Origin of the sequence: Herbivorax alkaliphila (genome assembly GCF_030848475.1) — a bacterium.
Taxonomy (GTDB): Bacteria; Bacillota; Clostridia; order Acetivibrionales; family Acetivibrionaceae; genus Herbivorax.
This window is the reverse complement of sequence record NZ_JAVDDS010000001.1, coordinates 173,015-214,333: the sequence shown is the minus strand read 5'-3', so window position 1 is coordinate 214,333 and position 41,319 is coordinate 173,015. Positions and strand designations below refer to the sequence as shown.

37 protein-coding genes and 1 pseudogene are annotated in these 41,319 nt (G+C 32.2%); 28 read left to right on the top strand and 10 right to left on the bottom strand.

Annotated elements, in window-relative coordinates; all coding sequences use genetic code 11:
* Positions 1–178: 178 nt before the first annotated feature.
* From cas1 to cas4, 3 genes are read left to right on the top strand one after another with little or no spacing between them, the layout of a single operon-like run.
* Positions 179–1,177 carry a CRISPR-associated endonuclease Cas1 gene (gene cas1, locus RBH29_RS00840; RefSeq protein ID WP_306694409.1) on the top strand — a complete coding sequence of 333 codons (999 nt, stop codon included), beginning with the start codon at positions 179–181 and terminating at the stop codon, positions 1,175–1,177.
* The gene (cas2, locus tag RBH29_RS00835) at positions 1,162–1,452 is read left to right on the top strand and encodes a CRISPR-associated endonuclease Cas2 (RefSeq protein ID WP_306694407.1); all 291 of its coding nucleotides are present in this window, start codon (positions 1,162–1,164) and stop codon (positions 1,450–1,452) included. The genes cas1 and cas2 overlap by 16 nt, the downstream gene beginning before the upstream one ends.
* On the top strand, positions 1,427–2,038 hold the full coding sequence (gene cas4, locus RBH29_RS00830) for a CRISPR-associated protein Cas4 (protein ID WP_306694405.1): 612 nt from the start codon (positions 1,427–1,429) through the stop codon (positions 2,036–2,038). Before cas2 ends, cas4 begins: the two co-directional genes overlap by 26 nt.
* A gap of 52 nt (positions 2,039–2,090) precedes the next feature.
* Here cas4 and RBH29_RS00825 read toward each other — a convergent pair whose 3' ends face one another.
* Positions 2,091–2,495 (bottom strand): hypothetical protein, encoded by a 405-nt coding sequence (locus RBH29_RS00825; protein WP_306694404.1) that lies wholly within the window; start codon positions 2,493–2,495, stop codon positions 2,091–2,093.
* Between the two features lie 239 nt (positions 2,496–2,734).
* Here RBH29_RS00825 and RBH29_RS00820 point away from each other — a divergent pair, with 239 nt between their 5' ends.
* The 3 genes from RBH29_RS00820 (at position 2,735) to RBH29_RS00810 (ending at position 6,278) form a co-directional block, all read left to right on the top strand.
* Entirely contained in the window at positions 2,735–5,284 is a 2,550-nt protein-coding gene (locus tag RBH29_RS00820; protein ID WP_306694402.1) for a tetratricopeptide repeat protein, read from the top strand.
* A gap of 96 nt (positions 5,285–5,380) precedes the next feature.
* On the top strand, positions 5,381–5,839 hold the full coding sequence (locus tag RBH29_RS00815) for a DUF4190 domain-containing protein (protein ID WP_306694401.1): 459 nt from the start codon (positions 5,381–5,383) through the stop codon (positions 5,837–5,839).
* 4 nt (positions 5,840–5,843) lie between these two features.
* Positions 5,844–6,278 carry a DUF2752 domain-containing protein gene (locus RBH29_RS00810; protein ID WP_306694400.1) on the top strand — a complete coding sequence of 145 codons (435 nt, stop codon included), beginning with the start codon at positions 5,844–5,846 and terminating at the stop codon, positions 6,276–6,278.
* Positions 6,279–6,308: 30 nt separating this feature from the next.
* On the opposite strand, the gene RBH29_RS00805 is transcribed toward RBH29_RS00810, so the two are convergent.
* Positions 6,309–7,106 (bottom strand): tryptophan-rich sensory protein, encoded by a 798-nt coding sequence (locus tag RBH29_RS00805; RefSeq protein WP_306694399.1) that lies wholly within the window; start codon positions 7,104–7,106, stop codon positions 6,309–6,311.
* Positions 7,107–7,468: 362 nt separating this feature from the next.
* Between RBH29_RS00805 and RBH29_RS00800 the strand changes: the two genes are divergently transcribed.
* The 9 genes from RBH29_RS00800 to RBH29_RS00760 all read left to right on the top strand — a co-directional run bounded on the left by RBH29_RS00800 (position 7,469) and on the right by RBH29_RS00760 (position 20,863).
* Positions 7,469–8,836, top strand: coding sequence for an MATE family efflux transporter (locus tag RBH29_RS00800; protein ID WP_306694398.1), 1,368 nt, complete (start codon positions 7,469–7,471; stop codon positions 8,834–8,836).
* 413 nt (positions 8,837–9,249) lie between these two features.
* Entirely contained in the window at positions 9,250–10,374 is a 1,125-nt protein-coding gene (locus RBH29_RS00795; protein ID WP_306694397.1) for a D-alanine--D-alanine ligase family protein, read from the top strand.
* Positions 10,375–10,531: 157 nt separating this feature from the next.
* A complete protein-coding gene (murI, locus tag RBH29_RS00790; RefSeq protein ID WP_306694396.1) occupies positions 10,532–11,338 on the top strand; it encodes a glutamate racemase in 807 nt (268 codons plus the stop codon).
* Between the two features lie 104 nt (positions 11,339–11,442).
* On the top strand, positions 11,443–11,913 hold the full coding sequence (locus RBH29_RS00785) for a YwiB family protein (protein WP_306694393.1): 471 nt from the start codon (positions 11,443–11,445) through the stop codon (positions 11,911–11,913).
* Positions 11,876–13,570, top strand: a complete 1,695-nt coding sequence (gene argS / locus RBH29_RS00780) for an arginine--tRNA ligase (RefSeq protein WP_306694392.1) — start codon at positions 11,876–11,878, stop codon at positions 13,568–13,570. The genes RBH29_RS00785 and argS overlap by 38 nt, the downstream gene beginning before the upstream one ends.
* 132 nt (positions 13,571–13,702) lie before the next feature.
* Entirely contained in the window at positions 13,703–14,596 is an 894-nt protein-coding gene (locus tag RBH29_RS00775; RefSeq protein WP_306694391.1) for an AraC family transcriptional regulator, read from the top strand.
* 179 nt (positions 14,597–14,775) lie between these two features.
* Positions 14,776–17,715 (top strand): S-layer homology domain-containing protein, encoded by a 2,940-nt coding sequence (locus tag RBH29_RS00770; RefSeq protein WP_306694389.1) that lies wholly within the window; start codon positions 14,776–14,778, stop codon positions 17,713–17,715.
* 56 nt (positions 17,716–17,771) lie between these two features.
* Positions 17,772–19,319 (top strand): S-layer homology domain-containing protein, encoded by a 1,548-nt coding sequence (locus RBH29_RS00765; RefSeq protein ID WP_306694388.1) that lies wholly within the window; start codon positions 17,772–17,774, stop codon positions 19,317–19,319.
* 77 nt (positions 19,320–19,396) lie between these two features.
* Positions 19,397–20,863, top strand: coding sequence for a S41 family peptidase (locus RBH29_RS00760; protein WP_306694387.1), 1,467 nt, complete (start codon positions 19,397–19,399; stop codon positions 20,861–20,863).
* Between the two features lie 124 nt (positions 20,864–20,987).
* On the opposite strand, the gene RBH29_RS00755 is transcribed toward RBH29_RS00760, so the two are convergent.
* The 3 genes from RBH29_RS00755 to RBH29_RS00745 form a co-directional block, all read right to left on the bottom strand.
* Positions 20,988–21,713, bottom strand: a complete 726-nt coding sequence (locus tag RBH29_RS00755) for a class I SAM-dependent methyltransferase (protein ID WP_306694386.1) — start codon at positions 21,711–21,713, stop codon at positions 20,988–20,990.
* Between the two features lie 121 nt (positions 21,714–21,834).
* Entirely contained in the window at positions 21,835–23,031 is a 1,197-nt protein-coding gene (locus RBH29_RS00750) for an NAD(P)/FAD-dependent oxidoreductase (protein WP_306694385.1), read from the bottom strand.
* Positions 23,032–23,270: 239 nt separating this feature from the next.
* A complete protein-coding gene (locus tag RBH29_RS00745) occupies positions 23,271–24,350 on the bottom strand; it encodes a peptidoglycan-binding domain-containing protein (RefSeq protein ID WP_306694383.1) in 1,080 nt (359 codons plus the stop codon).
* A 764-nt stretch (positions 24,351–25,114) separates the two neighbouring features.
* On the opposite strand from RBH29_RS00745, the gene RBH29_RS00740 reads away from it, so the two are divergent.
* From RBH29_RS00740 to RBH29_RS00725, 4 genes are all read left to right on the top strand, one after another.
* A complete protein-coding gene (locus tag RBH29_RS00740; RefSeq protein WP_306694382.1) occupies positions 25,115–27,565 on the top strand; it encodes a mannose-1-phosphate guanyltransferase in 2,451 nt (816 codons plus the stop codon).
* Positions 27,566–27,617: 52 nt separating this feature from the next.
* Positions 27,618–28,553 (top strand): 1-phosphofructokinase, encoded by a 936-nt coding sequence (gene pfkB, locus RBH29_RS00735; protein ID WP_306694381.1) that lies wholly within the window; start codon positions 27,618–27,620, stop codon positions 28,551–28,553.
* Between the two features lie 126 nt (positions 28,554–28,679).
* Complete coding sequence (locus tag RBH29_RS00730) at positions 28,680–30,830, top strand: Tex family protein (RefSeq protein WP_306694380.1); 2,151 nt, start codon at positions 28,680–28,682, stop codon at positions 30,828–30,830.
* A gap of 103 nt (positions 30,831–30,933) precedes the next feature.
* Positions 30,934–31,836 carry a hypothetical protein gene (locus RBH29_RS00725; protein ID WP_306694379.1) on the top strand — a complete coding sequence of 301 codons (903 nt, stop codon included), beginning with the start codon at positions 30,934–30,936 and terminating at the stop codon, positions 31,834–31,836.
* Positions 31,837–32,035: 199 nt separating this feature from the next.
* On the opposite strand, the gene sleB is transcribed toward RBH29_RS00725, so the two are convergent.
* From sleB to RBH29_RS00705, 4 genes are all read right to left on the bottom strand, one after another.
* Positions 32,036–32,728: a spore cortex-lytic enzyme gene (gene sleB, locus RBH29_RS00720; RefSeq protein WP_306694377.1), complete on the bottom strand. Its 693-nt coding sequence runs from the start codon at positions 32,726–32,728 to the stop codon at positions 32,036–32,038.
* Between the two features lie 156 nt (positions 32,729–32,884).
* Positions 32,885–33,229, bottom strand: a complete 345-nt coding sequence (locus RBH29_RS00715; protein WP_306694376.1) for a hypothetical protein — start codon at positions 33,227–33,229, stop codon at positions 32,885–32,887.
* Positions 33,230–33,242: 13 nt separating this feature from the next.
* The gene (locus RBH29_RS00710) at positions 33,243–33,641 is read right to left on the bottom strand and encodes a hypothetical protein (RefSeq protein ID WP_306694375.1); all 399 of its coding nucleotides are present in this window, start codon (positions 33,639–33,641) and stop codon (positions 33,243–33,245) included.
* Between the two features lie 55 nt (positions 33,642–33,696).
* Entirely contained in the window at positions 33,697–34,023 is a 327-nt protein-coding gene (locus RBH29_RS00705; RefSeq protein WP_306694374.1) for a membrane trafficking protein, read from the bottom strand.
* Between the two features lie 284 nt (positions 34,024–34,307).
* On the opposite strand from RBH29_RS00705, the gene RBH29_RS00700 reads away from it, so the two are divergent.
* From RBH29_RS00700 to RBH29_RS00675, 6 genes and pseudogenes are all read left to right on the top strand, one after another.
* The gene (locus RBH29_RS00700) at positions 34,308–34,991 is read left to right on the top strand and encodes a cytochrome c biogenesis CcdA family protein (RefSeq protein ID WP_306694373.1); all 684 of its coding nucleotides are present in this window, start codon (positions 34,308–34,310) and stop codon (positions 34,989–34,991) included.
* 28 nt (positions 34,992–35,019) lie between these two features.
* On the top strand, positions 35,020–35,667 hold the full coding sequence (locus RBH29_RS00695) for a TlpA family protein disulfide reductase (RefSeq protein WP_306694371.1): 648 nt from the start codon (positions 35,020–35,022) through the stop codon (positions 35,665–35,667).
* A gap of 51 nt (positions 35,668–35,718) precedes the next feature.
* Positions 35,719–36,036 (top strand): annotated as a pseudogene (locus tag RBH29_RS00690) (thioredoxin family protein); the annotation flags it as partial.
* 30 nt (positions 36,037–36,066) lie between these two features.
* Positions 36,067–37,011 (top strand): thioredoxin-disulfide reductase, encoded by a 945-nt coding sequence (trxB, locus tag RBH29_RS00685; protein ID WP_306694418.1) that lies wholly within the window; start codon positions 36,067–36,069, stop codon positions 37,009–37,011.
* Between the two features lie 184 nt (positions 37,012–37,195).
* A complete protein-coding gene (locus tag RBH29_RS00680) occupies positions 37,196–38,068 on the top strand; it encodes an NAD(P)/FAD-dependent oxidoreductase (protein WP_306694369.1) in 873 nt (290 codons plus the stop codon).
* Positions 38,069–38,093: 25 nt separating this feature from the next.
* A complete protein-coding gene (locus tag RBH29_RS00675; RefSeq protein WP_306694368.1) occupies positions 38,094–38,321 on the top strand; it encodes a Uxx-star family glutaredoxin-like (seleno)protein in 228 nt (75 codons plus the stop codon).
* A 163-nt stretch (positions 38,322–38,484) separates the two neighbouring features.
* Here RBH29_RS00675 and RBH29_RS00670 read toward each other — a convergent pair whose 3' ends face one another.
* On the bottom strand, positions 38,485–38,904 hold the full coding sequence (locus tag RBH29_RS00670; protein ID WP_306694367.1) for a hypothetical protein: 420 nt from the start codon (positions 38,902–38,904) through the stop codon (positions 38,485–38,487).
* Positions 38,905–39,303: 399 nt separating this feature from the next.
* Between RBH29_RS00670 and RBH29_RS00665 the strand changes: the two genes are divergently transcribed.
* The 3 genes from RBH29_RS00665 (at position 39,304) to RBH29_RS00655 (ending at position 41,011) form a co-directional block, all read left to right on the top strand.
* A complete protein-coding gene (locus RBH29_RS00665) occupies positions 39,304–39,420 on the top strand; it encodes a DUF1836 domain-containing protein (protein ID WP_306694366.1) in 117 nt (38 codons plus the stop codon).
* Positions 39,421–39,561: 141 nt separating this feature from the next.
* Entirely contained in the window at positions 39,562–40,425 is an 864-nt protein-coding gene (locus tag RBH29_RS00660) for an AraC family transcriptional regulator (protein WP_306694365.1), read from the top strand.
* A 19-nt stretch (positions 40,426–40,444) separates the two neighbouring features.
* Positions 40,445–41,011 carry a nitroreductase family protein gene (locus RBH29_RS00655; protein WP_306694363.1) on the top strand — a complete coding sequence of 189 codons (567 nt, stop codon included), beginning with the start codon at positions 40,445–40,447 and terminating at the stop codon, positions 41,009–41,011.
* Positions 41,012–41,319 lie beyond the last annotated feature (308 nt).

Here is a 41,319-nt window from a genome sequence, read left to right as displayed (position 1 = left end):
ATAATTGAATTGTTCTCCAAATGTTAAAGTGAAGATTCCATTAAAACAAGGATTGAAACTATATTTATATTTAGCTTATTTATTAGCTGCATTCAACACAGCAATAAATCCATTAAAACAAGGATTGAAGAGAGTTTCCTATATAAATCAAAAAAATAAAATTTTGGAGGCGTTGATATTGAAAATAATTTTAAACAAACCTGGATTATACCTTTGTAAAAGAGGAGAGTGCTTTTTAATTAAAGATGAAAAAGACAATGAGATATCAGCTAAAAAAGTTGAGCAAATAATGATAACTACTCATGCTGCTCTTAGTACAGATGCAATTGAATTAGCCTTAGACAACAACATAGACATTGTTTTTTTAAGATATACAGGACAGCCATTAGGGAGGATATGGCATTCTAAACTCGGGAGTATAAGTACTATAAGAAGAAAACAGTTGTTTTTACAAGACATACCATTTGGATTAGGTCTTGTGAAAGAATGGGTTGTACAAAAAATGGACAATCAAATTCAGTTCTTAAACAAATTAGATATAAATAGAAGAGATGAGAGAAAAAATATAATCAAAGAAGCAGTAGTCAAAATAAATAATTCAAAAGAAAATGTTTTAGATATACCGTCAAATAAAACAATTGAAAATGTTAGAGGCTCTTTACAAGGATATGAAGGAAGTGCGGGGCGAAAATATTTTGAAACCTTAGGTAGACTTATTCCAGAAAAATATGCTTTTGAAGGTCGAAGTCGAAATCCTGCTATGGATGAATTTAACTGCATGTTAAATTATTCATATGGAATATTATACTCAAGTGTAGAGAAAGCATGTATAATAGCAGGGCTTGACCCTTATATAGGAATAATGCATACTGATAACTACAATAAGAAAGCACTTGTTTTTGACCTTGTAGAGATGTACAGAGGATATATGGATGAAATTGTATTTAGACTGTTTAGTACAAAAAAAGTCGAAGCAGATTTTTTTGATAGAATTGAAGAAGGATACTATTTAAACAAAGAAGGTAAAAAGCATTTAATAATGGAATACAACAAGGAGTTAGAAAAGAAATTGAATTATAAAGGCAGAAGAATAGAGTTTTCTAATATCATTCAATATGACTGTCATAATATAGCCAATAGGATTCTAAAGGAGGAGGTTCAATGTTCACTTGGGTAATTTATGATATTGTCTCAAATAAAACCCGTAATAATGTAATAAAAAAATGCAAAAATGCAGGATTATATCGTGTTCAAAAAAGTGTCTTTCTTGGTGACTTAGAAGAAAATCAATTTGATGAGATTAAGCTTGAATTTGATAATATGATAAACCAAGAAAAGGACTCGGTGTATGTATTTCCTATGAGTAAGGCCGAGTTAAACAAGGCTGGTTTAATAGGCCAAGCATTTGATAAGGAGTTGGTAACAGATGAAATCATCTCAAAGTTTTTTTAATGAAAACCAGTATTATATTACTCCGTCTGATATAATTGAATTTTTATATTGTAAAAGATTTATATATTTTATGCGATCTCTTGGAATTGATCAGCATACAGAAAAACGTTTTAAGACCACTATGGGTAAAGAAGTTCATAAAAAAAGAGGAAATGAAAATAAGCATTATTTGCGAAAAAGAATAGCTTCATGTGAAAAACTGAACGACATTAATCTTGTATCTCCAAAGTTGGGGATTAGAGGTAAGGTGGATGAAATTCACATATGTTCTGATGGATCAATGTGTCCTCTTGATTTTAAATACGCTGTTTACAATGAAAGGTTATATAAAACGTATAAAAGTCAAATTATTATGTATTCACTAATGATTGAAGAGGTTTATAAAAAAGAAGTGAAAGTGGGGTACATAGTCTACTGTCGAGAAGGTAATAAATTAGTAGAAGTTGAAGTGGATAAAAGTGAAAAGGAAAAAGTTTTCTCTTATATAGATGAATATAAAAAGGTTCTAAATGGCTTTTTTCCAGCGTCAACAAAGGAAAAAAGCAAGTGTCTTGATTGTTGCTATCGAAATATTTGTATAAAATAATTTGATTTCGATAAAAAACTGCAGATTGAAGTGAATAAATAGCAATGGCTTTTCAATCCTCTTCATCTCTTATAAATAATAGACCTTCGTTATTGTCATTATCATTATAATTTTCATCAAGTAATATTAAAAAAAGTTTATCTCTTTCTCCTTCTACTTCTTGTTCGATTCTATACCATTCGTTTTCTACTGTTCGTAACAATAGTTCTCCATCCTTGTAATCACCTTTGTTAAATATTCTTCTATTACACACAAAACTAAATCCACGAAATTCCTCTTGGATTCTTAAGGACCACTTTTCATTAGGATGATTTCTCCATAATCCATAAATTTTATCATCAGATATTTGAGTGTTTCTCTCAAATGATATGTTATCGGTTATGAAATAAATACCAGAAATCACAATTATCAATATTAGCAATTTTATAACTAGGGAAGAAAATGATTTATTATCCATAAACTGAGCCTCCTATGCAAGTTTAAGTTTAGTTTGCTTACATTATATCACATATAAAATATTAAAGTTAATTGTATGTAGCAAAATATTTTTATATAAATTATTCAAGCCTGAACCAAATTGTGCTATAATAATGTAAATGTAATAACTTTATAAAAGTTGTTTATCAATGTCACATAGAATATTTCTTTTAGTTTCAAAGTCTTATTCTTGTCTTATTATTTCTGGAGGTGTTAAGTTTGCCGTCTACAGTTGATGGAATTGGGAGTAAATATTGTGGGAAGAAGAACGAACATACATATCAAGGAACCTGTGAATTTTGTGGTGCACATACTCATATAAGTTCTTATGATACAACTAAGTTTTTTGTATTTTTATATGTTCCAATTTTTCCTTTAGGTGAAAAGAGAGTGTTGAGTGAATGTGGAAGTTGCGGAAAGCACAAAGTTCTTAAACTCTCAGAGTGGGAGCGTATGAAAAAGGAATCAGCTGAAGAATTATACGACTCGTGGTTTAGAAATTTAGGTGATACTGAAAAGTTAAAAGAACTTTTAGAATTAATGGTTTATTCTGGTGATATAGAGTTGTTAAATTCTTTAGATAGGGATATTCGTAATAATTGTATAAATAATCCGGAGGTGATGAATCTTTTAGGAGAAACTCATTTTTCCTTTAATCAGCTAGATGAAGCAGAAAGTGCTTTTGAAGCATCTCTTTCATTAAAAGAAGATGTGGAAGTTAGTGAAAAATTAGCTGAAGTGTTAGCAAGAAATCGCAAGCCTGACAAAGCTAGGTACTTACTTTCACATATTTTTGATAATAGAGAAGAAGATAAATTATATTATGTTTTTTTGCTGATTGAGTCATATCAATTTATTGGAGAGCATAATAATGCACTTGAAGTAATAGAAAAACTAGAAAAAGCCTTTCCAGAGATGGAAGATGATAAAGCATTAATAAAATACAAGAAAAACTCTATGCACTATTCTAGTAGCGATAAAAGCATTACAGGAAAATTAATTTCTGAAAATTTAGATAAAAAGGACAATAAAAATCTTTCATTTATACTCCCTAAAGTTATGCTTCCTTTGTTAGTTGCAGCTTTGATATTAATTTATTCAGGAATTTCATTTTTAATTGGAATGTCGAGAAGTGTGCATGTGGTAAATGGATTGGATGTTTCCTACAGCATTGAGATAGATGGAGAAGAAATAGAATTGCCGGCTATGGATACAAAAAAAATTAATGTGTCAGAGGGAACTACAAAAGTAAATATTTTAGACTCTGATATAGGAGAGGGAGAATTTGAACTTGACATTAATACTCCATTTTGGCATAGACCTTTTAAAAGGCGATTATATATTTTAAATCCTGATAAAGTAGCTGTGCTTTTATGGGAAGAAACAGAGTATTCAGTGAATGATCCAGGAGATATTTTTCATGATATGCCATATAAATATTATACGGGAGAATATTTTTATGAAATGGAAACAGTAGATTTTTTATTTAAAGAGTTTCCTGAAACCACTACTATTAGATCTAGAAAAGAGAAAAGAACTCGTTTAGAACATGTGAAAGACAGTTATTCTATAATGGATTATATGAATATTTTCCAGGAGCTTGATTATGAAAATATTCTTTCTCACATAGGATCAAAACTTTTGTATAATCCTGATGATGAAAGAAGCCTTCAATTGCTTACATATTATTTCGATAAATATAGTTGTATTGAATTTTTTGAAGATAGATTAGATGTAAGGCCAATATTAGTAAATTTACATATTACTTATCAAGATTATATGGAAATGCATGAGCCTACACATGATTTAAAAAGTCAATATACTGATTACCTAGAGAATGAAAAAGATAATAAAGATTTATATTTTCTTTTAAGCAGGGTTGAAGATGATTTTGAAAAAAGAGAACATCTACTAAAACAATCTATTGAAGGTAGCAGTCCATCTGCCTTTGGTTATTATGGATTGGCTCTTAGAAATCAAGCTATGGGGAATTTTGAAGAAGCTTATGAGTACATAAAAAAAGCTTTAAGTCTTAGGGCAAATCAAGAAGAATTTATTTATCTTATGGAAAATTCAATGCTTTCACTAAGTATGTATGATGATCTATTGCAAAGAAAAAGAATGTTTCAACAAAGAGAACCTTACAACAGTGAGTTGGTATTTGAAGAAGTAATTTTATGTATGTCCAAAGGGGACGTTGGAGGTGCAAGAGATGCTGTAAGCAGATACTTAAGCAGAATTTCTAAATTTGGAATTCATGCAATTCAAACCCAGGAAGAATACTTGCATGGAGTAATTGCTTATTGTTCTGGTGATGTGGAATATTATGTCAATTCTATTGAAGTATTGAAAGCAGATGATCCAATATTGGCATATGAAAGTGCATTTATCAGAGGTGATTACGATGAAGCAGCAGATATTGCATTAAATAATTGGCTGGGGAGTTACTATCTACTTTTGCTTTATTTGTCTGAAGATAATCCAGAAGTAGCGTCTGAGTACCTTAATTTAGCTATAGAAGCATACCAAGATGAGGGGACAATTGGCAAAAATGTGGCAGATTATCTATCGGGAACAAAAGATTGGAGCGTGGAAGATGCAAAGTCATTAGTGGTGAATCCTAGTCATAAATTGCTTGTCTTATTGGCATTGGGCAAAATGGAACCAGATTATAAGGGGGAATTATTTGAGTTTGCTAAAAAGTTTAACTATGATAGAGATTTTCCATATCATTTTATAGAAGACTTAATTAAAGTGGAATTATCTTAAAAAAAAAGTTATAATAAAAAAAGCGATAAAAAATTTATAAATATTTATCGCAAAATGTCTTTTAACTTAAATACTTAAAAAAATAGGAGGTTGAAAATGAAAACATGTCCAAAATGCAACAGTTTAAATGAGGAGTATGAAAAGGTTTGTACCAGCTGTAATCAGCCTTTGGATTCAGAAGGTGGAGGAGATTCTGGGTATATTGATGAAAATAGTAATCGCACTGAGGTCTCACCAAATCAAGCTAAAACAAATGGAATGGCAATAGCATCTATGGTGCTTGGTATTGTTGGAATACCTCTATTTTGTTGTAGCGGAATTGGGATAGTTCCTGCAGCTTTGGCAGTTATACTTGGCTTTATATCACTAAATAGCATTAAAAAAAGTGGTGGCATAGAGAAAGGAAAGGGTATGGCGATTGCAGGAATAATAATGGGTTTCATAGGTGTGGGTTTGGCTATAATAGTTATTATAGGCTTGGTCTTTTTTGATAATGAAGAGTTTTATAGAGAATTCATGCGTGAAATGGAAAATTTAGAAAATATGGACTACTAATTATATGTATAAACTAAAGTGGTCGAAGATTGAGCATTTTGTTTTGCATGGAATGCTTTTAATGCTTTGCCTTACACCTTTGGTACTTTCTTTTTTTCTTGTAACTGATGGACATTGGACGGCAATTTCTTTCGGTAAACATACTTTAGATTTGAGTTTACCCTGTTCATTTAAAAAACTGACAGGTTATAATTGTCCTTCCTGTGGAATGACAAGATGCTTTGTATATATGAGCAGGCTCAAATTTAATTTAGCTTGGGACATTACTAAGGCAGGCGTATTGCTGTATATTTTTTGCATGGTTCAAATACCATACAGGTTGTTGCTGTTAATTAGAGGACGCAACAAAAGTTATAAGTGGATTAAAAGGTTTATGGCAGTGTTCTTAATTTTAATTGGAATTGTAGTTATGTTTGAATTTATTTTTCAGTTCTTTTAATAAAAAAGGGGTCAGGTTTGAATAAGTAAATTATTCAAGCCTGACCCCTTTTTTGTTTGCTGCTAAAATATATACATTAGCTATCAACAGTAAAACCATGGAGACAATAAGAGTTGTAATAATCAGAGGATATTCTCCAGAGAAGCCTTCTAGAGAAGTATGTCTTATTAAAATACCGATGTAGGCCCAAATAATAACAAGGCCATAGGCAAAATCCTGATATCTGAGCATTGTTAATCCTGATATTAAGAATGCCACTATTAAAATCAAAACAGTCCATATCCAATTGCTGGTTGCATCCCATCCTAAACTTACAAGGAATACAATTATATTTGCAATTGTAGCGATTGTAATCCATCCAAAATAAATACTAAATGGAAGCTTTACATAAAAATTTTCTTTAAAAGCAAGTTTTGATTTTTTTAAATAATTATTTATAATAACAAGGCAAATCAAAATAACGGCAATTAGTATTAAAGAAAGACCAATAGATTGATAATGCCATGCAAAAACCCAAGCAGTATTTGCAATAGAAGTTATTGTAAAGTATACTCCTATTTTTTCAATTAAATTTTTATTAAAACTGTCTTTCTTTTTAATGAAATCATATTGATATATTGTATATACGGCAAGACCAAGATAAATAACACCCCAAATAGAGAAGGTAATTCCTGCAGGTGCAAAAAGATTTTCATATGAATCAGAAACTTCACCTGAAGTTACTCCATTAAATGGAATGGTATTTGCCAAGAAATTTACTACAACCATTACTAAAAAAGAAACAGTTGTATGAACCTTTGTGAAAAGACTTACAGAGTTATCATTCATCTTTTTTCACTCCCTCTTTTTAGAACAAGCCTACTGAAAATAGACTGTTTGGCTACTTCTGAATATTTACTTATCATTTTAATACAATATTAGACAAAATATTATAACAACTATAGTTATGTTAGCATATTTTATGTTATAATTCAATAATATTATTTATACCCAAAAATTTTTTATATAAACCTAAACTATCTAGGGTGCATTTTACCTAACATTGACTTTATAAAAAGACTGTTCTAAACTAAATTTATGTTGTGTACTTTAAAAAAGAATCCGATATTAATATTAGATAAAAAAATAGAGTTAAAAGTAATTGCCAAAATGATTCTGATTTTAGATATATATAAATAGAAGGAGTAGGAATGAAGAGAATAATAAAAAATGTATTTTGTAAAGATGAGGAGTTTTATAGTAGATTTTTCACAATAGCTATACCTGTTGCTATTCAAAGTTTTTTTGGTGCGGCTGTGAATTTGATTGACAATTTTATGGTGGGACAGTTGGGGGATGCAAGTGTTGCTTCTGTTGGACTTTCAAATCAATTTTATTTTATTTTGCATCTTATTATGTTTGCATTAAGCAGTGGAGGAGCAGTATTTTTAGCTCAATACTGGGGAAATCGGGACATAAAAAACATGAAAAAAATAATGGGGATAAGCTTAATTTTAACATTTTCAGTGGCTTTTTTATTTTTTCTCGCTGCTTTTATAAGACCGGATATTGTGTTATCTATTTTTTCTGAAGATTTTGAAGTTATAGAACTTGGAAGTAGCTACATTACTATTGTAAGTTTTAGCTACATTATAATACCATTTTCTTTGTGTTACGGCACTGCATCGAGAAATACCGGTAATATTAAATTGCCATTGATTGCCAATGCGATAGGCATTGCTTTAAATGCCGTATTGAACTACATATTAATATTTGGTAAGCTGGGATTTCCACAATTAGGAGTGGTAGGTGCAGGTTTGGGTACTACAATTGCAAGACTTATAGAGGTTGTTATTTTACTTTCGGTTATATACTTTAAAAAGCACATAATCGCAGCAAAGCCAAAAGAGTTATTTAATATATCATTAAGTCTTTTAAAACGTTTTATACTGACTTCTGGAGGATTAGTTATAAAGGATACTGTTTGGGTTTTAGGTGTTAGTACGTATATGGCTATTTATGCAAGAATGGCAACAGAAGCAGCAACAGCAATAAATATTGTTGACACCATAAGACGGCTTTTAACTGTGTTTTTTCACGGAGTTTCTAGTGCATGTCTCATTATGGTTGGAAATCAGATTGGAGCAAGGCTTTATGATAAAGCATATTTATATGCAAAAAGGTTTCTTAGCATTACCTTTTTAGGCAGTTTGGTTATATCTGCCGTAACTATATCGTCAAGATACTTGTTTCTTTTGCCTTATGATATTTCAGAACAGGCACATACATGGGCAGGAAATGTTCTTTTTATACTTGGGTTTGTACTTATTTTAGACTTGTTCAATATGGTTTGCATAATTGGAGTGCTAAGAAGTGGAGGAGATGTAAATTTTTGCTTAATTCTTGATGTTGTTTGTGTTTGGGTTATTGGCTTCCCAATGGCAATATTAGGGGCATATGTATTGAAGCTACCTTTAGAAGCGGTGTATGCTATGGTTATGTCTCAGGAGATATTTAAGTTTATAATGTGCTACAGGCGATTTAAATCAAAAAAATGGATTAATGATTTGGTTAATTAACCAGAAAGAGGGATGGTTTTTAAACTTAATAACACATATTAACAGGATTTACATTATACTTGTGTAGACATAAAATTGATTAGATGATAAAATATTAATATAAGCATGTTAATGAGTGAACAAGAATTTTCTTGGTGTAAAGTCTTTAAATATTAGCATGTTGGTTTTCTAATTAGTGTTTAAAATCTAAATCAATACCATTACAGGTTATCTAGTTGAGCACTTCATTTTGAGTTTTTTGTTTTGTAAAATTTAGTATCAACACATTTTTCACGTATGTATTAGTGGTTATTCGTGTACTATTATTTATATATTAGTTTGTTTTGAAGTAAAACTTGAAGTTAACGTACTTAAATAGTAAAATTAAAAATATATATTTAAAGAGATATTTGTAATTTAAGGGGAGAATGCGAATGAACCATAAAAGAAAGGTGTTAGTTATATTTGGTGGCAAGTCGGCAGAACATGAAATTTCAAGAATATCGGCAACTTCAATATTAAACAATATAGATGCTGATAAATTTGATATTTTTATGTTGGGAATAACAAAAGAAGGAGAATGGATTCCGTATAGTGGGCCGATTGAAAAAATTCCTTCTGGTGAATGGGAAGATTTAGCACGTAGAGAAAAAAGAGATTGTTTAGCTAAAGGGAATGTTTTACTTAATTCTATAATGGGTAATAGTATGGTAGAAGGTGACAGGACTATTGCAGATGATGAAAAGAATGGAATAGATGTTGTTTTTCCTGTTCTTCATGGCTACAATGGTGAAGATGGCACTATTCAGGGATTTCTTGAATTGGCAGGAATACCTTATGTAGGTTGTGGAGTTTTAAGCTCGGCACTTGGAATGGATAAGGTTTTTGCAAAAGTCATGTTTGAAAAGGTAAAAATACCACAAGCGGACTTTCTTTATTTTACAAGAAAAGAGATAAGCAAAGATATTTTGGATGTAGCACAAAAAACAGAGGACAAATTTGAGTATCCTGTTTTTGTAAAACCCTCTAATGCAGGGTCATCAGTAGGAGTTTCAAAAGCAGCTAATAGAGATGAATTGGTTAAAGCATTGAATTATGCTGCAAATTATGATAAAAAGGTAATGATTGAAGAGTTTATAAATGGAAGAGAAGTTGAATGTGCTGTGTTAGGAAATGACAATCCAATGGTGTCAACTGTTGGAGAAATAGTTCCAAGCAGTGAGTTTTATGATTACAGGGCAAAATATATTGACAATAAGTCTAAAATATTAATACCTGCTGATCTTCCAAAAGATACTAGGGAAGAAATAAGAAAATATGCAATTAAAGCATTTAAAGCATTAGACTGTAGTGGTCTTTCAAGAGTTGATTTTTTTGTTCACAAAGAAACTATGAAGGTGTTTATAAATGAAATAAACACAATGCCAGGCTTTACCGATATAAGTATGTACCCTGTTCTCTGGAAAGAGGCAGGTGTATCATATGGAGAACTTATTGAAAGGCTTATTGATTTAGCTTTAGAAAGATTTGAAGATAATATAAAAAAAGTTGATGCATAATTTCGTTTGTTTTAATTAGAAGTCTTGGAACGAAGTGAAAGACTTAATATTGAAGGGGCTCGATGCCCCGAGATTTTATTTAGAAGTCTTGGAACGAAGTGAAAGACTTAATATTGAAGGGGCTCGATGCCCCGAGATTTTATTTGGGGGAATTTACATGGATAATAGACCGATAGGTGTTTTTGACTCAGGATTGGGTGGATTAACTGTTTTAAATGAAATAAATAATTTGCTGTCTTTAGAGAGCATTGTTTATTTTGGAGATAGTGGAAGAGCACCATATGGGACTAAATCAGAAGAAACTGTTATAAAGTACACTTTTCAGGACATACGATTTCTTTTAAACCAAGACATAAAGATGATTGTAGTTGCCTGCAATACTGCCAGTGCATGCAGTCTTAAGTTGGTACGAAACAATTTTGATATACCAGTTGTTGAAGTTGTTCAACCAGGAGCTGTGGCTGCTGTAAATGCGACAAAAAATAAAAAAGTTGGAGTGATAGGTACAGTTGCCACAATTGGCAGTGGGGTATATGAAAAAGCAATAAAAAGCTTAGATCCAACTATTGAGGTTTACTCAAAGGCCTGTCCAATGTTTGTGCCGTTGGTGGAAGAAGGCTGGTGGAATAATGATATTGCGTACAAAATTGCACAGGAGTACATGAAGACATTAAAAGAACAGGATATAGACACACTGGTTTTAGGATGCACCCACTATCCTCTTTTGAAAAATACCATTTCAAAAGTTATGGGGGATGGTGTTAAGCTTATCAATTCAGCCCTAGAAGTTGCCAGGGTAGTAAAGGAGGTCATTGATGCAAAGAAAATTGAAAGAGACAATATGATTGCACCAGTGTATAGGTATTATACCAGTGACAGTATAAAAAAGTTTGAATCTCTTGGTAATTCCATTTTGAATGGGAAAATACATTCTGCTGAAAAAGTTGATATTGAGAGATATTAGAAGCATTACTTTGCAGCAAACAATGGGTGATAATAGTGAACATGCAAGCAGGAAAGTATTAAACTAAGAGGGTATGCACCCTTATCAAATGGAGGAGATACAATATGAATAAAAATGTTATTATTTCTGTAAAAGGGATTCAAACTTCAGGGAGCAAAAGCAAAAATACACTTGAATTAGTTACTGAAGGTAAATACTATAAAAAAGGTGAGAATTATTTTGTAACATATAAGGAAAGTAAGGTTACAGGCATGGAAGGAACCACGACAACTTTGAAAATCGCAGAAAATGGTATAGTAACCCTTATGAGATTTGGGTCAGTCAACACTCAATTTATATTTGAGCAGGGAGAGAAGCATATGTCATACTATGACACCAAGTATGGTACTTTTACAATAGAAGTAACTACAAATATTGTATCCGTTGATATTGATGACAAAGGTGGAGAGGTAAGGGTTGACTATCGATTAGATATAGATGATAATAAATCTGGACAAAATGATTTTCATATGTTTATAAGAGAGGCAGGGCAGTTTGATGACAAATATAGTGGAGACTATAAAGAAACAAATTGATAACGTAGTAAGAAGTGCTGTTTCAAAGGCTGTAAAAAAGGAAGAGCTTCCAAGCTTTGAAATAGAAGAGGTAACTGTGGAAACTCCAAAGGAAAAAACACATGGAGATTTTTCTACAAATATAGCGATGCAGACAGCTAAATTTGCAAAAAAGGCTCCAAGGCAGATTGCAGAAACTGTTGTTAATAATATGGAGTTTAGCAATACTTATGTTGAAAAAGTTGAAATTGCAGGACCTGGATTTATAAATTTTTATTTAAATAATAATTGGCTGTATGATTCGCTAAAAGAGGTACAAAAAAAGAGAAAAGAATATGGCAGAATAAATATAGGGAGCGGCCGGAAGGTTATGGTTGAGTTTGTTAGTGCAAACCCTACAGGGCCGCTCCATATGGGAAATGCTCGTGGTGGGGCATTAGGAGATTGTATAGCAAGTGTCCTTGAAAAAGCAGGATATGATGTTACGAGAGAGTTTTATGTGAATGATGCAGGAAATCAAATAGGGAAGTTTGGGATATCCCTTGAAGCAAGATACCTTCAGCTTTTAAAGGGAGAAAATGCTGTTGAGTTCCCTGAGGATGGATATCATGGAGATGATATAATAGATCACATGAAAAACTATGTTAAAGAACATGGGGACAAGCTTGTTGATGTTGGCAGCAGTGAGAGACAAAAGGCTCTTGTTGATTATGCTCTTCCTAAAAACATTGAAAGAATTAAAAAGGGTCTACAGGAGTATGGAGTGAACTTTGATGTTTGGTTTTCAGAACAGTCTCTTTATGACAGCGGTGAACTAAAAGAAACTCTTGACTACTTAAAAGAAAAAGGATATACAAAAGAGGATAAAGGAGCTCTTTGGTTTAAATCCAGTCTATTTGGAGCTGAAAAGGATGAAGTTATATTAAGAAATAATGGGGTTCCTACATATTTTCTTGCGGATATTGCATATCACAGAAGCAAGTTTTTGAAGAGGAAGTTTGACTGGGTAATAAATCTTTTAGGGGCTGATCACCATGGACATGTTTCTAGGATGAAATGTGCAGTAGAAGCTCTTGGAGTTAATCCGGACAAGCTCGATGTTGTCTTGTTTCAGTTGGTACGATTGTATAGAAATGGTGAAATAGCAAGAATGTCTAAAAGGACGGGAAAGGCAATATCATTAACTGACCTTTTAGAGGAAGTGGGAAGAGATGCAGCAAGGTTTTTCTTTAATACCAAAGCTTCTGGAAACCACCTAGATTTTGATTTAGATTTGGCAGTGAAAAAGTCAAATGAAAATCCTGTTTTTTATGTTCAGTATGCTCATGCAAGGATATGTAGTATGCTTAGACTTTTAGAAAGTGAAGGAGTAAGTGTTCCAGAAATAAATTCTGTAGATGTTCACTTGCTAGATAAAGAAGAAGAAATTGAGCTTTTAAGAAAGCTTTCCCAGTATCCAGAAGAAATAAAGCTGGCTGCTCAAACACTTGAGCCAAGTAGACTTACTCGCTATGTTTTAGATGTTGCAGCAGCATTTCATAGTTTTTATAATGCTTGTAGAGTAAAGGGTGAAAGAGAAGAGTTAATGAAAGCAAGGCTTTTATTGGTAGACAGTACAAAGGTTGTTATAGCAAATGTTTTAGAATTACTTAGTATTAATGCTCCAGAAAAAATGTAGAAATAGATAAATGTAAGAGGTTAAGGTTCTTTTGTCTGCTTTGTGCAGGCAAAGGAATTATCCTGTTTTTAGATTTTTAAATTTAAGTAAAGGATATACCTGAACTTTCATTTAATGTGGGGGGACAAATTCATGAGGATTCAGCTTAAAAAAGTAAATGTTAAAAATGAAGAAATTTCGCCTAAGGTACTTACTGCTGTTTTGTTTTCGCAGGTTGAGGATTTGCCCAAAGGTCATGTTTTAAAAGAAAGATATGTATATGACTATGAATTTGAGTTGATTTTATATAGTGACGGTGCTTCTATGATAATTGATGACAAACATTATAATATTAGAGAAGGGGATATTATTTATAGAAAGCCCGGTCAATATACCCAAGGTATTATGCCATACAGTTGCTATTTAATAGCTGTTGACATACTTAATAATACATATAAAGATCCTAGCAAATACTATGTGTATAATAATCAGGAGTTTCAAAATTATTGTGTTAATCCTATACTTGATAAAATCCCACAAATTTTTCAGCCTTTAAATAAAGAAAAAAGTCGTTACTTATTTGAATCAATATTCAAAGAGTTTGTTACGCCAACAGATGTATCAGATTTAAATCTTAAAACCAATGTTTTAAATCTAATATGTTATCTTTATCAGGATTCTACAGATCCTTTCAAAAACAATACAATTCCTATGTCCCATCATTTTGAGTCTCTTAAGGATGTTATTAAATATATTGAAAATAATATAGACAGTAAATTGATGCTTAGCGATTTTTCCAAGATTGCAAATTTAAGTCCAAGTCACTTTCATAAAGTTTTTACTAAAAATATAGGAATGACTCCCCATGAATTTATATTAAAGGTTAAGTTAAATAAGGCAAAGAAGCTTTTAGCAAAAACCTGTTCTCCAGTCTCTGATATTTCGCTTCAATGTGGCTTTGACAACACACCATACTTTTGCCACGTTTTCAAAAAAAATATAAATATGACCCCTTTAGAATTTAGAAAGAAGCATAGATATATGTAATTGCAAATAGTAATAAATTATTAATAAAAGATTTGTATAAATTAGCCGATATAGAAAATGGGATTACTTTTTTCCTCCTTAAAAATCAATAAAAGAGAGGCTATATGCCCATTATCTTTTAATTAGAAAGGTAGTGTTATATTTTGTACAGGAGAAGAAATTATATAAAAATATATATTATGTTATTTATTTGCCTATTACTGTTTTCCACTGCTTTATACTCTCAAGAAGTGCCCCAAAGGGTATTTGAGGGAACTGATAACGCGTCAACAGTTTTGAATAATATTGACTTTGACGATGTTAGAAATTCTGGAACTTGGGGCACAGAGGCTATTTATGAAGTTAGTGCATTGGGAATGATAAAGGGATATGGAAACAGAATTTTTGGGCGCACAAACAATGTAACAAAAGAAGAGGCAATAGCCATAATTTACAGGGCAGTAGGAAGAGAAGAAGAGGCTCAGAGAATGGCTGAAATGCTGGATAATCAAAGAATAGAGGAAGATAGGGAGGAAAGTGCACTCAGAATGTGGTCAGACGGCTATTTGAGACTGGCGGCAGAAGATGGATTAATAGATTGGCAAGATTATGAAGATGCAATAAATTTACAAGAAGATGAAGTTTTAGAAGAGGGCTTTTTGCGTAATGGTGCTGCAACAAGGCAGGAAGTCGCACAGTGGATGGTTATGGCTCTTCAAATTGAACCTGTCTATGAGCAACAGGAAATATTTAATAGCTTTTCTGATTGGACAGTTGCTGATCCTCATAAGGTGCCTTATATAGAGGCAGCATTAGTGAATAATATTATGAGTGGAATGGGAAACGGATATTTTAGACCTCTTGGTTCAATTACAAGAGAACAGATGGCTCAGATAGTAAAGAACTCATCTTCCGTTATATATCCTGTTTTAGAATATGAAAAGAAAATAGGTACTGTAGAAAATATAAGTGATTCAAGAAATTTTACTGAAGGAGGGGATGTTGTAGAGAATATATTTAGCATAAGAAACAGCGATGGTAATCTTCATCACATAGTCAGCAAATTTTCAAATGAAAGAGGAAATATAAATGAACAGAGTGGAGTGCCTTTAGGAGGTCAGGATATTGACCTGATTGTTTACAGGGACGGAGTGATTGGAAATAGCAGTCTTCTTGTAGAGGGAGACAGGATTGAGTACATTATTTCACCAGAGGAGAGAGTAAAATTTATAAGTGTTATTTCAAATACATCAGATACAAATTATGTAGTCGGTAAGATAAATAGCGTTGATAATGGAGAAGTTAACATATCAAAAATTTTTGATTTAAATTATCCTACTGTGGATATTGAAAGTAGAAATTTTTCTTTTGATACAGACGGAAGAGATGTTGATATAACCTATGTTTTAAGTAGTAATGCAGAAGTTTTTGTTGATGGCAGAATAGGCGAAGCTGAAAATATTCAAAAAGGTGAAGATGCAATCCTTTCTGTTAGGGATAATATAGTTACAGGGATAAAAACAATAGAATTAAGATTTAGAGAGCAAGGTATTTTAAATGGAATTGTGGAAGAAAACAATCCCCATTTAGGATATATAACACTTTATAATGATTCAGATTATCACTTGGAAAAATCTCCTTTAGAGAGAATTGATTTTCTTAAAACGTACAATTATTCAAATCCAAAAGATATTCAAGTGTTGAGAAATGGAAGAGAAGCGGATATTGAAGATATACAGGCAGGGGATACGGCATATATTAAGCTTGATGATGATAATATAGAAATAATAAGTGCTGTAGATAATTACAGGGCTAAATATGGAAAAATCATATCAAAAAGATCTGATAATATAGTTGTAATGTATGATGATGGAATGCAGCAAGTATTGGAAATAGATGACCCCCTTATTGTATTAAATAAGAGAGTTACTGATTATGATACACTTAAAGAAGGGGACAGAGTAAAGCTTATCTTAAATATTACTGACAAATTTACTGATGTAAAACAAATTACAATTGATGGAACCGGGCATCATATTGCAAATATATATAAAGGAATAGTAGATGGTTTAGATTATGTTACAGGAAGGCTTATAGTAAGAAATTTAGAGGTTTTTCAAAATGGAAGATGGTTGAGAACAGAGCAAAAAGGCTTTTATTCCATGGAATTGGATGAAAACAATAACTTTATTTACAATGACAAAAACTTAAATGAGTATGATGTAGAAAAATTATTTAAGGATAGGGAAGCATATATAGCTGTCAAAGAGGATTTTGGAAGAAATGAAAAAGCTGTAGCCGTTTCCTTTAGAAATTCTAACGACAGTGAAGCAGGAATTTTTGATGATTCCATAACAAATACTACATCTGATGGGTTTATGTTAGAGAGCGAATACAGGAATGTAAAATACAATAATGGAACGATAATTATAAAAGACAATAGACTTGTTTCAGCAAATAGCATATCTGAAGAAGATATGGCATATGTAGTTGCAAACAGAAGATATGAAGATGGAGAATACTATGCAGGTGTTATTGCGATAAATGACAGGTTTGATCCAGATTTTATTGATATTTATCGTGGGAGGATAGCTGATATAGACACAAATAACAGTGTAGCTGTTGAGTCTTTTTCTAGACTGGATGGGTTGGATTGGGAATTTTTCAATACACCTAAGACATTTTTGCTTACATATGATACTAAAATTGTGGATGATGAAGGTATAATTGGACAGAGAAACTTTTTGGATTTTGGAGAGTCAAGCTTTAAAGACAGAACTGTGTATATACTTGCAGATGAAACAGATGCAGTACTTATAACCACTGCACCTTACGGAAATAAAAATATAAGAGGTGAAATTTATGATATAATGGCTGAAAATGCAGTAAATGAAGAAGGTGAAGAGTTAGAGCCACAAGACCCCCATGGTTTTATGCTGATTGATGTCAAAGAATATGATTCTTCATCCTTTATGTGGGAAGATGAGGAAAACACAACTCTTAATATTTTAGATACCAGCATTATTTTAAAGGATAACAGCATTGCACAACCTTCAGATTTAAAAAAAGGTGACAGAGTGAGGGTAATAAAAAGTGAAGGAAACGATAGTGAAGATGCATATATTATACTTGTGGAGTAATTGTCAATTTAAAAGTATAAAATCTAAAAGTATAAAATCTAAAGAGGAGATGCAATATGCTTAAAAAACTAATGAATATTATTTTGTTAACAGCGTTAATATTTACAGCAATGCAAACGTTTGTATATGCTAGAATGGGGGATTCAGGTTATGAAGGAGGTATCTCATCTGGAGAAGCTCCGGGTAGAACAGTTTTTGATTATAAAGAGGTGGTATTCATAACAGGTGAACCTATGCTTTTTGAAGGAACTCTTACAATTACTAAAAATGTAAGACAGGACAATACTACAGGTGAAAATGTTATAACTTCAAATTACACTTACAGGCTTAATAATTTTGAAAATTCTGCAACTTTAAATAGAACTTTGTCTTATGAAACGGTGCTAAACGAAAAGAAAAATGGTCAGACAATTGAAGAAACAATTTTAAATGATGGGTATAGTGAAACAATAAGAATTGAGAACGAAACGTATAGACTTGAAAACTATGATTATACCAGAACAAATATTAAACATTCAAATCCTGCTGTTGATTATTATGCAGGCAATATGTGGGGAAGAAAGACTTACCAAGAGGGAAATGGAGCTAATGGAGCTACTGTTACAGTGGATGTGACAGGGGAATTTTATGGATATAACCAGTACTGGGGTACAACTGAAACTCAGACATTGGACTATGTTATTCAAAGTCAAAACAGGGCAGGAGAATTTACAGACAAGTGGGGAGGAACTGCAAGCGTAAATCTATCGTCCACAACAAGTCAAAATATGAGATATGTTAAAAATAAACCAGAGACAATAAGTTTTGAAGGAGGATTTGTACAAACCCAGCATAATAACAGTGTGCTTCGATATACTTCAAGTCTTCCTGAATTTGATTTAGAAGGTATGTCCACAGATAGAATAGTTGAAGAAAAAGACAGCTTACAGATTGAAACATTTCCTGCAAGCAAAAGACTTATGATTCCTGATATAAATCATTTGAGAGGACATTGGGCGCATGAAGATATAATGGCACTTTATAGCCTTGAGGTATTTAATGATGATGCTTCTAAGTTTAACCCGAGGGATGTTATGACTAGGGCAGAATTCGCAGATGCTATTATACATGCAGCCAGAGAAGTTCCAGAAGATCCAGCACTGATTAATCCAAGGGCAAACAGAAGAATTAACAACAATGATGAGGAAGAAGTAGCTCAAAGCTTTTTTGATGTGCTTCCTGATGATAAATATTATGACAGCATAAATAGTGCATTTAACAGAGGAATAATAAGTGGAAGAGGAGATGGAAGGTTTTATCCTGAAGATTATCTTACTACAGCAGATGCAATAACTATTCTTATTAGTACTTTAGGGTTAGCAGGTCTTGCACCAACTGGAGGTGCAGCTACTACATTCAGAGACAATAGTGATATCCCAGGATATGCAAGGGATTCAGTTTATGCTGCTCAAAGAATTGGTCTAATAGTAGGAGATGATAGAGGATATTTAAAGCCAATGGAGTATATTACTAAAGGTAGGGCTGCGGTTATAATTAATAAATATATAGATTATATGAGAGATGATTTAAATAAGGACTACAGAGAAAGAATAATAAATTATTAGTGAGTAAAAAAAGGAGGAGTTGTGTGGAGTCTTGAAGATAGACTATTATTTTTGACAGAAAAAAAAGGGGGATATTCATGAAAAAAATTAAATTAATATTGTCAATTACAATGGTATTTTGTTTTTTGGCGACAGGTATAAGTTTTGCACAGGAAGAGTTAAAAGATTTAGATTATTTAGAAAGCGTTATAGAAATGATAGAGGATAATTATAGTGGAGATATATATAGAGAAGAGCTTTTAGAAGGAGCCTTAAAAGGTATGTTTGATACTATGGATGATTACACTACATACTATACAAAGGAAGAAGCAGATGATTATTTAAATGATATGGATGGTTCTTATAAGGGAATAGGAATTATGTTTTCTAGAGTTAGTAGAGGAATAATAGTTTTAAAAGTATTTGAATCATCACCGGCAGAAAGTTCAGGAATTAAAGAGGGAGATATTATTAAAGAGGTAGATGGTGTTGATATTTCAGATAAATCTGATGAACAAGTAGCCACGATGATAAGAGGAGAAGAAGGAACAACGGTATCATTAGAGATAATGAGAAAAGATGATACTCGATTGATAGAAGTTGAAAGAAGGGAGATAAAAATAGAGCCTGGTGAATACAAAATAGAAAATTATATTGGATATATAAAACTTGAAGTGTTTAACGCAAATACAGAAGGGTTTATTAATGAAGCTCTAGAAGAAATGGATAATAACAATATTGACAAAATTATACTTGATTTAAGAAATAATCCTGGCGGAGAAGTGGGGCAGGCCATTGCAGTTGCCAAAAAATTTGTACCTGCAGGTCTTATTACAAGGTTGGAGTTTGAATCTGAGTCTATGTATGATCAAGTGTATAATTCAAGATTAATAAATTTAAAGTATGACGTGGTGGTACTTGTAAATGAAATGAGTGCTAGTGCATCTGAAATACTGGCTGGAGCCATACAGGACAAAGGAGCTGGTATGTTGATTGGAACAAAAACATTTGGGAAGGCAAAGGTTCAAAGTATTTTTCCCATCATTACTCCTGAAGCACATGAAAAATACAAAAAGGAGTTTGGGGAAAGTTTTATAAATGGTTATGACCTTTTAGTTGAGCATAAAGTACATCCTTTAGATGATGAAATAATAGGTTGGACAAAAATGACAACAGGCAGGTATTATACTCCAAAGGGAAGAATGATAGATGGAAAAGGTTTAGAGCCAGATATGTTTGTAGATAATATAATAAAAGGTGTTGATGTGAGGAATATAAGCCAGTTGAATAAAATAGATAAACCAGACTTAGGTGAAGAGAGCATTGATGTGTATAATGCAAAAAAGATTTTAACTATAAGCGGGTATGAAGTTGGTAATATGGATATGACTATGGATAAAACAACTTTTAATTCTATTGCCGAATTTCAAAAAGATGAAGGACTTTATCCGTATGGTGTGTTGGATTTTTCAACTCAGGAGGCTTTAAATGAAAAGTTTCATAGAATTTTACCTGAACCGGACATTCAGTATTATAAAGCAGTAGAAATATTATCAAAGCACTAAAGTAAATTCACAAGCAAATACCAGTATTTGGCAGAGTCAAAGTTTCCGAGCTTTTAAAGAGCTAAACCTTTGACTCTGATTTTCAATCTCTAACCTCTAACCTCTAATCTCTAACCTCTAACCTCTAATTTCTAACCTCCAGCAAAAGTATATATGATTTTTCATTATAAGGAGAGTAATTAAAATCTCCATAAAACTTGTAGGTCTTAAACCCTGCGTTTAACAGGATATTTTCAAATTCTAGGCTCTTTATTGGAAGCAGTTCTATGGAATTTCTATAAACCCCTTCTTTAACTTTTAGTTTGGTATTGAAGTTTATTATGTTTTTATCTTTTGAAAATTCATATTTTCTTTCAAATTCAAGTCCTATATCTTTATTTTCTATCTTAGGAAGTTCAGTTACACCAAAATTTATTATTCTGTCGTAATTTATTATTTGTAAAACTAAAGAACCATTTTTATTTAGAAGACTTTTCATTTGTCTTAATACGTCTGTTATTTCTTCTATGCTGTTTAAATGAACAATTGAATTTCCAATACAAAATATTAAGTGATATTTAAGAGGTGAAATATTTATAATTTCTCTCATATCACATATATAACTTTTTATATTAAGTTTTTCTTTTTGTGCTTTTTGGCGTAATTTTTCTATCATTTCTTTTGTAGAATCAATGGCGGTAACGTCATACCCAGCTTTTGCAAGCTCAATAGAGTAGTTTCCTGAACCGCATGCAACATCAAGGACAGTTTTTTGATCTTTTGTAAGTAAGTTTTGCAAAAATAACATCTGTGCCTTATTTGCAGGAAAGATATAGTCATAGTATTTACTTATCTCATCATAAAAACCCATTATATCACCTTTATCCCATATTCTAAAAGTACAGTTTTAAATCGGGTATATATATTAAATGCTTCTAGTATCCCCTAGCATTAAAACTTAACTAAGGGGAGTGCTGCCTGATTATTTACTGTCAGAAAAAAATCAAATGTTTAATATCAGAAATATCCTTATCTTTTCGTATATAATTCGCAATTGTGTTTCCAGTTTTTACATCACCGAAAAAAATCATTCCTTTAACCTTATTATCTTTTAAAATTATTTTTTTATATACGTTAGAATGTTTGTCAAAGTTTACCGCTATCTCAAAATCTTTTTCATCAGGTTTTACAAGACCCATTGAAATAAGAGGTACATCTCTTAATCTTACAGCATTATTGGCAGCTTCAGAATTTGAAAATTCTTTTAATTGGCCAACCATGTTAAATGCGGCACATTTCCCTTGAGCTAGAGCGTTAGCCCATATATATCTGGAAGCATAGCCATTTGATTGATTAATTGCAAGTTCTGCAATATCTCCAGCTGCATAAATATCTTTAACTGATGATTCCAAATATTGATTTACAATTATTCCTCTCTGGCACTTAATTCCTGTTCCCTTCACGATATCAAGATCTGGTCTTGTTCCTATAGCAATAATAAGCATATGGTAATTTAATTTTTCACCATCTGAAAATTCTAAGAAATTTTCTTTTTTAGAATTTATCGAGTTAATATTTTTAGAAAGTAAAATATTTATGCCATCTTTTTGGATTCGTTTTGCAAGAATTTCTGCACATGTTTTATCAAGATGTTGGGGAAGCATAGAATTTTCTCTTTCAACAATAGTGACATTCATTCCAAGACGTTTCAATCCATAAGCAGTTTCAATACCTGTAAGGCCTCCACCAATGATTACTGCATTTTTCCCTTTAGATGCCTTGTTTTTCATAACATCTGCATCGTTGATAGAATTTATAGTAAGGTAGTTTGAGTTTTCCACGCCATTAATTTTAGGAATTACAGGCTTAGCACCAGTTGCTAAGAGAAGTTTATCATACTTTACGCTGACTTGATCAGCAAGTTTTATACATTTGCTTACAACATCAATATTATCAAGTTTTTGATTTAGCATAAGACGTATTCTATTATCTTTATAATTTTTAAAATCTCTCAAAAAAAGCTTTTCTTTGGTTAATTTGCCCCCTACATAATCGGGAAGTAAAAATTTAGTGTATACAGGTACATTTTCAGTGCTAATTATGGTTATTTCACTTGAGTTATCTAAGTTTCTAATCTTTTCTGCAGCCGAAAATCCTGCAGCACCATTGCCAAGAATTACGTAACGCAAAACATCACCTCATTTTTGGTATTATCTTTAAGTATAATATATACCACATCAAAAAAACATAGAAACAAAAAATGCATTAATTCTAAAGCTATATACTCATAAGCGGCGTTATTCTTTAAAGGGCTTTAAAGACATTTAAACAGGGCAACCCTTGTAGAGATGCCCTGTAAATAATGTAAAGAAGAACATTACAGAAACTAAAATTTTGTAGTTTAGAGTCTGTAAATATTTATATATACCTAGAAATTGTTTTTCTCAGCCCATTTTGCTGCAGTCCTAACTGCGTCTTGGTGATTTGTATCAACTCGGTTTGTGCCGTGAGTTCTACTGTTTAAGAAATGAATATCAAACACACCATCCATATCGTTGCCCTTTACTGCATCAAGATTGTACCCTGGGCCGAATCCTCCACTTCTTGATTGTACATATGCATTTGCAGGCAAGTCATCGACACCTGCATGGGGCATGCCCGCCATAGAAGCTGCCATTTTACGTCCATTAACATTAACAATAATAGGTCTTCTTGCCCAACTCCATGAACCGCCATAAATCTCTAGCATTATCCTTGTATCTTCTGCTGTAAGTGTCTCCACGTCTGCGTGGTTATAGCCATATGTTCTTTTTATATTAAATGTGCGCCCTGTCCCAATGTCATAAACTTCTGCTGTACTGCCTATTTTTAAAATATTTTCTGCTCCTCCAAACCATGAAACTAAATAATTAGTTCTTGTAGTAGACCTTGTAGCTGTTTGAGATGCAGTGCTAGCATCAGCACTTGTCCCCTGTGAAAGTCTGTTTATTACAGACATTGTATCAGGGCCGGCAATGCCATCTTGTGCAATTCCATTATCAGCCTGAAGTCCTATTACAGCACTTTTAGTAAGAGTTCCAAAGTATCCCGTAGGATTTACGTGTAAGTACCCCAGTGATTTTAAATCTTGTTGTAAAGCTGTAACGCTGGATCCTCTCATACCTTCTCTTAATAGGTCGTTACTGCTCGATCTTGTAGCACTGGTCTGTTCATTTAGCAATCTGTTTATTATAGAAAATGTTATAGGGCCTGCAATTCCATCTTGCTCAGCTCCGTGCTCGCTCTGTAGTCTTACTACAGCTGCTTTTGTAAGAGAGCCATAATAGCCTGTAGGATTTACATTTAAATATCCTAAGGTATTTAAGTCTCTTTGAAGTTCTGAAACATTATTTCCAGTCATACCCTCTCTAAGCAAGCTAGATTGAGCTGAAGCAGACAAAGTACTAACAGAAAAGCTAAAAATTAAAACAGATAATACCACTACAAATAGAACAGATTTTTTTAACATTGAAAATAATCCCCCCTCTTTTGTGTTTTTGCTTACGAGTTTAAATAGTAAGTTTTTTCTTTTGTAAGATAAGATTTGACCTCACATTTTTACCTCGTTTCCCCAATTAGTGTGGTTTGGAGAATTCAGCAACACCATTGTATCATTTTACGCCTGTATAATAAACACAAAAAATATGTATTTATCTATTAACTCATGTATATATTTCATAGGCGAAACAAGCTTATGCGTATATTTTATAAAATTATTAGATAGAAGTAAAGTATAATTGGCAAAATAAACATAAATTTTTACCTTAATAATAAAGGATTTTTTTGAGTTTTATTGAATATAATAATTTATAGCTTGGCTAAAATAATATATTTATTTCCTATTTATCCACTAAGCAATGCCTTAGAAATAATGCCCTATTTTTAAGGACAAAATCCCAATGATTTAACGGGTTTTGGACGATGAGAATGGGAGTTATTTCTTAGCCGTTATTAAGCAATAAAACTTATATCCTTGATTATATGAATGTAATAATTGTAAGGTTAAAAAAATGTTTTGCTATTTATTTAAAAAGATGGCGATGCTAGGTGCAAGACGGAGATGTGATGCAAAATTATAACAAAAATGGTTTTTGTAAATCCTAGTCTATCTAAAGGTTATAAGAGGAATTCTGGTTTATAGAAGGTGGAGTTTTGGGATAAGATAAAATTAAGAATTTATGTAGTTATACTGGATTTGATAAAGAACAGAAAAGTGAAAGGATGAGCTTTAAAATGAAAGCTGTAATCATGGCAGGTGGAGAAGGTTCAAGGTTAAGGCCGCTTACTTGTGATATGCCTAAACCTTTAGTTCCTGTGATGAATGCTCCTATTATGGAACATATTATTAATCTTTTAAAATCACATGGAATTACAGAAATAGGTGTTACTTTAATGTATCTACCACAAAAAATTAAAGACTATTTTGGTAATGGTTCTAATTTTGGAGTAAATCTTCATTACTTTACTGAAGACATTCCGCTGGGGACAGCTGGAAGTGTAAAAAATGCTGAAGAGTTTTTAGATGAAACATTTATCGTAATTAGTGGAGATTCTCTTACTAATATGGATATTACAAAGGCGATTAAATTTCACAAAATGAAAAAGTCATTATCTACGCTTGTCCTTACAAGAGTCGATGTTCCCTTAGAATATGGTGTTGTTATAACAAATAAAGATGGCAATATTGAAGGCTTTTTAGAAAAACCAAGCTGGGGAGAAGTTTTTAGTGATACTGTTAATACAGGAACCTATATTTTAGAACCTAAAGTTTTAAAGTATCTCAAAAAAGATACCAAAGTAGATTTTAGCAAGGATTTATTCCCGATGCTTTTGAGAAAAAAAGAGCCTATTTTTGGATATATAATGGATGATTATTGGTGTGATATAGGGGATCTTCATGCATATCTCCAAGCTCATTATGATGTTTTAGAAAAAAAGATTAATCTTAATATAAATGCAACAGAAATAAAGCCGGGGGTGCTAGTGGGAAGTGGAACTACCATTAATCCAAGTGCTACCATTAATCCACCTTGTCTAATAGGTGAAAACTGTAAGATTGGCAAAGGTGCTGTAGTTGATAGCTTAAGCACAATAGGCAATAATAATGTTATTGAAGATGATGTTTCTTTAAAGAGAAGTGTTGTCTGGGATGGCAATTATGTAGAACATGGTTCTCAAATTAGAGGAGCCATATTGTGCAATAAATCTAACCTTAAACATTATGTTCATGTTTACGAAAATGCAGTGGTGGGAGACAGTTCTACAATTAATGAAAGAGTAATTATAAAACCTAATGTTAAAATATGGCCTCAAAAAACTGTTGAGCCTTTGGCAGTGGTGGATAGAAATATAATTTGGGGTTCAAAACATTCTAGAGGTGTTTTTGGGGAAAATGGTCTGTCAGGTATAATTAATGTGGACATATCTCCAGAATTTGCCACTAGATTAGGAGCTGCTTATGGTTCAACTTTAAAAAAGGGTTCAAAAGTTGTTGTTAGTTCAACCACATCAAGTTCAGCAAGAATGTTTAAGCATGCTTTTATATCAGGTATTTTGTCGGTAGGTGTTGAGGTTTTTAACTTAAGTAGCCTTCTTACTCCAATATCACGGCATGCGATAAGTTTTTTGTCGGTAGAAGGTGGAATACATATAAAGATTAGTGATGATAATCCAAACAAATTAAAAGTTGACTTTATGGATGCTAAGGGTGCAAGTATAAGCAGAGTAATGGAAAGAAAAATTGAAAATTCTTTTTTCCGTGAAGATTTTAAGCGGTGTTCAGGAGAAGAAATCAGCCGACTTAACAATATAACTGATTTTAAAAACTATTATGTAAGATCTATTTTAAATGAGGTAGATGTGGAAACTATAAGAGAAAATCCGCCTAAACTGTGCATTGTTTCTCCTTCTGATTTTGTAATATCTATTGTGGTACCTATGTTAACAGATTTAGGATGTAAAGTTGCCAGCTTTTCTTCTGCAAATTTAAGTGAACACACTGCAATTGTAGATGAGATAAACAGCAGTGGTGCAAGTTTTGCAGCTTTTATAGACAGTAATGGAGAGGCACTTGCTCTTATAGACAAGTATGGCAATGTTGTAGAAGATGATTTATTTATCGCACTGACATCTTTAATTACATTTAGAGTGTCTCCAAATTCTAAGGTTGCTGTACCTATTACTGCACCATCTGTAATTGAAGATATAGCGGATAAATTTGATGGGAAAATAGTCAGAACAAAAACTTCTCCTCAGGCAGTAATGGAACAGATGCTAAATTATAATTTATTTAAAAACAGAAAAAATATGAACCAATTCCTGCTCAATTTCGATGCATTAGCTGGTCTTGTAAAGATAATTGAGTACTTGTGTATAGAAGATACGACTTTGACAGAATCTCTTAATGAAATTCCAGAGTTCCATTTGAGCAAGAAAAAAATCTTCTGTCCATGGGAGTTAAAGGGACGTGTTATGAGAACTCTAATAACTGAAAAAAATGGTGAAAAGGTTGAATTGTTAGACGGGGTTAAGTTTATCTTTGAAAATGGATGGGTGCTTGTATTGCCAGATGCTGATATGCCTCTTTGTAGAGTTTATTCAGAAGGAGACAATCCTGAAATTGCAGAGGAAATTTCTGAAAAATATTTAGAAAAAATAAAGGTAATTATAAATTCAGAAAAATAGAACATAAATTTATGATATAATTTTAAAAAATTGTTTTTTTAAAGGGGTAATTATGATAACTACAGTTGCGTTAAATCCTGCTGTTGATAAAATATATTTCATTGAAGATTTTAAATCTGGAAAAATGTTTAGAGCAGGTGAGCCTGTGAAATCTGCAGGCGGTAAAGGAATAAATGTTGCAAGAGTGGTCAAAATACTTGATGAAAAAGTATTAACTACAGGGTTTAAAGGTGGTCAAGAAGGCGATTGGATTGAAAACCAAATGACAGACCTTGGTGTTAGCGTGAATTTTGTTGAGGTAAAAGGGGAAACAAGGACAAATATCAATATAATAGATAAAAAAAATAAAACTGAAACAGAAATTTTAGAAAAAGGCTTTTCTGTTACTTCAAAAGATTTAGATAAATTTCTTATAAATTTTAATGAAATAATAAAATGTACTGAAGTTCTTGTTTTATCTGGTGGACTTCCAAATGGATGTCCTAAGGATTTTTATGCCCTGATTATTGAAAATGCCAAGCAAGAAAACATACCGGTAATTCTTGATACAAGTGGTGAAGTTTTAAAAGAAGGTGCTAAAGCGAAGCCCTATATGATAAAACCGAACATTAGAGAATTGCAGATTTTAGCAGCAAAAAAAATTGACACTGTTGATTTAATATTAAAAGTATGTGGTGAAATTATTGCAGATGGAATAAAAGTAGTAATAGTATCTTTAGGTGAAAAAGGTGCTGTTTTAGTGACAGAAAAGGAAGCTTTCCTAGCAGAGGTTCCTGATATAGAGGTTATAAATACAGTTGGTTCAGGTGATTCTTTAGTTGCAGGATTTGCTACAGGGCTTAAAAAAGGGTATAGTTTAAAAGAGGCTTTAAGGCTTGCAATGGCATGTGGTGTAAATAATGCACAGTACATAAATGTTGGAATGGTTGATAGACAAGAAGTTTATGAATTAACAAAAGGTATAAATATTAAAAAATTATCTACATGATATACTAAGCAATGTCTAAGAAATAATATCCGATTTTCATTGTCCAAAACCCGTTAAATCATTGGGATTTTGTTCTTGAGAATACAAAGTTATTTCTAAGACATGTTAAAACAAGGGAGGATTTTAATGGCGGATATTAGTTCAATACTCATTAAAGAGTTTAAACTAAAACCTTTTCAATTGGAAAACACAATTAAATTAATAGATGATGGTAACACAATACCTTTCATTGCTAGATACAGAAAAGAAATGACTGGCGAGTTGGATGATCAGGTTTTAAGAGAATTTCATGAAAGATTAGTTTATTTGAGAAATCTCGAAGAGAGGAAGGAAGAAGTTAAGCGATTAATTGACGAGCAGGGAAATCTTACACAGGATATAGAGAAGAACCTTTTAAAAGCTGTGACCTTGCAAGAAATTGATGATATATATAGACCATTTAGACCAAAGAGAAGAACTAGAGCCACAGTTGCAAAAGAAAAAGGTCTTGAACCACTGGCAAATATTATATTTGATCAAGGTGATTTAAATGCAGATGTTGATGATGTTGCAAAGACTTTTATAGACGATGAAAAGGGAGTAAATTCAGTTGAAGATGTACTAAAGGGTGCAATGGATATAATTGCAGAGGAAATTTCGGATAATCCAAAATTTAGAAAGGATATAAGAAAGATATTTATACAATCAGGTTTGATTGTATCAAAATCAAAAAAAGAAGAGGATTCTGTTTACAGGATGTATTATGATTTTTCAGAGTCTGTATCTAAAATTGCAAGGCACAGGATTCTTGCCCTAAACAGAGGGGAGAAAGAAGATTTTTTACAGGTAAAATTAGATGTGCCTGAAGAAAAAGTGATTAACTATTTAAAAGGAAATGTTATAAAAAAACCAGCAGTGCCTGTTTCTAAGTATGTTGAAGAGGCTTTGGAAGATTCATATAATCGCTTAATATTTCCCTCAGTTGAGAGAGAAGTGAGAAATGAGCTTACTGAAACTGCTCAAGAACAGGCCATGAAGGTTTTTGCTTTAAACTTAAAAAATCTTTTGCTTCAGCCTCCAGTAAAGGGAAGAACAGTAATGGGGCTTGACCCAGCCTATAGAACAGGTTGTAAAATTGCTGTGGTTGACGATACCGGCAAAGTTTTAGATGTGGCTGTGGTTTATCCCACACCTCCACAAAACAAGACTAAAGAGGCAAAAGAGATTGTATCCGGTCTAATAGATAAACACAATGTGGACTTGATTTCTATTGGAAATGGAACTGCTTCAAAGGAGTCGGAAATTTTTGTTGCAGATCTTATAAAGCAACTGGACAGAAAAGTATATTATATGGTAGTCAGTGAATCAGGTGCATCTGTCTACTCGGCTTCAAAGCTTGCAGCAGAAGAATTTCCTGAATATGATGTTTCGCTAAGAAGTGCTGTGTCAATTGCAAGGAGACTGCAAGATCCTTTGGCAGAACTTGTGAAGATAGATCCAAAGGCAATAGGGGTTGGACAATACCAGCATGACATGAATCAAAAAAGACTGGGAGAAGAATTGAAGGGAGTGGTGGAGGATTGTGTAAACAGCGTTGGAGTAGATTTAAATACAGCGTCTAGTTCTCTTTTATCCTATGTTTCAGGTGTTAACTCAGCTGTTGCCAAAAATATAGTTGAGTACAGAGCGACTAATGGCAAATTTAAAAACAGAAAAGAATTAAAAAAAGTAAAAAAACTTGGAGATAAAGCATATGAGCAATGTGCAGGTTTTTTAAGGATACAGGATGGTGACAATGTTTTAGACAATACTTCAGTACATCCAGAATCGTACGAGTCAGCCAAAAAACTTATTGATAAAATGGGCTATACTCTAAAAGATGTAAAAGAAAAAAAGCTTACAAAATTTAATACAGAAGTAGATAAAAGAAGTGTATCCAGTATAGCAGATGAGATAGGAGTAGGTGTGCCCACTCTTAGAGATATAATAAATGAGCTTTTAAAACCTGGAAGAGATCCAAGAGACGAACTTCCAAAGCCAATACTTTTAACAGATGTACTTGACATTAAAGATTTAAAACCTGGCATGGAATTAACAGGTACTGTAAGAAATGTTGCGGATTTTGGAGCTTTTGTTGATATAGGAGTTCATCAGGACGGTTTAGTTCATATATCACAATTAAGTGACAGATATGTTAAAAATCCAATGGAAGTAGTATCTGTAGGTGATATAGTAAAGGTAAAAATATTAGAGGTTGATGCAAAAAGAAATAGAATATCACTGTCTATGAAGCAGTAGATAAGAGATGGGGGAGAATTTACGACATTGATTGCAGCTGCCACTAGTATATGTTATAATTAGTTTGGTTTTTTACTTAGAGAAATATCAGGGGAGATTTTTTATGAAAAAATTACTTATTGCAATTAAACCGTTTTTAAAGAGGTATGATTTACTTATAATTTTTGGTTTAATAACATTAATTTATTGTATTATTGAGTATTATTTTTTCTTTCCATTTGTTTTAGGTATGTCTGTACTTAGAAGTGGGAATGTACTGGATAATATGATGTATGTTATTCAGTTTGCATTTAAATATTTGTTTCAAATTGAATATTTAATATATGGACTTATTGGTATTGTGGTATCTGGATTTTTAATGGGCTTTATATCTTCGGGACTTTTTCATTCTTTAAATAATTTTTTGTCCAAAAAATCTAAAGCAGAGAAAGGAATCTTAAATGCTGAATTTTTAAAAAGTCAATATTTAAAAGGTGTAAAACAGCATTTTTGGAGAATGTCATTTATATCTGCAGCTACAATACTTTATACTATATTATTTGTTGCCTTTATGGTGGTGGTATCAATTCCTGCTATAGCACTTTTGAGAGGGCAAATAGAAGGGGAATTTGACTTTTTAGGTTTGGCTGTTTTATTTACAATAATTACAGCGATTGTTTTGTTTTTTGGATTTATGTTTTTTAGGATATATATGCTATTTTGGTATCCAGCAGCATTTAGTTTTAAGGGTAAAATTTTTGCAATCGGAAAAAAAGCTGCGGACACTTTTTTCTGGAAAGTTGTTGCCTTTTTGATGGTATTTGATGTGGTTTTTTGTTCTTTTCAATTACTGCTTATGTATTTAAATTCCCTTATGGCTGGAGGTCAGGGCATGGGAATTTTAAGATTTTTGGTTTTGATTTTATTAAATTGGATTATTAAGACGGTATTATTTATCCTGTTAACAGTATTTATATTTTCAAGATTTTTGTTGTTTAAAAAAAGGGTAGTTAAAAAAGAAAGTTGAAAGATTAAAAAAAGGGGCTTAAGTGCCCCTTTTTTAATGGCTAAGAAAGTGCATTGCTTTCTGGCATCAAAAAAGTCTACCGAAAGGCTGTACTTTAAAGGATTACCCTAGCCTTAAATCGGCGAAGCCGACTTTTTTACATAAAGTCTTGGGAAGCATTGAAATACTTTATATGAAAGGCTCTTGATGCACCGGGATTTTATTGACCGGCAAAATTATGCTTTCCTATGGTCTTAATTATAGGTCTTGTCCATATCCATTGACTTCGGGCAGTTACCGGGTTGTAGTAATAAAGTGCTCCACCAGAAGGATCCCATCCATTTAGAGCATCTCGTGCAGCTCTGTATGAAGTATCATTAGGGGGAAGGTTAATTTGTCCATCAGCTACTGCATCAAATGCTCCAGGCTGGTATACAACTCCAGCAATAGTGTTTGGGAACCTGCTATCTCGTACACGGTTTAAGACAACTGCTCCGACAGCTACCTGACCTGTATATGGTTCTCCTCTTGCCTCACCATGTATTATATGTGCCATAAGGTTTAAATCCTTGTCAGCTGGGTTAGGAGTGGTATCACCTGTTGGAAGTCCTAATGCCGTTAAAGTTTCTGGTCCCACTATTCCGTCTACTGTTAAACCATTCGTAGATTGGAATAGTCTTACAGCCCTGTAAGTTTTTATACCAAAAATTCCATCAACGTTTCCATCATAGTATCCCCAATTTGCCAGACGAGTTTGAATATCCACCACTTGTTGGCTTCTAGAACCATAATAGGATACAGCAGCACGACTGTAACTATATAGTTCAGATACCTCAACCCTATATAGATACAAACTACCTGTAATTATAAATGTGGCAATTATTGTAATCAATAATAGTATTTTTTTACGCAAAAGACATCCTCCTTTATAATTGTTGATTTAAATAGTTCACCATTAAAACTAGATTAATTTATTAACTTCAAAATAGTATAATATCTATTTTGTCTATTTTTAAATCAAATTATTATAAATGTAAAAATACATAAAAAAAAGAGACTTAAAAGTCTCTTAATCCATTCCAGTAATCAGAAGGTATGTGAGTATTATTAACAAATAATCATCATTTATTCTTTCTTCTAGAAGTAGAAAAATTAAACCAAGGAGTATTATTTCATCAGTTTTAAAGCGTTTTGAAATAAAATCTGTTAAAGATAACCTTTTGTTTGTTTTGGTTTTTTTGTGTGAAAATCCAGTATCATTATCTTTCTTATCATTGACAGTATCGACTTTATTTGGAAGAGGAATCTCTTCTACTTTTTTTGCAGTACTATCAGAAGATGTTCTATTATATGCAAAATTGCGTGGATTTTTCAAAGGATATCTTCTGCGTCTGGGAACCACGCCATAAATCATTCAAGTCCCCCTTTCACATACTTTTTTCAATATCATTCATCATGTCAGTTACATGAACCATTTGAAATAGTTTTATACAATCTCCTACTTTTTTTTGCCTGCTATTATTTAAAAAGGGCTTTATTGCAGTTAAAAGATTAATTCTTGGGTCTTCAAGGGTGTTAGCATCATTCATTACATTTTTAATTTTACGCATTAATTCTGCGTTTTTATAAAAATCTTCTTTTGGTGTATCTTTTTTACTACTTGTATTGTTTTGCACGGGAGCTTCCTTTTGTATATCTTCAGGAGGGTTTTCTTTTTTAGTGGAGTTTGCCAGCAAAGAAAGTATATTGATTAGATTTTCTGATATATTTTCATTGCCCAAAATGTCTCCTAGTTGTTTTATCCTATTGTTGAAATCATCACTCATAAAACAAATTCACCTCCTATAAGAATGTGCTTTTTAGTACATGCAGATGTAAGTTTTAAATTTTATCCAACAAGCCTTTAAATTTTTTTGCAAGTATATCGCCTTTTTCTCCAAGAAGACCAGCTAGTTTATCTACGTCTGCAGTGTTGATTTTTTGTTTTATTTCATTTTTGTCGATATTTAATTCCCGTAATTTTGAATCATCAAAATTATCAATTTTTTCAATAAGCTCTTCTTTGTCCATTTTATTGATCTTTTTTGCCAGCTCCTCATAATCACCATTATTTAACATTTCGAGTGCGGAACTGATTTTTGCCTCTAGTATTCTTTCGTCCATTTTTCCAAAAAGCTCAGATATTTTTTTATTAAAAGAATCACTCATACAATCAATCCTTTCTATAGATATATTTATTTAATTCTATGATTCAATCTCCTATAAAGTGAAGTTTTTATGATAAAGAAGAGTCTTTATATTAAGCTGTTAATGTTCATCTTTAGCGTAAGCGACTTCACATACTTTATTTATATTTAGTACGAAGAATAATTAGAACATTATTTATTCAATAATTTTCTAAAGTGATAAAAATAAAAAGATGTTATAATTAAAAATTAGGTGGTATCTAATATTTATAATAAAAAGTTTAAATGTTAGGAAGGTGAGAGTTATTGATTGAGGTTTATGGATTGGCTTTTTTTGAGGGAATTTTGACATTTATATCCCCATGTGTCCTTCCGCTTATTCCAGTTTATTTCATTTATCTTGCCGGGACAAATACAGAAGGAACTTTAGAGCAAAAAGATAAAAATAAAGCAAGGCTTTTAATTAACTCATTAGGATTTGTATTAGGTTTTACTATTTTGTTTACTGTATTAGGTGCTAGTGCTACATTTATTGGAGGTTTTTTAAGTAAAAATCAAGATATTTTACGAAAGGTAACTAGTATTATAATTATTATATTTGGCTTATTTTATACAGGGGTGCTAAATATAGGTTTTTTAAGCAAGGAGAGAAGATTAAATTATAAGTTTGACAATTTGAAATTTTGGGGATCTATAGTTTTAGGAATGGTTTTTGGATTTAGCTGGACCCAGTGTACTGGCCCCATACTAGGAATAGTGTTAGCACAGGCAGCAAATTTAGAAACTATGGCTAGTGGAATTGCATTACTGCTTGTTTATTCAGCAGGTATTGGCTTGCCATTTATAATATCTGCATTGATGTTTGAAAGTCTTCAAGGTGCTTTCAATTTTCTGAAAAAACACAGTAACAAAATAAAAATGGTGTCAGGGATTATATTAATACTTTTTGGAATAGCAATGTTTTTTGACTTAATTAAATTTAACTTTTAAAAAATTTTTAATAAGAAAGGAAGATATTATGAATAATAAAAAAAAGGCAATTACATGGGTGGCTGTATTGGTACTTTTATTAGGATCATCCTATTTTGTTTATAATCATCTTGGAGATACGGATTCAGTGGTAAGTAACATGCTTTTTAGTAATACGACAGATGGTGAAGATGAAAGAGATACTGATGAAGATTTGATGGTAGAAAATGAAGATGTAAGCATTGATGAAGGTGAGGGCGTAGATTCAGATAGAGTAGAAGCAATTGATTTTACGCTTACTGACTTTGACGGAAATGAAGTTTCCCTTTCAGATTACAGAGGGAAGATGGTGATTTTAAATTTCTGGGCTTCTTGGTGCCCACCTTGCATAGCCGAAATGCCAGATTTTGATGATGCAAATAAAGAGCTTTTAGAAGGTGATGATGCCGTTATATTGACGGTTAATTTGACAAATGGATATAGAGGCGAAACAGAAGAAGCTGCTAGAGAATTTATAAATGAAAATGGATATACTCTGCCAGTTCTTTTTGACAAAGAGGGTGCTGTTGCTCAAAGATATAATGTAAGAAGCATACCGACAACATATTTTATTGATAAAGAAGGGTATGTAATACAGGCATTTTCTGGTCAGATAAGTAAAAATACAATTTTAGAAGCAGTTGAAAGATATAAGTAGTGAATAAATAAGTTTTTAATAGCATTAGGTTTAAGATAAAACTATATCTTTATGGAGAGGTGTGTTATGAAAGAAAATATTTTGTATATCAACGCTAAAGATTTTGAAGATGTTGTACTAAAAAGTGATTTGCCAGTAATTGTTTATTTTTATTCTGATGACTGTCCACCGTGTTATGCTTTTGCACCTGTATTTGAAAGAACTTCCCAAAAATATTTAGACAAGATAAAGTTTGTGAAGATATATCGTCAGCACAATAGAGAATTGGCAGAAGAACTTAAGGTTTTAAGCAGTCCGACGGTACTTTTTTTCAAAAATGGAAAGGAAGTCTGCTCAAGATTAAATGGATATATAAGCAATCCAGAACTTAAAGCTGGTATTGAAAATGTTATTGGAGATATTTGTTTAACTAGGAATAGAAAAAAAGTATATTGTGATGTTCTTATTTTAGGAGGAGGTCCTGCAGGATTGTCGGCAGCTATTTACACTGCACGTGCAAAGCTCTTTACAATAGTTGTGGATGAAGGGCTTGTAGGTGGACAGGTGGCATCAACTTTTCACGTGGCAAACTACCCTGGCACAAACGGAGTGGTAAGAGGCGTAGATTTGATGGATAATATGAAGAAACAGGCAGAAGATTTTGGTACAGTTATAGATGATATGCAAGAGTTAACCGAGTTAAATCTTTATGGAGAGGAAAAATTTATAAGAACTGAAGATGCTGATTATTATGCAAAGGTAGTTATAATAGCAACAGGTGCTACACCAAGAAAGCTTCCAGCAGAAGGAGAGAGAGAGTTTAGAGGGCGTGGGGTACACTATTGTGCTACATGCGATGGAGCAATGTATCAAGATGCAGATGTTCTTGTAATAGGAGGAGGTAATTCGGCTGTTGAGGAAGCTGTTTTTCTTACTAGGTATGTAAAGCATGTTACTCTCATTCATCAACTAGATCATTTTCAAGCTTCAAAAGCAGCCCAAGAAGAATTGTTTAAAAATCCTAACATAAGTGTTATGTGGGATTGTGAAGTGAGAAAAGTTTTAGGACAAAATTTTGTAAAGGGAGCATTGATAGAAAATGTAAAGACAAAAGAAGAGCAGGAAATTGAAACTGATGGACTGTTTGTATATATTGGAATGGAGCCTAAAACAAATTTTATTAATGATAAAATTGAAATGAATGAATATGGATATATTATTACAGATGAAGATATGAAAACAAGCGTTCCTGGTGTTTTCGCAGTAGGAGATGTTAGAGAAAAAAATGTAAGACAAATAGCCACTGCAACAGGTGATGGAGTGGTAGCTAGTATTATGGCGGAAAAGTTTTTAACAGGAAAGTAAAAAGGCGTTGAAAAATATTTGTTTAAAATATACAATGTACTAAGGAATGCCTTATAAATAACGTTCTATTCCTGAGAACAAAATCCCGAAGATTTAATGGGTTATGGACGATGAAAATTAGATGTTATTTATTGGGAATCACCAAAGTAAAATAATCAAAAAAATAAACAAGGGGATAATACATATGTATGATGTAATAATAATTGGAAAAGGTCCTGCAGGTATATCAGCTTCATTATACACTGTAAGGGCAAATTTAAAAACACTTGTAATAGGGCAAGACGATAGCTCTCTTTGGAAAGCAGAAAAAATTGAAAACTATTATGGTTTTTCAGAGGTTATAAGTGGAAAAAAACTTTTAGATGAGGGTGAAAAACAGGCTGAAAGATTAGGTGCTGAGATACTTGACGACAAGGTTATTTCAATACAGCAGGAGGAGCATTTTAAAGTTCTCACTTCAGATGAACAGTATCAAGCTAAATCGGTTTTAATTGCCACAGGGCAACCATTGAAAAAAGTAAGGGTAGAGAATCTAGATTCTTATGAAGGAAAAGGTGTTAGTTATTGTACCACCTGTGATGGCTTTTTTTATAACAACCTTAAAGTAGGAGTATTAGGCTACGGTGATTATGCTGTACATGAAGCCATTGAGCTTGAGGCATTTACAAAGGATATAACTATATTTACCAATGGGAAAGAGCTTGAAGCAAAAGGAAAGTACGAAAAAGGTGCAGAGAGGTTTAAAGTTGTAACCAAAAAAGTTTACAGAGTTGATGGAGGAGAGGTTCTTCAAAAAATATTTTTTAAAGATGGAACAAGTGAAGAGATAGATGGTCTTTTCGTAGCTTACGAAAGTCCTTCAAGTGCAGATTTTGCAAAAAAACTTGGGATTGTAACTGAAAAAAATGCCATAGTAGTGGACGATAACCAGCAGACAAACATTCCAGGAGTTTTTGCAGCTGGAGATTGTACAGGAGGTTTTAAACAGATATCAACAGCTGTCGGTCAGGGAGCTGTTGCAGGCAAGAAAATGATAGATCACATAAGAAATTTGTAATATAAAAATTAAAGGAGGTTTTACAATGGATGTAAAAATTTATTCAACACCAACGTGCCCATATTGCATACAGGTGAAAAAGTATCTTGAGTCAAAAAATGTTCAGTTTCAGGAATTTGATGTTTCAAAGGACAGAGATGCAGCAAGTGAAATGATTAACAAATCAGGTCAAAGAGGTGTTCCTGTAATTGATGTAGGTGGAGAAATAATAATAGGATTTGATAAGGGGAAGATTGATAGCCTGATTTCCTGACAGAGACAGGGGGACGGTTCTCTTGTCTCATTTTAATTTTATTACCTAAGAAAGTGCATTGATTTTTTTAAGAAATTAGATCGTTAGAATTTATAAGAGATAAGGATTACAAAAGAAAAGTAAAAGGGGCGTTAGTCCTCTTTTACTTTTCTTTAGCAAAATATTAAAGTTGAAAAAGGAAAAGTAACTGACCTTTCCACAGCATTGTTTTTACAATATTACCATATCTTCCGTTTGCAAAGCTAAAGCCTAAATAATTCATGTTAACATCATCTTGTGCTGCTCTAGAAAAATAGCGTCTTCCTCCAACTTCTAATGGGTAACCAAGAAAAATTCTAAATATTAAAGCGAACATCAGTGCCCCTATAAAAATTCCGACCATTGTTAAGATTATAAAGGGTAAATTACCCATGTTAAAAAATTGTTCAGAATAGCCACCGCTATTATTTGAATTCCAATTGAAATTTGGTGAGTTGCCATTACCACCAACAATCATAATGATTAGACTAACTAAAAATGCTTTCCAGTATGAAACTCTTAGCACAGATTTTGCTCTTGTTTTAAGTATTCTCCTAGTCCACATATTTCACTCTCCTCTTCTTTTGAGTATTGCTTTAATCCGGATATTTCAAGCTCCCCTTGTTCTTTGCACGTTCTTTATGTATATTTTTCTCAAAGATATAAAATTAAAAAAACACTTTTTTGTACTATTATAAGCATCGGCCTTTTGCTTGATTTATTTAAAACAAGATATCTTGTTTGTTGTTGCTGCAACTTCTTGTTAACTATAGTATATCGCGTAGTATTGAATACTACAAGATTGGTTTTGGTTTATTTTCCATCATATTAATTTAAAATACGTGATTTTATAAAATTTTTAACCTCTATCTCATTCTAATGTTAAATATCTCATTATTTTGTTATCTAAAGCTTGTGATGTGGTTTTTAATACCGCATAATATTATTGAGGAAACTAACTATAATGATAAATAACTATACAAAAGCAAAAGTTCTTATGCCTCTCCAAAACAAAAGATACAGTAAAGATTATATAATTTTGCTTATACTTGACTATAGTTATTCTGGTTGCACAAGCTAATGCACATAAAAAACTTGCAGAAAAGCTAATAGATAAATATCTTTCTAATGCGACTAAATGATTGTTAGTTATTAAAAGCAAAAAACATCAATTTTTGATACAATAATAATGATAAAATGTGTTTTAAGAGGGGGGAATACATTGAATTACTATCAAAGAATTCAAGACACAATTGATTATATTGATGAAAACCTCAACGAGGAAATAACTTTAGATGAACTTGCTAAAATTTCATGTTTATCAAAGTATTATTTTCATAGAATGTTTTCTGCAATGGCAGGAGAACCAGTAATGTCTTATATTAGAAAAAGAAGACTTGGAAGAGCTGTTAAACAGTTAAATAATACCTCTTTAAGAATAATTGACATAGCTTTAGATAATAAATTTGAATCTCAAGAAGTGTTTATTAGAGCTTTTGTAAAACATTTTGGTATAACTCCAGCTAGATATAGAAAGCTAAAGACCAAAGTCCAGATTTCTGACAAAATAAGTCTTTTAGGAATAAACAATAATTCTAAAAGTGGTATTCAACCCAAAATAGTAATACACGAAGCAAAAAAAGCTGTAGGAATGAAGCTTTTTACTACACTTAGAGAAAATGCTGAAAAATCAACAATTGAAAAATTTCATTCTAAAGTATTTAAAAAACGAATAGATGAAATACAGGGAAAAGTAAAGGCCAATATTATTTATGGTATTTGTGAAAATGGATATAAGGATGAAGACACACTGATACATACTGTCTGTGTTGAAGTTGGTAACAATTATACTGTACCAAAGGGCATGGAAGAATTTGAGCTAATTTATTCACGATATCTAGTATTTTCGCACACTGGTTCTGCTAAAGAAGTTGCAAATACATATGGTTATATATACAAAGACTGGCTACCTTGTTCAGGTTATGAGCTTTCAAAAACAGGTCGTGATCTTCAGATATATGATCAAACAAAAACAACACTTGGCAATTCAAATGTTGAGATGGATATATGTGTTCCAATAGATTAATTATAGGGAGGTTTTATTTATGAATGAAGTAATTGAAAACATTAAAAATCGTAGGTCTGTTAGGTTTTATTCTAATCGCAAAATTGAGGTTGACACAATCAAGAAAATTTTAGATGCTGGTAATTACGCACCAACAGGAGCAGGCGTTCAACCTTGGCGTTTTGTTGTTGTAACAAATGATGAAATAATAAAAAAACTTGCTCAAAATGCCAAACCTATATATGCAGCTTTTATGGATAATGCAGATGAGTATTTTAAAAATATGAGAAAAGAATTTGATGATGCATTAGAAGACTCAATATGCTACTCTGCACCTGCAATAATATTTGTTATAGGTAAAAAAATGGTCAGCTATGAAGTGGATTGCCCTATGGTTTGTCAAAATATGATGTTAGCGGCAAGATCACTGAAGATCGGAAGTTGTTGGCTTGGATTTGCCACTATGGCAGTAGATGATAATTTTAAAGCATCTGTTTTAAAATTGGAGGAAGATGAAGTGGTATTCGGACCTATAGCCTTTGGGTATCCTTTGAAAGAATTTCCACAAGCACCTGAGAAAAAAGAGGTTATTGTTGACTGGGTATAGATTAAAAAGTTACCTAACTCAACAGATTCATCATTAATGAGAAGATATATTCTTGGAATAAATGATAAATTTCTAATAGAGTAAATATATGATTTATCTTATTCTAAGACTCCACCTTCTAGAAGGTGGAGACTCAACTCCACCTGAAGCCTCGATGTTTAGCTTTAGCTAAACGAGTTCACTTAAATATTATAAAATACTCTAAGTTATATAATGACTTTAGAGTATTTTTTGTTTTTCAGAATTTAAGATTGAACTCCGTTAGTCTCTAGATGGTGAAAATGTTTCATGTCAATAAGATAAAAAGA

Bases quoted from the DNA above. Each gene is read 5' to 3' on its own strand.
- RBH29_RS00760 (WP_306694387.1), top strand. From the start codon at position 19,397: ATGAAAAAAATTAAATTAATATTGTCAATTACAATGGTATTTTGTTTT.
- RBH29_RS00665 (WP_306694366.1), top strand. From the start codon at position 39,304: ATGATAAATAACTATACAAAAGCAAAAGTTCTTATGCCTCTCCAAAAC.
- RBH29_RS00655 (WP_306694363.1), top strand. From the start codon at position 40,445: ATGAATGAAGTAATTGAAAACATTAAAAATCGTAGGTCTGTTAGGTTT.
- RBH29_RS00825 (WP_306694404.1), bottom strand. From the start codon at position 2,495: ATGGATAATAAATCATTTTCTTCCCTAGTTATAAAATTGCTAATATTG.
- RBH29_RS00740 (WP_306694382.1), top strand. From the start codon at position 25,115: ATGAAAGCTGTAATCATGGCAGGTGGAGAAGGTTCAAGGTTAAGGCCG.
- RBH29_RS00755 (WP_306694386.1), bottom strand. From the start codon at position 21,713: ATGGGTTTTTATGATGAGATAAGTAAATACTATGACTATATCTTTCCT.
- RBH29_RS00815 (WP_306694401.1), top strand. From the start codon at position 5,381: ATGAAAACATGTCCAAAATGCAACAGTTTAAATGAGGAGTATGAAAAG.
- RBH29_RS00715 (WP_306694376.1), bottom strand. From the start codon at position 33,229: ATGATTTATGGCGTGGTTCCCAGACGCAGAAGATATCCTTTGAAAAAT.
- RBH29_RS00795 (WP_306694397.1), top strand. From the start codon at position 9,250: ATGAACCATAAAAGAAAGGTGTTAGTTATATTTGGTGGCAAGTCGGCA.
- pfkB (WP_306694381.1), top strand. From the start codon at position 27,618: ATGATAACTACAGTTGCGTTAAATCCTGCTGTTGATAAAATATATTTC.
- cas2 (WP_306694407.1), top strand. From the start codon at position 1,162: ATGTTCACTTGGGTAATTTATGATATTGTCTCAAATAAAACCCGTAAT.
- RBH29_RS00730 (WP_306694380.1), top strand. From the start codon at position 28,680: ATGGCGGATATTAGTTCAATACTCATTAAAGAGTTTAAACTAAAACCT.
- RBH29_RS00705 (WP_306694374.1), bottom strand. From the start codon at position 34,023: ATGAGTGATTCTTTTAATAAAAAAATATCTGAGCTTTTTGGAAAAATG.
- RBH29_RS00680 (WP_306694369.1), top strand. From the start codon at position 37,196: ATGTATGATGTAATAATAATTGGAAAAGGTCCTGCAGGTATATCAGCT.
- RBH29_RS00725 (WP_306694379.1), top strand. From the start codon at position 30,934: ATGAAAAAATTACTTATTGCAATTAAACCGTTTTTAAAGAGGTATGAT.
- cas4 (WP_306694405.1), top strand. From the start codon at position 1,427: ATGAAATCATCTCAAAGTTTTTTTAATGAAAACCAGTATTATATTACT.
- RBH29_RS00785 (WP_306694393.1), top strand. From the start codon at position 11,443: ATGAATAAAAATGTTATTATTTCTGTAAAAGGGATTCAAACTTCAGGG.
- RBH29_RS00695 (WP_306694371.1), top strand. From the start codon at position 35,020: ATGAATAATAAAAAAAAGGCAATTACATGGGTGGCTGTATTGGTACTT.
- murI (WP_306694396.1), top strand. From the start codon at position 10,532: ATGGATAATAGACCGATAGGTGTTTTTGACTCAGGATTGGGTGGATTA.
- RBH29_RS00675 (WP_306694368.1), top strand. From the start codon at position 38,094: ATGGATGTAAAAATTTATTCAACACCAACGTGCCCATATTGCATACAG.
- RBH29_RS00775 (WP_306694391.1), top strand. From the start codon at position 13,703: ATGAGGATTCAGCTTAAAAAAGTAAATGTTAAAAATGAAGAAATTTCG.
- RBH29_RS00710 (WP_306694375.1), bottom strand. From the start codon at position 33,641: ATGAGTGATGATTTCAACAATAGGATAAAACAACTAGGAGACATTTTG.
- RBH29_RS00770 (WP_306694389.1), top strand. From the start codon at position 14,776: ATGTTATTTATTTGCCTATTACTGTTTTCCACTGCTTTATACTCTCAA.
- argS (WP_306694392.1), top strand. From the start codon at position 11,876: ATGACAAATATAGTGGAGACTATAAAGAAACAAATTGATAACGTAGTA.
- RBH29_RS00765 (WP_306694388.1), top strand. From the start codon at position 17,772: ATGCTTAAAAAACTAATGAATATTATTTTGTTAACAGCGTTAATATTT.
- RBH29_RS00745 (WP_306694383.1), bottom strand. From the start codon at position 24,350: ATGTTAAAAAAATCTGTTCTATTTGTAGTGGTATTATCTGTTTTAATT.
- RBH29_RS00800 (WP_306694398.1), top strand. From the start codon at position 7,469: ATGAAGAGAATAATAAAAAATGTATTTTGTAAAGATGAGGAGTTTTAT.
- RBH29_RS00810 (WP_306694400.1), top strand. From the start codon at position 5,844: ATGTATAAACTAAAGTGGTCGAAGATTGAGCATTTTGTTTTGCATGGA.
- RBH29_RS00670 (WP_306694367.1), bottom strand. From the start codon at position 38,904: ATGTGGACTAGGAGAATACTTAAAACAAGAGCAAAATCTGTGCTAAGA.
- RBH29_RS00805 (WP_306694399.1), bottom strand. From the start codon at position 7,106: ATGAATGATAACTCTGTAAGTCTTTTCACAAAGGTTCATACAACTGTT.